We start from the raw sequence: 56667 nt of genomic DNA, 5'->3' as shown, positions 1-56667 counted from the left end.
CAAAACCCTGTCGCGCCTGATCGGTCGTCCGGTCACGCCGATTTCAGAGACGGTCAAACAGGCGCTGGCAAGCTAGCGCGCCTTTACGCTTTCATCGCCGCCGGATTGCTGATTTGTTGCGCGCAAACAGGAGGAGGTGGCGATGTTTGCCAAGGAAAAGATATCATACAAGGCCATGCCACTGCCCAACCGGGTGGCACTGACCGATGCAGAGGCCGCAGCCCGCGCGCAGGATTTTCGCACCTTCATGGCGCAGCGCCATTCGATCCGTGACTTCTCGGACCGTCCCGTGCCGCGCGCGATTATTGAACACTGTCTGCTGACGGCGGGCGGTGCCCCATCCGGGGCGAACCATCAGCCTTGGTTCTTTGCGGCGGTTTCTGATCCTTCGCTTAAGGCGCGCATCCGGGCAGAGGCCGAGGCGGAAGAGCAGAAGTTCTATGACGGCGGGGCGAGTGATGAATGGATCAAGGCGCTGGAACCGATTGGCACCGATGCGTCCAAGCCGCATCTGACCACCGCCCCTTGGCTGATCGTGATCTTTGCCCAGCGCTGGGGGGAGTTTGATGATGGCACCCGCTACAAGAATTACTACGTGCCTGAAAGTGTCGGCATCGCTACCGGTTTTCTGATTGCGGCGCTGCATCATGCGGGCCTGTCCTGCTTGACCCACACACCGAACCCGATGAAGTTCCTGAACGATGCGCTGGACCGACCCGCATCAGAGAAACCTGTGATGATCCTGACCGTGGGTCACACGGCGGCGAATGCGACTGTACCGGAGGTGGCGAAGATGAAGAAGCCGCTGGAGAAGATTGCGCAGTTTTATTGAGAGAGGTCGATATCCCTCTGCTGCCCCAACATCTGCAAAGGTCAGCGCCCGACCCTGGGGCGAAGGCCGTCTTGCAATCGCTCCGGTGGAGCGATTGAGGCCGTAGCGCGCGATAGCGCAGGGGGCATGAAATGCGCCCTCCCGGGGGGAGGGTCGGGCGCTGACCGACACGGGGTGTCGGCCAATAAACACGCAAGTTTAGGCTTGAAAACTCAAACAAAAAACGCCCCCGTTTCCGGAGGCGCCTTTATGATTACTGATCCAAGAAACTCCGCAGTTTCCGGCTTCGGCTGGGGTGCTTGAGCTTCCGCAGTGCTTTTGCTTCGATCTGGCGGATCCGTTCGCGGGTGACGCTGAACTGCTGGCCGACCTCTTCGAGCGTGTGGTCGGTGTTCATGCCGATGCCGAAACGCATGCGCAGCACGCGTTCTTCGCGTGGCGTCAGTGAGGCCAGTACCCGCGTGGTGGTTTCCTTCAGGTTTTCCTGAATGGCGGAATCCAGCGGCAAGATCGCGTTTTTGTCTTCGATGAAGTCGCCAAGCTGGCTGTCTTCCTCGTCCCCGATGGGGGTTTCCAGTGAAATTGGTTCCTTGGCGATTTTCATCACCTTGCGGACCTTTTCCAAAGGCATTTGCAGCTTTTCTGCCAATTCCTCGGGCGTGGGTTCGCGGCCGATTTCATGCAGCATCTGGCGACCGGTGCGGACCAGTTTGTTGATCGTTTCAATCATATGCACCGGAATACGGATCGTGCGGGCCTGATCGGCAATCGACCGGGTGATCGCCTGCCTGATCCACCAAGTGGCGTAGGTCGAGAATTTATAACCGCGGCGATATTCGAACTTATCCACGGCCTTCATCAGGCCGATGTTCCCTTCCTGAATAAGGTCGAGGAATTGCAGGCCACGGTTGGTGTATTTCTTGGCGATGGAGATGACGAGACGCAGGTTCGCCTCCACCATTTCTTTTTTGGCCTGCCGCGCTTCTTTTTCGCCCTTTTGGACCTGCTGTACGATGCGGCGGAATTCGGTGATGTCCACGCCAACATATTGGCCGACCTGGGCCATGTCGCCGCGTAGTTCTTCGATCTTGCCAGTCGATTTTTCGACCATCATCTGCCAGCCGCGACCGGATTTCGCGGACATGTCTTCCAGCCAGTTCGGGTCCAGCTCGCGCCCGCGATAGGCTTCGATGAATTCGCGGCGGTTGATCCGGGCCTGATCGGCGAGTTTGACCATGGCAGAGTCGATGGACATGATCCGGCGGTTGATGCCGTAAAGCTGGTCGATCAGCGCTTCGATCCGGTTGTTGTGCAGGTGCAGCGAGTTCACCAGTTGCACGATTTCAGAGCGCAGTTGCTGGTATCGTTTCTCTTCCTTTTCAGAGAATGACGAATCCTCGTTCAGGGTGGCGGACATACGTGCGTCTTGCATGTCTGACAGCAGGGAAAAGTCGCGGGCGATGATTTCGAGCGTTTCCAGCACGCGCGGTTTCAGCGCGGCTTCCATCGCGGCGAGCGACATGTTCGCCTGATCATCTTCGTCGTCGTCATCTTCCTTGGCAATCGGATTGCCGTCGGCGTCGAGTTCCTGTGTCTCCTGCTTTTCGGCGGGGGCCGCATCGGCGACAGGGGCGACGACTGGTTCCTCCCCGTCTTCGCCCAGCTGATTGCCGAAAGTGGTTTCAAGGTCGATTACATCGCGAAGCAAGATATCCTCTGACAGCAATTCGTCGCGCCAGATGGTGATCGCCTGAAAGGTCAGCGGGCTTTCGCAAAGCCCGAGGATCATTGTGTTACGACCAGCCTCGATCCGCTTGGCGATGGCGATTTCGCCCTCGCGGCTGAGCAGTTCGACAGAGCCCATTTCGCGCAGATACATGCGGACCGGGTCATCGGTGCGGTCGAGTTTTTCAGCCTCGGCACCGCCGATGGTCACATCGCGGGACCCGGCGATGGTCGCGACCTCGGTGCCGCCTTTGTTGTCGTCTTCGGCTTCTTCTGATTCTTCTTCTTCGGTGACCTGAATGCCCATTTCGGACAGCATCGACATCACGTCTTCGATTTGGTCAGAGGACACCTGATCCGGCGGCAGAACCGCGTTCAGCTGGTCATATGTGATGTAGCCGCGTTCCCGTGCCTCACCGATCATCTTTTTGACCGCGGCCTGGCTCATATCAAGGCTGATATCACCGTCCTGGTCTGCATCCTTGCGATCTTCGGTATCCTTGGCAGCCATGCAGGGGCCCTTTCTGAAGCAATGTCTTGCAGCCGGTATGATTCGGCCGATTCGGTTAGAGGCGAATCAACCGCGCATTCCGGTGATTCGCAAGCAGGTTACGCCTTATTCTTAAAGACTGTGGCCTAGATCAGGATTTAGGACGCCGCGCGCCCTTGGCAAAGTCGATCTGACTCAGCAGTTGATCAAAGGCGCTCAACTCGTCTTTCTTCATCCGCGCACCGTTGTCACCCAGTTCATATTCAGCCCTGTCTTCGTTGTCGCCGCGCCCGGCCCGGTCCAATGCGGCCGATGCTTGCGCCAACCGCCATGTCAGACCTTCATCTGCCACACCGCTGAGATCTTCGACGGCGTCTTCGATCTCGCGCGCGTGACCGCGACGGGCAGTAAGCTTGGCAAATTCTTCGGCAAGGCAAAGGCGCGCGATTTCAGTCTCCCCCGGCCTGCGCAGCGCGGGGCTGATGGCTACATGGCTTTGACCAAAGAGCTTTTCAAGGGGCATTTCGCCCAGATCGCCCCGGATCGCGTCATGCAGCGCCATTGTGCCAAAATGGCGCAGAAGGCTGGCATGGATGTCGCGATAGGTGGGATCATGGCATTCCATCTGTTCGATCGCCGTTTCGAATTCCGATGCCAGTGCCGGCACGGTGATCAGCGTGGCAAGGATCACCGCCTCGCGCATGTGATCTTCATCCATAGCCCCTGCCCCCAGCGCCGACATTTTGCTGCCTGCGACTGGTGCAATCTCGCGCTTCCACGGGTCCTGTTTGCCGGGTGTCCAGCGCCGATGTGCCTCTGCGCCCCGTCGTGCCGCAGGTTTTGCCCCTTTGAACAAGGCCCAGCGCAGGTCTTTGATCGCCTCACCATAGTGATTGCGGATCGACGGGTCGGCGATCAGTTTGATTTTCTCGCGCAATGCTTTGTCGAGTGCCGCCCTGCGTTCGGGGCTGTCAAAAACCTTGCCCTCTGTTTCGCGCCGCCAAAGCAGCTGCACCATCGGGATCGCGGCATCGAGCAGTTTTTGCATCGCCCCTGCCCCTTGGGCCTTGATCAGATCGTCGGGGTCCAGCCCTTCGGGCATCAGCGCAAAGCGTAAGGATTTGCCTGCCTCGAGCAGTGGCAGCGCGATATCAATCACCCGCATCGCGGCCCGCAGCCCTGCCGTGTCGCCATCAAGCGCGATGATCGGTTCATCCGCCACCCGCCACAGCAGCCGCAGTTGATCTTCGGTGATCGCGGTGCCCAGCGGGGCGACGGTGGCGGTGAACCCTGCCTCTGCCAGCGCGATCACATCCATGTAGCCTTCGGCGACGATCAACGGCTTGCCCTTGCCTGCTGCCTCGCGCGCAGGGCCATGGTTGAACAGGCTGCGCCCTTTGTCGAACAGCGCGGTTTCGGGTGAGTTATAATATTTTGCCGGGTGGTTCGGGTCCATCGCCCGGCCACCAAAGCCAATGGCCCGCCCGCGTGCATCGCGGATCGGGAACATGATGCGCCCCCGGAACCGGTCATACGGGGCGCCGCCCCGGTCGCTTTCTGCGGCCAGCCCGGCATCCACGACCAATTTCTGCGCGACCCCTTTGCCCGTCAGATGGGACAGGACCCCACCATTGGTCGGGGCAAAGCCGATTTCCCAACGCGTCTGCGCTTCGGGCGACAGGCCGCGCCGGGCCAGATAATCGCGCGCCTCTGCCGCGCCGCCGGTTTGCAATTGCAGCCGGTGCCATTGCACCGCCTGTTCCATCACGTCGATCAGCTGTGTCCGGTGATCGGCCTTTTGCTGTGCCTGCGGGTCGCGTTCGGGGATCGGCATCCCGGCCTCGGCAGCCAGTATCTTGACCGCCTCCATGAAATCCACATTCTCTGTTTCGCGCACAAAGGATATCGCATCGCCTTTGGCGTGGCAGCCAAAGCAATAGTAGAACCCCTTGCGATCATCGACGTGGAAGCTGGCGGACTTTTCCTGATGGAACGGGCATGAGGCCCAGAGATCGCCCTTGCCCTGATTCGACTTGCGCTGATCCCACATGACCTTGCGCCCGACAACTTGCCCAAGGGACAGTCGTGTGCGTAGTTCATCAAGGAAACCGGGGGGCAGACTCATGGGGACAGTTTCTATTACATGCGGCGTGCCATTGCCATGCGGGACGTGGCATATGCGCAGAGAATGTGATCGACGCACCGGACGGCGATGCTGATCACCGCCGGTTTTGTTTGTGCAGGCGCCTTTGCCTTTTATTTCACAAAGTGCGCGCCCATAAGCGTCACTTCCAAGTTCCGATTAGGAACACAGAAGGGGCGGTCGCCCTTGAGCAGCGCGGCGGCGTAAAGCGCGCGCGCGACACGCTTATTGCCGTCGCTATAGGGCTGCGCGCGTATATGCGCGCCCAATAAAAAGCACGCAAGATCATCCCACATGTTTGCGCCACTACACGCCTTTACGGCAAATCCCTGAGACAGGACTTCCATGGCGTCCTGCATTGCGCGCCCACCCCCCGTGCTGCAATATCCGACACCCGGATGATGCCTGCGATAGGGCGGGAGGCTGTTTTGATCTACCAAATTGACGTGCAGGTAATCGGCAGTGGCCATATCACGCAGATCAAGATGCAGCACTGCGTAACGCAGGGTTTGACGAATCCGATGCGCGACGGTCGCGTCCGGGTTATCTTTGCCCCGGCTAAAGGCCCATTTGACTGACTTTTCAAGATCGCTATCTCTCGCGGATGCGCCATAGTCTTCGGGGGCCAGATGCTCTTGCTGCAATCTGGCATGCAAGCGTCCATCATTCGCCAATTGCCAAACCTCGGAGATTTCGCTGCGCATCTTTAGCAAAGCCTGCCGTTCCAGTTTCAATATATCGCGGTATGGATCCAGATCACTCTCCTTGCCATACTGCTGACTTACTTTGATACGCAGGCCCGGAGCCGTCGGGTGATAGATACCGCGGTGTAAACTTTGCTGCATAAAGCCATCAAAGCTTTCAACCACCTCATTGATGTGATTGCCGATGAGCTGCTTGAGTTGTTGATATTCACGCATTTCTTGAAGCTGCTGTAGCGCTTCTGTCTGGCTGATTGTCATGAACTGCGCCTGACCCGCGACACGATTGCGCGGCCTGAACATACAAACCTTCATGGCTTTGCGCTTGCGATAACGTGCCGGACAAGGCGGCGCTTGCGCACAAGGGGCGCAGAGAAAGCAATGGGCATATGTGATCGGGCCTCCGGAATATTGCGCTCTGGGCGCGGGTCACTGACTGAACTGGGTGAAGCAACCGCTTCTCTTCAGTAACGTCCGGAGAGGTGTGTTTATTCCCGCATTCGGGTTAAAAAAAGGAGGCCGCGCAGTTTTGTCGCGGCCTCCTGTCGTTGGGGAATAGTATCTCGCCCTTGCGCGGGTGTCAGAGTCCCTTGGCGCGATAGCTTTCGGCAACCCGCTGGATCGAGACCAGATAGGCCGCCGTGCGCAGGTCATGTACGTCTTCGCGCCCGTGCCAGACGGTCCGCATCGCCTGATAGGCCGCTCGCATCGTGTCATCCAGCCCGGAACGGACCAGTTCAAGCTCGTCCGCGCCGCGCAGGTATTTGTCTTTGAAATTTGGTGACAGCGACCAGCCCAGCCCTTTGTCCGAAGACAGCCGCTCCAGTTCATCGACGACCAGCTGGTGCCGCGCTTCTTCCTGTCGCCGCTGCATCCGGCCAAAGCGGATATGGCTCAGGTTCTTGACCCATTCGAAATAGGACACGGTCACACCGCCCGCATTGGCATACATGTCGGGGATGATCACGCAGCCCTTGTCCCGCAGAATTTCATCTGCGCCGGCGGTGACCGGACCATTCGCTGCTTCGACAATCAGCGGGGCCTGAACACGGGCCGCGTTTTGCATGTTGATCACACCTTCCAGCGCAGCCGGGATCAGGATGTCGCATTCCGCTTCGAGCAGTGCGGCCCCATCAGGCTGATGGTGCCCATCAGGAAAGCTGGCCACGCCCCCGTGTTTGGCGATCCATGCATGCACCGCTTCGACGTCGAGACCCTTGTCGTTATAGATCGCCCCGTCCCGTTCAATGATCCCTGTGATCAGCGCGCCGTCTTCTTCGGACAGGAATTTCGCGGCGTGATAGCCCACATTCCCCAAGCCCTGCACGATGATCCGCTTGCCTGAAAGACCGGCGGTCAGCCCGGTGACGGCCACATCTTCTGGGTGGCGAAAAAATTCACGCAACGCGTATTGCACGCCACGGCCGGTTGCCTCGACCCGGCCAGCGATGCCGCCTGCATGGGGCGGTTTGCCCGTGACACAGGCAGCCCCGTTGATGTCTGTGGTGTTCATCCGCTTGTATTGGTCGGCCATCCAGGCCATTTCGCGTTCGCCCGTGCCCATGTCAGGGGCAGGCACGTTCTGTGCCGGATTGATCAGGTCGCGCTTGATCAACTCATAAGCGAAACGGCGGGTAATCTGTTCCAGCTCATGCTCGTTCCATTCGCGTGGGTCGATACGCAGTCCGCCCTTGGATCCGCCAAACGGTGCTTCGACCAGCGCGCATTTGTAGCTCATGAGTGCGGCCAGCGCTTCTACCTCATCCTGATGGACGCCGATGGCATACCGAATACCGCCTTTGACCGGTTCCATATGTTCGGAATGGACCGAACGATAGCCGGTGAACGTATGTATCCCGCCGCGCAGTCGCACCCCAAAGCGAACCGTATAGGTTGCGTTACAGACCCTGATCTTTTCCTCCAGCCCCGGGCTGAGGTCCATCAAGGCCACGGCCCGGTTGAACATGATATCGACGGATTCACGAAAGCTGGGTTCCTTAACAGGCTGTTGGGATGTCATCACTTTTCCTTCTTGATACCGGAATCAGGATTGTCTGCGGCAGACGCTCGCGCCCTCGTTCTAACGCCGATTCGGCAAAAAGCGTCTAAAAAGCGGGCAGCAACGCTAAAAAAGTAAAATTTCCCGCACGGTTAGCCTTTGCCAGTGATTTGACCTGCCTAGCTTTGTTTCGCGAATGCGCACAGTCAAGAGCGAACCCCCGCAATGTGGCGAGAGCAGATAAGGCGCTAAGCGAAACACCGCCAGAGCGCCCAAATTTCGCCACAGCGAAATGACTATGATGATTGATTAAGAGTAATGAGGTCATGATCGCAATGATTATGGGTATGGGGGAACAAAATGGTCGGGAATGCTGCTATGAGATATGTGCAATCTATCAGTCGCTATGATGCCGCCGGACGGCGCGCGTGTTGGGTGAACTTCATACGCCGGTTCCGGCAGGAAGAAGATGGCGGTCTAATTGTGCTGACGCTGTTGCTTCTGGTTGTCATGTTAGTCTTGGGCGGCATGGCCGTTGACTTTATGCGATTCGAATCCCGCCGCGTTGCTCTGCAAAGCGTTGCCGACCGGGCCGTGCTCGCAGCTGCGGAACTGGACCAAGACCTCGCGCCGGCTGATGTTGTTGTCGACTATTTTGACAAGGCCGGGTTTGATGGAACTATTATCGGCACACCGGGTGTGGTTGATGTCGTTGGCTCTCGGTCTGTTTCAGTCGAATCGAGCCTAAACCTGAATACGTTCTACTTAAGACTGATTGGCATTGACGAGCTTGATGCCCCTGCAGCTGCTCAAGCCATTGAGGGTGCCGGGAACATCGAAATTTCTTTGGTGCTCGATATCTCGGGGTCAATGAATGACAAGGTAGATGGTACCGGCGGCAAGCGCAAATATGAGTTACTTCGCGAGGCTGCGTCAGGCTTCGTCGAAGATTTGCTGCAGCCTGAATACAAGGATCAAGTCTCGATTTCACTTGTCACATATTCTGCCAACGTGAGTATTGGGGACGAACTCTTTGCAGCACTCAATACCGGCCCCACTCTATTGGAGGATTTAGACCGGCGCGGTCGTGTGGTTGCGTCCTTTGACAATCCTGCGCGCTGCGTGGACTTTGAACCGTGGGAATACGAAACTACCGTATTCAATACTTCCCGTGAATACGAGCAAGTTGAATACTTCGATTACTACACGAATGAGCGTTACTCTGGCGTTCTCGAGCCAAGTTGCCCGAAAGAATCTTATGAAGGGATCATCCCCCTGAGCCAAAACGCCACCACTCTAACGGACGCGATCAAGGAGCTCAGCCCACGGACATATACCGCTATCCATATGGGTGCAAAATGGGGAGTCTCGCTTTTGGACCCCTCGATGAGAGATCTTCTTAGCGGCGTTCCATCTGTAGATGCAGCATTCGCTGGATCGCGACCGTCAGAGTATATAGCGCCGGAAAACGAAGCAACGACAGTTAAGTATCTGGTGCTTATGACAGACGGCGAAAACGTTGCCGGACGCCGGCTCAACGCAAACCGGTACAACACAGCCGCCGAAAGGTTGCAGTGGGGCAACGACAACTTCAATCACTGGGCTCGATACAGAAACAATACAAGGCTCAACGACTATACCCACACTGGCTATACAGCAAATCAGGCCGACCAGAGGCTGCAGGCCATCTGCAAACAAGCCAGAGACGCAAATATTACGGTCTTTACCATCGCTATGGGTGCGACTGGCCACGGAGAGGATGAAATGGAAGAGTGTGCTTCACCGGGGCGTTATTATGAAACGGAAGGTAAGGCACTTGATACGATTTTCGGACAAATTGCCGACCAGATCACTGACCTGAGGCTGAGCCTATGATCGACTACATGCGCAAATTGCGTGACCTTGCGCGAAACTTTCGCAAGGATGAATGCGGCAACGCGACGCTCGAATTCGTACTCGTGTTTCCCATGTTTATGATGTTCTTTCTCATGACATATGAAAATGGCATGCTGTCACTGCGGCATGTCATGTTGGAGCGCGGGGTTGACCTTACCGTGCGGGACGTTCGGATCGGACGTCTGACACAAGAAATAAAAGGTGACGAACTGCGGGACGCGATTTGTAAAAGAGCCAGCATCATCCCCAATTGTGTCAATCAGTTGCAGCTTGAAATGATCCGCCGTGATTTACGAGACTGGGACGCAATTGATGCTTCGTATAGTTGCGTTGACCGCAGAGAGGTGTCGAACCCGGTTACGAACTTCCAGCCCGGCGGTAATAACGAACTCATGATCATTAAGGTCTGCGCACGTTTCGATCCACTTATGATTGGGCCGCTTGCCTTACTTGGAACCGCCATTGCCACGCAAAATGCCGGAGGTGCTGCAGGTGGATCCTATGCTTTGGTAACGACATCAGCATTCGTCGTGGAACCCTATCAAGAGGATGACGAGACATGAAAATGATATCCGACTTACTGATACGGTTTCGCAATACGGAAGAGGGCAGTATCTCGATCGAACTCCTCCTCGTTGTACCAATTCTTGTTTGGGCGCTTATGTCCACCTTGGTATATTTCGATATTTTCAGGGCCGAGGCGATCAGCAATCGCGCATCTTTGACGATTGCTGATATGGTTAGCCGCGAGGAAGATCCCATTAATTATGATTATATTGATGCGGTCCACGAGTTGCTTCAGGTTCTTGCTGAAGCCGATAACGACCCCGACATCAGGGTCACCTACTTCGCCTATGACCATGATGGAGAAAGTAAAGTTCACTCCATGATCTGGTCGGAAACTGCTGGCGGATATTCAGATGGTCACGACGATGCAAGCCTACAGGCGCTGAGTGATCAGCTTCCTGTTATGGCGTCGAATGACAGGGCGTTTTTGGTTGAAACCCGTATGAAATATCGGGCGCCCTTCGAAGTAGGTATTGGCCCTTTTGTCACAACGAACCTAGACGGCCATGAATTCACAAATTTCACTGTGATCCGCCCACGATTCGCCAATGTGTGCTTTGATTATGAAGATGGAAATCCGCCTCAATGTGATCCGGACTGAACTTAGCTTTCCAGTCGGAAGGCGATTTGTTCGGCCATGAACTTTGCCTGACCTGCGGATGTAATCCCGCCGACACCCACACGGCGACCCAACCGCCACCAAAGCCCCGGTGCCCAAGCCCGGGGCTTTGGTGCTTTCAGGCGCAGGGTGAATCCGTTGGAGGGTTTGAGAAAGGCGAATGCCCCCCGCTCTACCCGTGCGATGTCTTCCATACGCGCGAGAACCCGGCCGTGGCTGTCGCGTAATTCTGTTGCCGTCAATTCGACGTGCCCTAGCCCTGTGCGCCGGACCATTTCAGCCAGCCATAGTGCCCCAAGACCGAAGACCAGCATGAATATCAGCCATCCGGCGCTGGGTGGGCTGGCCAATGCAACATAGAGCAACAGCCCTCCGAGCAGCAGCAGCACCGCGCAGCCGAAGATGCGCCGCGCTGGTGAAGCTGCCACAATGGCATAGATCCCGTTTTCATCCGGTTGAAATGTCATCCGCTCAGGTCCTTTCCGGACAGTGATATCAGGCGGTGACCGCCTTGCGCACCAGATCCCAATAGATCGTTTCGATCGTGTTCATGGCCAGTCGGCCACCTTCGCGATACCAATGGCTGAGCCCGGTCAACATTGCAATCAGCGCCATCGTGGTGACCCGCGTATCGGGCACGTGAAAAATACCTTCGACCTCGCCATCGCGCAAAATGCTTTCAAGCGCGTCTTCGTAGCGACGGCGCATTGCCTCGATCGCGGCAAAATTTTCCGGGTCGAGGTTGCGCAGTTCCATATAGGACACGAACACCTGATCGGAGCGAGGCAGATGGAACCGGATATGGAAGCGGGTGAACGTTTCGAGCCGCGCCAGCGCGTCGCCTTGCAGATCGGCCTTGTGTAACGCATCCAGCAGGTCTTGCATATGGCGCTGCATCAGATCGAAAAGCAGGCTTTGCTTGTCTGACGTATAATTATAAAGCGCACCGGCCTGCACCCCGACCTCGGCCGCGATCTGGCGCATGGACACCGCCGCATAGCCATGCTGCGCGATAAGCCGCAAGGCCGTATCTTGAACCTTGGGGCCGGTAATATCGGAGTGAGAGCCTTGTTTGCGTGCCATGACCGGCATGTAACTGAACAGGCGTTCATTTGGAAACCCCTGATGATCGCTCTTTCCCCCGCTGGAACAGACAGTTAATGTCTGCCGTATGCGGATACTGATCCTTTTCAGCCTTGCCCTTGCGGCCTGTGCAGAGTTCCCGGCCCTTGACGGCACGATCAGCGATGCTGCACGTGATGCGCCTTATCCGACGCTGGCGCCTTTGCCTGCGGGCATGGCCGCTGAACCGCAAACCATCGACGATCCGATGGGCGCGCGTATCGCCGCCTTGCAGGCCCGCGCCGCCCGGCTGCGCGCGATTGAGATCGCCGCGTTGCAGTGACCCGCCCTATTCGCTAGTACCGCGATAGATGACGGCAAAGGATGGATGAACCCTGATGACTGAACCACTGCGCCTTGGGATAGCGGGTCTGGGCACTGTGGGTGTGGGCGTTGTCCGCATCCTGCGAAAACATGGCGCATTGCTGGAAAAGCGCGCGGGCCGTCCGGTGGTGATTACCGCCGTTTCCGCCCGGTCCCACACCAAAGATCGCGGCGTCGATTTGTCGGCCTATGCCTGGGAAGATGACCCGGTGGCACTGGCCCGGCGCGATGATGTGGATGTGTTTGTCGAAGTTATGGGCGGGCATGATGGCCCTGCCAAGGACGCAACCGAAGCCGCGCTGCACGCGGGCAAGGATGTTGTTACCGCCAATAAGGCGTTGCTGGCCATCCACGGCCAAGAACTGGCCGAGCTGGCCGAAACCGCAGGCCGCGTTATCCGGTTCGAGGCTGCTGTGGCCGGGGGCATTCCAGTGGTCAAGGCCCTGACTGAAGGGCTGGCCGGGAACGAGATTACCCGCATCATGGGCGTAATGAATGGCAGCTGCAATTATATCCTGACCCGCATGGAAGATGCCGGGCTGAGCTATGAGGCGGTCTTTCAAGAGGCCAATCAACTGGGCTATCTGGAAGCTGATCCCCAGCTTGACGTGGGCGGCATTGATGCAGGGCATAAGCTTGCGCTGCTAGCCTCTATCGCGTTTGGCACGCAGGTTGATTTCGACGCGGTTGAGCTGGAAGGCATCGGGTCGATCACTATTGACGATATTCGTCAGGCCGCCGACATGGGCTATAAGATCAAGCTGCTTGGCGTTGCGCAGATGACCGGACGCGGGCTGGAACAGCGCATGTCGCCTTGCCTTGTGCCGGAAAGCTCTCCGCTTGGTCAGTTGCAGGGCGGCACCAATATGGTCGTGCTTGAAGGCGACGCGGTCAGTCAGATTGTCCTGCGCGGCCCCGGCGCTGGCGAAGGTCCGACAGCCAGCGCTGTGATGGGAGACGTGATGGATGTGGCGCGTGGCATGCGTATGTCTACATTCGGTCAGTCTGCCACCACCCTGCACAAAGCGCGGGCTGCACGGGCGGCGGTCCCTGCCCCTTATTATTTGCGGATGGAACTGCTCGATAAGCCCGGCGCGCTGGCCAAGATCGCCCATGCACTGGGAGAGGCGGGAATTTCGATCGACCGCATGCGCCAATACGGCCATCAGGACACTAACGCGCCTGTTCTGATCGTGACCCACAAGACAACCCGTACCGCATTGGAAGAAGCCCTGGCCGATTTCAAATCGACCGGTGTTGTTTCTGGCACACCGGTCGCGATCCGGATCGAGGCTGTTTAACCTTCGCAGGCGATCCCATCATTATCGCGGTCCAGATGTGTCCCGTAGCCATAGGAGCCGCGCCGGATGTTACGATACCCGGCAGCCCGCGCGGCTGTGCAATTGCGAAACGCCCCGCTGACAGGCGCGGGCGACGTTAGTCGTGATGTCTGGCTGCGGTGACAATGATAGGAACCGGTGCTGCGCTGGGTGTGGCAACCGTCGCTATTCAGCCCGCCACCATGTGCGTGGCCGGTCGCAGGCAGCGTGGCCATCATCAGAATCGCAAGGATTGCACTGTAAAAACGCATGTGCGTATTCCTTAAAATAATCTTAATACAACCCAAATACGTGACGAGATAATAGCAAATCGCCTTTTTGATTTCCAATACTTTAGCGCAAACAGTCTTGTGATCGTCACACCAACCCGGTTTACGTCCCGCAACCGATCAAAGGACAGCCCATGACCCAAACAATAGATTTCAATGACCGTGCACTTTCACTTGGTCTGGCCCGCGTGTCAGAGGCTGCCGCCATCGCCTGTGCCCCGCTGATCGGGCGCGGCGATGAAAAAGCGGCGGATCAGGCGGCTGTTGATGCGATGCGAACCCAGTTGAATCGGCTCGACATTGCCGGGGTAGTCGTCATCGGCGAAGGTGAACGGGACGAGGCCCCGATGCTGTATATCGGCGAAGAGGTCGGGACAGGGACCGGCCCCGGTGTCGATATCGCGCTTGATCCGTTGGAAGGCACGACGCTGACCGCCAAAGACATGCCAAATGCGCTGGCGGTGATCGCGATGGGCCCCCGCGGGTCAATGCTGCATGCGCCGGATGTGTATATGGACAAGCTTGCCGTTGGTCCCGGCTTTCGCCCCGGGGTCGTGACGCTGGAAATGTCGCCTGCCGAACGTGTCTCTGCCCTGGCGGCGGCCAAAGGGTGTTCGACCCGCGATATTACGGTTTGCGTGCTCGAACGGCCCCGGCATGAAGACATGATCGAAGAAATCCGCGGCACGGATGCTGCGATCCGGCTGATCACTGACGGCGACGTGGCCGGGGTGATGCATTGCGCTGAACCGGATTTGACCGGGATCGACATGTACATGGGGTCAGGTGGCGCGCCCGAAGGTGTACTGGCCGCCGCTGCATTGAAGTGTATGGGCGGGCAAATCTACGGGCGGCTGATTTTCCGCAATGGCGATGAAAAGGCCCGCGCTAAAAAGGCCGGGATCACCAATTTTGATCGGGTTTATACCCGCGATGATCTGGTGACCGCCGATGTTATCTTTGCCGCGACAGGCGTCACCGATGGCAGCCTTGTCCCCGGCATCAAGCGCGAGGTGGGGTTTGTGACGGCGGAAACGATTCTGATGCGGTCGAAAACCGGATCCGTCCGGCGGATGATTTACCGCAACCCCACTGGCTAAACCGGGGCGGCGCCCCTAATGTGCGCCGCCATGACACTCTCACTCGACAAACCCGCCTTTCTGAATGTCGCCAGCTCTGCCACCGGGCGGCGCTGGGTCGGACCCTCTGTCGAAGAGGACCGTCTGGCCGAGGCGATGGCGCAGGAAACCGGCCTGCCCGCCCCGCTTTGCCGCACGTTGGCGCGGCGGGGGGTGAACCCCGAAGACAGCACCGCATTTCTGGCCCCGACTCTGCGGGACCTGCTGCCTGACCCGCGCGTGTTGCGCGATATGGAAAAGGCGGCGACGCGTTTTCTGGCCGCGGTTGAAGCCCGCGAAAGAATTGCGGTTTTCGGCGATTACGATGTGGATGGCGGCGCCTCTTCCGCGCTGCTGATCACATGGCTGCGCGATCTTGGACTGGCAGCGACACTTTATATTCCCGATCGGATCGATGAGGGCTATGGCCCGAATGACGATGCGATGGCGGCACTGGCCCGTGATCATGACCTGATCATCTGCGTCGATTGCGGCACGCTGTCCCACGGACCGATTGCGGCGGCCAAAGGCGCTGATGTCATCGTGCTGGATCACCACTTGGGCGGAGAAACTCTGCCGCCTGCGATGGCCGTGGTGAACCCCAACCGGCAGGATGAAAGCGGTGATTTGGCGCATCTTTGTGCGGCGGGGGTCGTGTTTTTGATGTTGGTAGAGGCGAACCGGCAAATGCGCGCGGCAGGCCGCAAGCCACCGGACCTGATGGGGCTGCTTGATTTGGTCGCCCTTGCCACTGTGGCGGATGTCGCCCCGCTAATCGGCGTGAATCGCGCTTTTGTCAGACAAGGGCTGGCAGTGATGGCACGCCGGGAACGCGTTGGGCTGACCGCACTGGCCGATGTGGCCGGGCTGGATCAGGCACCGAGCAGCTATCACCTTGGCTATTTGCTGGGACCGCGGGTCAATGCGGGCGGGCGGATCGGCAAGGCGGATTTGGGCGCGCGGCTGCTCTCCACCAGTGACAAGCACGAAGCTGTGGCTTTTGCCGAACGGCTCGACCAATTAAACACCGAACGCCGCGCAGTAGAGGAACAAGTCCGCGAACAGGCGCTGGAACAGGCCAGCGCGCGCGGGGTCGACGGGCCGTTGGTCTGGGCGGCGGGCGAAGGCTGGCATCCCGGCGTCGTGGGAATCGTCGCGGCGCGTTTGAAAGAGGCCACCAACCGGCCCGCCATCGTGATCGGGTTGGACGGGGACGAAGGCAAAGGCTCTGGCCGGTCCGTATCCGGCATTGATTTGGGGGCAGCGATCCAGCGCACCGCCTCCGAAGGGCTGCTGATCAAAGGCGGCGGACATAAAATGGCCGCCGGGCTGACAGTGACCCGCGATGGGCTGGATACCGCGATGGCACGGCTAGGCGACTTGCTAGCCAAGCAAGGTGCGGCTGATATCGGGCCTGCGGATTTACAGCTGAACGGGCTTTTGATGCCGGGCGCTGCGACAATCGAGCTGATCAATCAGCTAGAGGCGGCAGGCCCCTTCGGGGCAGGCGCCCCTGCCCCACGCTTTGCCTTTCCGGACTGCCAGATCCAGTTCGCCAAACAAGTGGGCGCAAACCATCTGAAAATCAGCTTTGGTGACGGGCTGGGTGGTCGAATCGACGGGATTGCCTTTGGGGCGATGGATGGGCCGCTGGGGCCAATGCTGATGAACCATAAAGGCGCGCGCTTTCACCTTGCCGGGCGGTTGGAAATCAACACATGGCAGGGGCGGCAATCGGTGCAATTAAGGCTGGAAGACGCTGCTCCGGCAAAGTGAAAAAATCCTGTAAAAAGCTCTTGCGCAGGTCGCGTGGTTTCCCTAAAAGCGCCTCACCAACTGCGGTCCCTTCGTCTATCGGTTAGGACGCCAGGTTTTCAACCTGGAAAGAGGGGTTCGATTCCCCTAGGGACTGCCATTGGTTACATGCAATCGATTGTAAGCATTAGGTTTTTCGAAAAACTTAAAATTTTTCCCACCATTCTTCCCATCTTGGGAGGGGGTGCATAGAAAACACACTTTTTTTGGTACAGACAGTTCTCGATTGTTATCAGATTGAGCCGCCTGACGAGAATCGTATGGTAGCGCAACGCTCGTTCACTGACGTTCTAACATTTGGCTACCCTGAACATTTTTTGCCAGTTTCAAGTTCAACCATTTCTCACTTTGCACAGATCAATCATTAGTTCCAACATACAGTAAAAATTTGGGTGGCGGAATGAAGCGGTTCATATTGCAAGCGGTTAACGACGAAGACCACCTCGCCCCGGCTCGAGAGGTATTCGGATTGAGCGCACTCGAAACGGCGACAATCAGCACCGCCTTTATGACCGCCTCTGGCCTATCGTTATTGCAGGGCGTGCTGCAACCCATCGCGGGCCGTACGCGAATCTTTGTCGGTATACGCAACGGTGTGACCACGGTGCAGTCGATACAGAAGGCGTTGGAAATTGGTTGCGAAACTTTCATGGTGGACACGGGCACGCGCCAGCGCATTTTCCATCCAAAGCTGTACTACGCACGTTCTGCCACGCGCGCCAAGTTGCTGCTCGGCAGTGCTAATCTGACCATGGGAGGTCTGCGCACGAACATAGAGGCCAGCGTTCTGCAAGAGTTTCACCCCCCGACGGATGCGACATTTCTGGCCGACCTAGAAGGCAAGCTGGACGCGATGATAGCTGACTACCCTGAGCATGTCATACGTGCTGTGGACGCCGCGCAACTGGCCGACCTGCAACGAGCGGGCCGCCTGATAGACGAGCGCAAACGTCTCCCTCCGGAACCTGCCGGAAGTTCCGCAGATCGTGCATTGGACACCGTACCCAAGATGAACCTGCTCACCTCACCGTTGAATGTGGCTCGCCCCGCGCCGCCGCCAGCACCAGCCGTGATCCCTGCCGCCCCAGTGGCACGAGACCGGCTTGAGCAAGTCTGGGAAAGCAACGGGCTGACCCGCCGCCATCTAAATATTCCCACCGGCGCAAACACGAATCCGACCGGCTCGATGTTGCTGGGGGTAGGCGCCTGGGAAGGCATCGACCAGCGGCATTACTTCCGCGACGACGTGTTTGCGGCGCTGGACTGGACGCCAGACGTTGCCCCGGCAAGGGCGCATCTGGAACGGGCTGAGGCGTCGATACGCCTCATCGTAAAGGATGTGGACTATGGCGAGCGCACGCTGCACCTGTCCCACAACACTCGGACGGACACCGCCGCCTACGAACAGCGAAACAGCATGACCAGCCTGCACTGGGGCGACGCACGCCCGCTGGTGGCACACGAGGACCTTCTGGGTCGGGTGTTAAAGCTATACCGCGAGACGGCTGACTTCACCCGCTTTACGCTAGAAATTGACTAGACGGGCAGGCGATGCCGCCGGTCGCGTAGGGTGGCCCATGCCGCCAGCAGGTCCATCTGTTCGGACTTGGTGAGTGCCCCCAGCACTGACTCCGACTGCACTTCCAGCGTGTCGGCAACCATGTCGTCTCGGACCATGCGGTCCAACTGCTCCAAGTTCGGCACAATGCCCTCTGGTGCGGGCAGTAGCAGTTTCTCTATCTCGGACGGGACCAGTTCCAGTACCCCGCCGCCGTAATGCCGCCCTTCCAACTCCGCGCTGAGGGCGGTTAGGCTGTTGAAGAAGCCGTACACCAGCCCCTGCGGCGTGCCGCGCAGCGCCCGGATGCGATAGGCGGTATCTGTTGTGTAGGCTCCGACGCTATTGAGGATGAGGCGCGGCGTGTCGTGGCTGCGTTTGAGCATTCCAACTTCCGTGGCGTACACAGACGGCACTGTGTACCATGGCTTGCGGATGCGGCACTTGTATCGCTTATGCAAGTTTTCGTGCTCGCCCAAAGCGATATAGGCGCGGCCCTTAGCGCTGTCTTCTACCGAAGGGTCCAGCCACAGGAAATTCGTGGGCTTGCCGGTAGCCGCGTTGCTGACGTGCTGCGCATCGTCGTAGATAACGCCGGGGCAGTGGTCGCTGCGTCCGAACATGGGGTGCGCCCACTTCTGCAACCCGTGCCGCTGCACTACTTCGTCGGTCACGAGGAAGAACTTGTTGGCCCCGGTGACGATGCCCACGTCCACCTTGGCAGCGTCGTTGAACCGGCAGAAACGGTCGCTGGCCTCTATCTCGTCCAGAATGGCCAACGTTGCGGGCGGCACCAGCGCGCGGGTCCACTTGCCCTGCACGGTCTTGCCGTTGATTGCGCGCGGCTTGTTGAACACAGCTTCGGGGTCTTTTTGAAGGAAGTCGCGGCCCGCCACGCGATGAATCCCCAGCCCTTCGCCGTGAACGTCCGGACTGACCTTCTTTTCTGCCATCAGCAGGACTGCACCTTGTAGCGTGCCCTCGAACCAGATTTCTTGCGGGTCCACGATGACTATGCGGCGGCACTGTTTTGCCAGATAGGTCCGCAGCGACTGCGCGTGCATCACGTGTACGATTTCGGACGGCACGACCATCGCTAGCCGCCCGCCGGGGCGCAGCAAATCCATGGACGCCAGTATGAATGGCACCCACGCATTTGTGTGCTTAGTGAATTTGCACCCAAGCTGCGCGAAAACCTGTTCGGCTTTGGCCTGAAAAGCGGCTGGCAGGTACTGATAGCGAACGAACGGCGGATTACCTATTACGGCGTCGAATTGTGCCCCTCTGTTGCCCAATGACCACCCGAGAAAGTCGCGGTTGTGAACGATGCAGTTGGGCAAGCCGCGTGCGATCGCCTTGGCTGCTTCTTCTGGCTGCAGCTCGAACGCAGTAACTTTCGCTTCGGTACCCTGCAACGATGGAAAGAACGCACCGTCGCCACAACTTGGTTCCAGCACTCGCGTTGCTGATGTGGGTGCGATCCAGCGCGTGAGGAATTGTGCAAGGTCGTCGGGCGTATAATAGCCGCCGCGCAATTTTTGCTCTGTTTCCAACGCGATGAAGTTCATACGGCCTGCCCTTGTGTCGTGTTCCGCCTATGTTCCCCAAATTTATAATTTGTGAACATGAACTTGACTACCCTATTGAGGTTTGCTTCGCCAACCATATTTAGTGACTGCAATTGTTGCAGCTACCGGATGTCGCCGGACCTTGCGACGACTTTGTCATCTTTCAAGTTATCGCCAGTTTGCGCATCGTAGAGTGAGATTGGCTGCCCCAAGCTAGGTTGGGCACCCGAAAAGCAGGGAAGGGCATTTTTTGACACGCTAACGCCTGAATATTGGCGGTTCGGGATATGACGCAGCGGGTCGATACGTCGGTGTAAGGCTGTATACTCTAGGCGCAGACTTGGGAATTTGCAGAACTCCCGCGGTCCTTAGCCTCCGCAATGTTCGGTAGCGCAGGTCTTTTGGATAGGGTGCCACCCGTCCAAACGCTCGAAGCTCACTCAGGATAGCATGCGCGATTTCAGAATTGTCCGAATGTGCAACAATCATACTCACAAAGGATTCACGTGTGGCAAATGTTTCATCATTTGAAAAGGAAGACAGCGCGTCATCGAGAACCGCATTCATGAGCTGCGCTGCATATACCTTGAGCAATCGGGTTCCTTCGACCAAGGCTGCGATGCTATCAAAGGAACGTCGTGGAACTCCTTGGGGCCGATACTCCGGTGAAAGGCAGACCTCAAAACGCAGCCTACGATCAGTCTTTGCGTAGACTTTGAACCTGACACCGCGTCGACCCTTGAACCAGAATGAGGGACTACTTCGAACGAGCGCTGATCTACTGTCCGACACAATAAACGGTCCCGCAAATCTGTTTCCTTCTTCCACCTCAAAGATCACACTTCGTGGATCAGTCCCAGACTCGCCACTGACAGCAGTGAGGTAGTATTTCAGTGTCTCAACCAAACTGATTGGGTCGTCTGCCGCGAACTCCCAGTAGAACTCAATATCACCAAGTATAAATTCGTTAGGATCGACATCAGACTCCTCCGTTAGCCCCACTTCAACCAAATTTTGTGTCAAGCTCGCGACAGTATGGGAAACATAATCACACAGGTGTTCTTCGGCAGACTTGCTCCTTGCAAACCCAAACCGAGCGTCTGCACCCATAATTACATTGTTGTTCTCGACGTATGGTATTTCGCAACGCCACCAGTCATCTTTACGAGCAATTGCGAGGGCGAAGGGATGAACACACCCAACTGTCCTCTGCTGATGATCAGCTATCGGTCGTTGCGCCATGATCCACCTCGTTGGGTTGAACTTGCCGTGTAGCGTTGTCACTGCGTGAACTAGCTCATCATTGTGCACACCCCCGCTTCGCATTGGTGGCATCATTTGAATTGTTAGCTCCCCGGCGACAATAGGAGATACCCCGCTGGTCCCTTGGCCCTGCCCAGTCCCACGTAAAGGCAAACTTTGCCGGAAAAACTGAGTGCGCGGTTGACGCTGTTGGAAGAAATTTACCTCTCCAGTTTCGTCACCTTCAACTGTCATATGTCCAAGATGATAGATCGCAGACAGGATGTCATCTCGTGAATGGGTTGTCCTCCAGCCACCAATTTTCAACACCATCCGGTCAATCATAGTGTTTGCTACTTCAACTCGAGTGCTCCGTCGAAATCGTGGAAATAGTCGGTGACGGTGCAGCCTAGTTCTTGGAGGAGTTGCCATTGGATTAGGGTCTTTACACAGCAGTCGGCGAAGCTTCGAGAGCTTCATATCTTTTGAAGACCCGATAGACCGTTGCTTGGTGCCATTTGCCACCGCGTTGTGTTGGTAGCGATTGGCTCAGATTTAGATGATCCGCGACTTCCTGAAAAGTCATGCACATGGTTGATCGGAGTCGAGAGACTTCCTTGCCAGCCACTCTCGCAAAACTGTCGGCCTCTGTACGGTTTAACCGCGCTAATTGCTTCCCGTTCTTGCCAAGCTCTATTCCTCTAGCTTTTGCGGCCGCGAGAGCCCTTTTCGTTCTATCACTTATCCGACGCGCTTCTTCCTCGGCCATGGCGGCATAAACATGCAACATGAACCGGTCTGCGTTTGGCATATCTGTCGCAATGAAGCTGACACCGCTTTCTATCAGTCCAGAAATAAAGTGGACGTTTCTGGCAAGCCGATCCAGCTTTGCAATTAACAAAACGGCACCTGACTTACGACAGGATGCTATTGCCTTCTGCAATTCTGGTCGATCAGACCGCTTGCCGCTTTCAACTTCAACGAATGAGGCCAACATGGTGCCACCATTGGCTTCCGCATATTGGCTTACAGCTTTGCGCTGGGCATCGAGGCCAAGACCACTTGCACCTTGGCGCTGAGTTGAGACCCGGAAGTAAGTAACATAACAGATTGGCATTTGATGATCCTTAACAAGTAAACGCTGGTTTGCTTGTGAACAGACCTGATCACCAGTTGGTCGATTGTTAGATACTAGGTCCATTTTTTCCATGTTTAGGCTCATTTCGAATTTCCTAGAGTCTTCGGCGCAACATTTTTGAAGTAAGTCCTTATTTTTTTTGTATTTTTCTGATGTCTGCCATGCATATGAGTGGATTCAAGTACGGTGGTCGAGGGTGTAGACGTTAAACTCTCTCATTTACTATCGTTTTCAGCCACTTAGCCATCAGTCCGCTATACAGAAAAACCCTATAGCGTGGTCATATGTGTGACGGTTAGTAGCCCCCAACTGACCTGTAAATTTGTGATATACCTATACCTTTCCAAAAATTCAGATTTTCCTGAAATTTTTTCGACACGTAAGGATAGGGGGGAGGGTGTCCGCTTTTAGGCCGAAAGTTTTGGACTAAACGAAGTCCTGCCGCGACGCGACCGCCTTTTCTTCACCGTGATGCTTCTCTTCCGAGTTGACCGTTCGGATGCACCAACGATGCTAGGTTTCGATGCGTTGCGTATGTAGAACAGCAATTCAGATTCTAACCAACGCGTCATGCCTCCGATACGTTTAGGTTCAAGAAACCGCCCCTGCCGCAGAAGTCGCCAAACCGTTGACTGACCACAACCCATGACATCTGCAACTTGTCCGACCGTTAATAGTCTATCTTCCATCACTCGTTCCCTTCTGTTTGGACCGAGGACTAGAAAGCAGGTACAGAATGCTGTTGTGAAGAGCTAACATTTTTGAAAACTTCCCGAAGTACTTGTATCAAAACTATTTTTTTGAAAAGAGCCACTTCCCACAATCACTACATTTTCCAGAGTTCAAATAGTTAGACCGAATTTACATGAGTGATTGCAAAGAATTTGCCGTACCAGAAAATAGTTACTCTTGACTCTGAAACAGCCGATTCGAATCAGTTATGAGGCCGCGCTGAGGTCGACTTTGTGTACTTTGATACTCTTGTGATTCGTTTTTTTGGCCGTTTCTTGACCTTGAAAACCTTTACCTTGCTCAAGGCAAACTCTGCCCATTGGTCCATTAACTGAGTCCGCCGTTCGAGCAAATCAGAGCGAGCGTAAGCACGTTCAACAGCACTTCCAACTTTGTGAGCTAGTACCAATTCTGCAAGCTCACGATCCGCCATGTCGTTATCTCTGCACCAATCCCGAAACGTCGATCTAAACCCGTGTGTTGTAATCCCGGTCACGCCCATACGCTTCATCAGCGCTGCGAAGACCTGATCGGAGGTTTTCTTGCTGGATCCGTTTTTGGCTTTACCAATTGAGGGAAATATTAGCTCATCGTCAAGTCCTGCAACGCCCGCAAGGATTCGGTCAATCGGCGCGGACAGAGGTACGCGATGCTCCTGCCTTGCCTTCATTCTCTCAGGCGGTACGGTCCAAATATGATCGTCAATTTCGTCCCATCTGGCCCCCCGCGCTTCGTTAGACCTCGAACAGGTAAGTATAAGGAATTCTAGCAAACGAGCCGAAACTCCTTCTCTTCGCGACAGCTTTTCCATAAAATTTGGCAACTCCGCCCATGGCAACGCAGCATGATGTTTCTTTGGACCTTTCGGTGGCAACAGAACTTTGCTTAGTCCATTTACGGGATTTTCTTTGTGGAGGTGACCTGCCCCCTTCGCCCACTCAAAGACGTGCTGTATCCGTTGTTTAATGCGCTTTGCAGTTTCGTACTTCTCACTCCAAATAGGCAAAAGAAGGCGATGGATGTCTTGCACAACAATCAAGTCGATTGGTTTGGCACCTAGCTTAGGGAATACGTACCGTTCGAGCGATGACCACCACAGCTCGGCGTGTTTCTCACTACTCCAAGTGGGCTTGAGCGCGCCAAACGCGCGCGTTGCTGCTTTTTCAAATGTTAAAGTCTCACGACGTCTAAAGGAGTCTGGATCGCCCCCGCTGCGGGCGATCTTTCGCAGCTTAAGAGCTTCTTCTCTCGCTTCCGCAAGCGTCACTAGATTGAATGAACCCAGACCAAGATCGCGCCGTTGTCCAAAAACCGTAGTTCGAAGTATCCACGACTTGCCACTTTGTCGACCAATGCGGAGATACAAGCCACCTCCGTCACAGTACATACCGGGCTTAGTAAACGCTTGAGCACCCTTTACGGTGAGATGCTGTCGAACTCTTTTTCCCATCGTTGATCCCATCATGCAGTCTAGGTTGTGCTGAGATTGATGGTAAGCAATCGAGATTTCTTGAGCAAACTAAGTTATTGTTGTTAAACTATTTAATAGCATTTGAGAGTTGAAGGTAGCAGACAAATTCTGACCTAGGGACTGCCATTGGTCTTCCATAAATGATTAGATGAAAATGTAGTTATTTTCGGCTTAGCATACGGTTTATTCCGCAGGGACGGCGGCAGTGCCGCCGGAACGCTGCCAGAACTCTGGCAGCTCACCTGCAATGACGTTGCCTGCGCGAACATCGGTGTAATTCGCAATCTCGCTGATCAGGCGGCGCATATTGATAGGAAACAACGCGCAGTGCAGGATCGCGATGGGTAGAAGACCCAGGAAGACCGAATAAGCAACCAGCAGTACATTGCTGCACACACCCAAGAGCCGCAGGGTGATCAGTTGCTTGGCCGCATAGGCCCCGAAGGTGACCAACGCTGCCAGCACACCGACAAAATGCGGGAATTGCGCGCCGAAGCTTTCGCTGACGAGGCTGAGCGACTGTGCGCTGCCGGCCTTGAGAGCATAAAGGCTATAACCATCGATCAAGGCGATGGGTAAGATGACGGGGGCTGCCAGAACTCCGACAAACATTGAGATGGTGACAGCAATACAAATAACAGATTCACTCGTACCGGAAAGGGCGTTGCGGATTGGCTTTCCAGACATTTTATTTTTCCTTTAATTCGGTGGCGCTTAGCCGGTGTAACGTTTCTGCTAACTTGATAATAAATAAATCGGCCTGTGCCACATGGCGATTTTATGACGGCATAAAATCGCTAAACGCTATAAAAACATGGGCTAAATCCAGCTATCGGCAAAGATTGACCGACACGTCAGAACGGCAAAATACGGCGTCTTTTTTTGCCATAATTCAATTTTCCCCTTCTTTCATTGAATGAATTTATCGACCCTATTTTCAAGAACGCCTCAAAGTTGTCAAAATTCAGCACTCAATCCGTAGATTGAAAATGGGATGCGCGAAATTCCGCGACATGACGAAACGCGGTGATTTTTTATCTAGACGGGCGTGATCACGTCTAAATAGTGGCAATAACACGTCATAGTTGCACTCTCAGCGTAGGGAACCAATGAATCAGCTGCAGCTTTCCGGTTGCTCGTGCCGCGTGCTGGGCTAGGCTAACCCCAATCATCAACAGGGAGCACCGCAAAATGTCACTTAAATATCTTCACACCATGGTCCGCGTTAAGGATCTGGAGAAATCCATGGCGTTCTTCGAATTGCTTGGCCTGAAGGAAACGCGCCGTATCGACAATGATGGCGGGCGGTTTTCGCTGGTCTTTATGGCCCCTCCGGGACAGGAGGAATGCCCGGTCGAGCTGACCTATAATTGGGATGGTGATGATGCGTTGCCATCTGACAGCCGTCATTTCGGGCATCTGGCTTATCGGGTCGCGAATATCTACGACACTTGCCAGCACCTGATGGACAATGGCGTCACCATCAATCGTCCGCCGCGCGATGGGCATATGGCTTTTGTCCGCTCCCCCGACAATATCTCTATCGAGCTTTTGCAGGAAGGGGACAATCTGCCCTCTGCCGAACCGTGGGCAAGCATGGATAATACAGGCCATTGGTAAAAACTGCCGCATTCATCGCCTGCCTTTGGGCCGCGCCAGCCGATGCGTGTCGGCTCGCGCTGGTGTTGGCGATGGATGTATCCTCTTCCGTGAACGCGGAAGAGGATCGTTTGCAGCGTGATGGGCTGGCCGCTGCGCTACAAGCGCCTGATGTACAGGCCGCCTTTCTGTCCGGGCCCGATCCGGTCGCAGTTTTCGTGTTTGAATGGAGCGGGCGTTATAATCAGACCGATTTGACGGATTGGGTGTTGATTGAAACACCCACTGATTTGCGAGCGCTATCTGAGATGATTGCGACCAGCACGCGCAGCCAAGATGATTTCCCGACGGCCATGGGGTATGCATTGGGTCACGCGGCGGTCCGCCTCCGTGCCGCCCCGGGCTGTGCCAAGCGCACGATTGATATTTCCGGCGATGGCGAGAACAATGATGGATTTGGCCCGCAGAGCGCCTATGACGCGTTTGATTTCGCGGATGTCACCGTAAACGGGCTGGTAATCAACGGTGCCGAGTTCGAAGCCGAGACCGACCTTGTCAGCTTTTATCGCGATCACGTGATCCATGGGCCGGGTGCCTTTGTTGAAATCGCTGACGGCTTTGATGATTACGAACGCGCCATGCGCCGCAAGCTGATCCGCGAAATCACGGCTCAGGTGATAGGCGTGCTCACGACGATGGAGCCCTCAGAAGGATAATCAGGACGGCACTATTGCTCTGACGCGAGATTTCCATGTCCAATGTTACCGTCGCCCCTGTCCGAGATGGACCTTGCCGGGCGTAGTTGGCATTGTATCACGCTGCCCCGCGCACATTATATCAGTAGATATAGCGTATCTGCTCTGTCCAATAGCGTTCAACACGGCGGAGCGCGGTAGTGATTTCGTCGATCCCCTCCTGATCCAACACACCGCGATCAACCAACCCGTCCGCGTGGGTGGAGAACAGCTTGGCCACGATATCGCGCACGCCCCGGCCCTTTTCGGTCAACCGCACCCGCACGGATCGCCTGTCAACCTCGCTCCGCTCATGATGCATGTAGCCCATATCTACGAGTTTCTTGAGATTATAGGATACATTAGAGCCTTGGTAATAACCGCGGGTTTTCAATTCCCCGGCGGTGACTTCATTATCGCCTATATTGAAAAGGAGTAATGCCTGCACGGCGTTGATCTCTAGCAGGCCAACCCGCTCAAATTCGTCTTTGATGACATCAAGCAGCAGGCGATGCAGACGTTCAACCAGCGTCAAAGCATCAAGATATGATGTCATGAAAGCGGCGGTGCGAGCAGATTTCAGGGCGTCGTCCTTCGGCGCGTCCAGATCCGTGTGAATGCTCATATTATTACTCCGTTCTCAGGTGCAGACCGAGATAAGACGAAACAAACAAAATTCAGTTAAACGATAAAATTGATACGATTACGGTGAAAATCACGCGGGACGGGTCACCCCATGAGCCCCCGCCGCGATACTTTCGATCAGCCCGACGTACAGATCGGGCACCGGAAACTGGCCACCGATCCAACCATAGATATCATGGTCATTCTCGGCCAGCAGCTGGTCGTAAAGGGCCAAGTCGTCATCCGACATATCGGCCACATGCGTATCGGCATAGGCGGATAGGATCAGGTCCATTTCCTTGATCCCACGGCGCATCGACCGCATCCGCAACCGTTTGACCATATCTGCACGGGATTCAGTCACACGCGGTCCTTTAGAATAATGCGCAAACGCTTTTCCAACTGGCCAAGCTTATCGCCCTTTTGCTTAATCTCAGTCCGGAGGGCGCGCATCTGCGTCAGCAGATCGCTCAGATCCGCAGACAGCGGTTTCTCTTCGTCGGGTCCCTCTGGTCCGTCGCCTTCGCCGGTCAGCAACCAGCTGAGCGAGACGCCAAGGATGCCGCTCAGCATTTGCAGTCGGTTCGCGCGCGGTTCCTTGATGTCGTTTTCCCACCCCAGAATCGTAGAGGACCTGACGCCGATCCGTGAGGCCAGCGCCTTTTGTGTCAGCCCTGCCGCCTCGCGCGCGCCAGCCAGCCTGTCGCCAAATGTCGCCGCCTCTTCGCTGAACCAGCCGCTGTCATCCGTCATCTTGTCACCCTTGTTGCTTGCCATCCGCAGCACTTGCCCCCTATGTCACAGATAGGTTCTACTTACCACTGGATGCCAAGATGACCTTTCTCTCTGCGACACTCGACCGCGTCAAACCGTCCCCCACAATTGCAGTGACCACCAAAGCGGCGGAGCTGAAGGCCGCAGGCCGTGATGTGATCGGATTGGGCGCGGGCGAGCCGGATTTTGACACACCAAAGAACATCAAGGACGCCGCTGTTGCCGCGATTGCGGCGGGCCGCACGAAATACACTGCTGTTGATGGTATCCCAGAGCTGAAACAGGCGATCTGCGTCAAGTTCAGCCGTGACAATGCGCTGGAGTATACCCCGGCACAAATCACGGTCGGCACCGGCGGCAAGCAGGTGCTGTACAATGCCTTTATGGCCACGCTGAACCCGGGCGATGAGGTGATCATCCCTGCCCCCTATTGGGTCAGCTATCCCGACATGGTGCTGCTGGCCGGGGGCACACCCGTAACCGTCGAAGCCACGCTAGAGGCTAATTTCAAAATTACCGCGGCACAGCTAGAGGCCGCGATTACCCCGCAGACAAAATGGTTTCTCTTCAACTCTCCGTCCAACCCTACCGGTGCGGGGTATTCATGGAGCGAGTTAAAAGAACTGACAGACGTTCTGCTGCGCCATCCTCATGTTTGGGTGATGACCGACGACATGTATGAACATCTGGCCTACGACGATTTCAAATTCTGCACGCCTGCGCAGGTGGAACCGAAACTTTTTGACCAGACACTGACCGTGAATGGCGTGTCTAAGGCCTATGCGATGACCGGCTGGCGGATCGGCTATGCAGGCGGGCCTGAGGTGCTGATCAAGGCGATGCGCAAGGTGCAATCACAATCCACATCCAATCCTTGTTCAGTCAGCCAATACGCGGCGGTTGAGGCGTTGAACGGCACACAGGAATTTCTGGCACCAAACAATACAATCTTTGAACGACGCCGCGATCTGGTGGTGGAGATGTTGAACCAAGCGCCGGGCATCGTTTGCCCAAAGCCCGAAGGTGCGTTCTACGTCTATCCATCCATTGCAGGCTGCATCGGTAAAACGTCAGCGGCAGGAGCCGTGATCGCCAATGACGAAAGCTTTGCAACGGCGTTACTTGAAGAAACCGGCGTGGCGGTGGTGTTTGGGGCCGCCTTTGGGCTGTCGCCGAATTTCCGGGTCAGCTATGCGACCTCGGACGAGGCACTGACCGAAGCCTGCACCCGGATCATCAAGTTTTGCGAGAGCTTGCGCTAACAACAGGCTGGGCTGCAGTCTCCTTTAACACAATGAAATTGCCGGTTGCGCAATGGCCAGCCTGTTTTCTAAGATCGTCACGGTGTAGCATGTAACGGCTTGGCGCTGGCGGAGTCAGGATGTTACCGTTCTTTGTGATCAATCGCCCGAAAAATTGGAAATATTAATGAGTTCTGAACTCCCGGACTATTACTTCCGTATTCGCGAAAATGGCGCAGCGGTGTTTCGTGTTGAGACCGAAAACCGCAATCGCCGGATCGAGATGGAACAGATTGCCATCGTGAACACCAACCGTGGTGACTATAAGCCACATGGCGACCGAAAGCTCTCTGATGCAGATATTGCGGCTATCGACCGCTGGCTGAAAGACCGGCTTGCGCTGCTGGAGCGCCGCAGCGTCGACGATATCCATCGCGCAATTGATTATCTGAACCTGACGGCGCAATGGGTCCAGTCAAAGGCCAGCGACGACCAACTGGATGAGGTGATCGAACCGCTGCTGCTGGCGATGCACGACCTGCGTACCGTGCTGGTCCGCAAGAAGGCCGACCGGATCAGCCGGGGCGAATAGCGTATTAGAAGCCCCGCCTGCGACCGAAACTCTAATGCACTCTGTCGCAAGCAGTTGCTAAAACTCGCTACAGCCGCCCCGCTGCCTTGATCGCAAAGGCGTAAGAGCGCGCCGCATCCTCTAGCGCAGCAAACCGCCCCGACTTTCCGAAGTGCCCCGATGTCATGTTCGTGCGCAGCATCAGGATATTATTGTCGGTCTTGGTCACCCGCAGCTTTGCGACCCATTTCGCGGGTTCCCAATAGGTCACGCGCGGATCAGAGACGCCTGCCGTGACAAGCATCGCCGGGTAGTCCTGGACGGTGACATTATCATAGGGCGAATAGGCGCGAATATCAGCGAAGGCATCGGCGCTTTCAATCGGGTTGCCCCATTGCGACCATTCCCCCGGTGTCAGGGGAAGCGTGTCATCAAGGATGGTGTTCAGCACATCAACAAACGGCACATCCGCAATCGCGCCAGCCAGCAGATCGGGACGCATGTTCAGTACAGCGCCGACCAGCAAGCCCCCGGCGGACCCGCCTTGAATGACGATCCCGCCTTTATGCGTGTACTGCCGGTCGATCAGCGCCTCTGCCACCGCGATGAAATCGTGGAAGGTGTTCACCTTCTTGTCGAATTTCGCATCCTCATACCATTTGCGACCCTTTTCCTCGCCTCCGCGAATATGGGCGATCACATAGACAAAACCGCGATCCACCAATGACAGGCGGTTGACTGAGAAGCCGGCGGGCATGCTCATCCCATAGGATCCATAACCATAGAGCAGGCAAGGCGCGCTGCCATCCAGCGGCGTCGATTTATGATAGAGGATCGTCACCGGCACCTCTGCCCCGTCATGCGACGTGGCAAGGATACGGCGTGTTACATAATCAGCCGGAACATGGCCCGACGGGATTTCGACCTGCTTGCGCAAGGTGCGGGTGCCGGTGGCAAGGTCATAGTCAAACACCTGCGCCGGGGTGGTGGGCGATGAATAGGTAAAGCGGAACAGGGCAGTATCATATTCCGGGCTGGGCGTGCTGCCCAGCGCATAGGCTTCTTCATCAAAGGAAATCGTTTGGGCGTCAGCGATCAGCGCATCCCGCGCGACAAAGCAGATGCGGGGCAGCGCGTTTTCACGCTCTATCCAGATCATCCAATCCTTGTAGGCCATCATGCCCACCAGCATCCGACCGGGGCGGTGCGGCAGTACCTCGACCCAGTTGGCACGGCCCGGAGCAGATACGGGCGCGCGCATGATTTTGAAATCATAGGCATCATCATCATTGGTGAGGATCAGGAAATCATCCTCTTGATGCTCGACACTATATTCAATGCCGGTGCGGCGCGGTTCGATCACTGAGGGCGCAGCGTCGGGGGCATCTGTGGGAATGACCAACACCTCGTTTTCATCATTCATCCCAGTATTGATGATGATGAACGCGCCAGAGCGGGACCGGTGCAGGCTAACATAGTAACGCTGGTCGGTTTCTTCGTAGACCAGCACATCTGTGGCCGGGTCGCTGCCGCGCATATGGCGGAACACCTTATTGGGGCGGTGGTTTGGATCAACGCGCACATAGAACAATGTCTCGCTATCCGCCCAAGCCACAGCGCCTGTATCGGCGATCTCGTAATCTGCGTCCGTACCCGTGGCCACGTCGCGGAATTTCAGCGCATAGAATTCCGATCCATTCACATCTGCGGCCCAAGCCATCACCATATGGTCCGGCGACATCTCTGTTGTGCCCAGATGGAAATATTCATGTGCTTCCGCTGCTTCATTCACATCAAGAAGCGTATGCGCAGCCCCACCATCGCGCTGGGTGCGGATCAGCGTCGGATGCTCTGCCCCTTCACGATAGCGGACTGCATAGGCAAAGGGGCCATCCGGCATCGGGACGCTGCTGTCATCTTCTTTGATACGCCCACGCATTTCAGCGATGAGCGTTTCTTGCAGCGCTTGCGTGTCGGCCATTGCCGCATCGTAATATGTATTCTCGGCCTGCAAATAGGCTTTGATATCATCGGGCAGCTTGTCCGGTTCGCGCATCGCCTCTTGCCAGTTCGCGGCACGCAGCCAGGCGTAGTCATCATGCAACGTGATGCTGTGATGGGTGGATGTGGTCGGGCGACGCTCAGCCACCGGTGCACCGGGGTTGGCGGGGAAGACGGGGTTCATAAAAGACCTCTCAAGTCGGATTCGGGTGACCCTAGCTTAATGCGTCACTATGGACGATAGGTTGCGGGCGAAGCACCCGGCAAAGATCGCAGATGCGGACCGCCTCGGTAATGCCCATCAACGCCAGTTCATGGAAGGTCGGCAGTTCGAACGGATCAGCGGCACTATAGTCAACCTCATACCCGATATCGGCGAAGGCTGCGATGGACATGCGGCTGATCGGCCGATGCCCGCCCGATAGAAAGCCAGTCAGGAGTTCATCACCAAAGATCAGCTCGCGCCAATGTGCTTCGCGGGTGCCAGGGCCGCCGGTATTTGCAATCGGCACCGCACTGCCCCCATCGGGGTCAAGCACCGCATATTCGCGCGACGCAGCAGGTCCTATATACCGCGGGTCATGGGTACCTGCCCCTCGGACCAGCCCCAGCCGGGACCATAGTGTGCCAAAGCCCAGGACATGTGCCATTTCGTGTAGGATCACGTCTTCGAAACTGCCGACCTCTTCCAGTCGGGCGATATCGGCGTCGTCAAACTGCATGATTCCTTTGACCGGCAGCCCGTTGTCGCTGCGCAAAATGCGCGGACCGGCCTGACCAAGAATACCTTCGGGGCCGTCAATTGTGATGATACTTGCGTCAATATGCAGACCCGTGATCGTTTCACCTTCGACATCGACCGGATCAAATGAGCTGTCGATCACACGGTCCCATTTTGCGGCGGCACGCTCAAACACAGCGCGCCTTGCGGCAGACATCTCACCCGAAAATACCAGCGTAATCATGCGAATGCTCCTTTGGCGATGTATCCCACAATCAACCGCAACGCGCATGATTTGGCCACCCCCAGTCCATGTGCCCCGGCGTATTGCCGCGCAGGAATGCTGCGCGTTTGGAGCCGGTATAGATCACTGATTACAACCTCGGTGGCGAGATATTGCCAATTATTGAACATCGTTCATTTTATACGTTGCGCTAGCTGTCGCCCCACCTTAAATTGAACATTGTTCAAGATAGAGGAAATCAAAATGAAAACCCCAACAATTCTAGCCGGTTTTGCGGCCACCTTGTTGTTGTCCGCCTGCACAAGCCCCAGCGCACAGCACGCAAACCATTCAGCACACCATAGTGCACATGCGAGCGCCCACGCGGTCAGCGCAGTAGGAACGGGCGCGGCCTCTGTCGCGGCGGTTCCTGTCACAGCGGCCGGCACAGTGCTTGAAGTATCTGGGGCGGCTTTGGCTGACGCAGGTGCCAGCTCTGTTGCGCTTGGCAACACGCTTTATCATTCGGGCACCGGGGAGCCGCTTTATCCGACCGTCGCGCCGAACGGCCCACCCACGTTACGTTAAGGAGAAAGCATATGAAACGTATTCTTGCCGCTCTTTGCCTCAGCCTTGGGATGATGCAGCCCACGCAATTGCCCGCTGGCAGCAGTTCCGCGGGCGAGCCGATCCTGCCCGCCGATCAAGTCGCCCAGTTTTCCAACCGGGTCCAGCAGGACCTTGCCGCGCGCGGCGCACGGGTTGCTATCGTCGCACGCATGGGACGGGACCCGTCACAAATGCCCGATGGCATCCGTTATACGCATGTCGGGTTCTGGGTCTATTCACGCATTACCGAGGCAGATGGCAGTACGGGCATGGGATATCAGGTCTTTAACCTGTACCAAGAGGCCGGAGACCGCACGCGCAGTAATCTGGTCCGTGACCTGCCCGCCGACTTCTTTGCCGGGGCGCACGGTCTGGATGCGGGCATCATCATCCCTACCCCGCGGCTTCAGGACAAACTGTTGTCTGTCATCACCAGCCCCGCCTATGCCGCGCTGCATAATCCGAACTATTCAGTGCTTGCAAACCCGAATACCCGGCAGTTCCAGAACTGCACGGAACACACGCTGGATGTGCTGATGGCCGCGCTTTATGACACGGCCGATCCGAATCAGATCAAGGCGAATATCGGGGCCTATTTCGAACCGCAGAGCGTCCGGGTCGGCGGGGTAAAGCGGTTGCTTGCCTCCGCCGCGTCGCGCGCGCTGACGACCATGGATCACGGATCGCAGGTCGGCACGGCCACTTTTGGGTCCATCGCTCGGTTTATGCAGGCCAATGATTTCGCCGATGAAGTCTACCGCGTCACGCCGGACAGGGTAATCCGTTTCTGACAGATTGCGCCGCCGGTCATAGCGATCGGCGGCGCAATAAGCTTAAACGGCCTGCGGCAGCGCCCGTCCTTCATCCCATGCGATAATATTGTCGAGCGCCATCTGCCCCATCGCCGCGCGCACTTCCAGCGCGGCGGTGCCCAGATGCGGCAGCAAGGTGACATTTTCCAGCGCACGGAATGCGTCTGGCACCACAGGTTCCTGTGCAAACACATCCAGCCCCGCGCCCGCAATCTTGGCGTTTTCCAAAGCATCAATCAGCGCTGGTTCATCTACCACATCGCCACGCGCAATGTTCACGAAAACTCCGGTAGTTTTCATCGCAGCCAATGCATCCGCATCAATCATATTGGTATTCGCCCCGCCCCCCGGCACGGTGACCACAATGATGTCTGCACCGCGCATCAAATCCACCAGACTGTCGACCTGCTGCGCCGGAAAATCCACATGTTTGCGAGACCGATTGTAAAACATCACCGGCATATCAAAACCATAGTGACAGCGGCGCGCCACGGCCTGCCCGATCCGGCCCATGCCAACAATGCCAACCGTTTTGCCCGTCACATGGGTGCCCAGCATTTGTGTCGGTGCCCAGCCCGTCCATTTATCGGCGCGCACCAGACGCTCCCCCTCGCCCGCGCGGCGGCAAGTGGACAAGATCAGGGTCATACCGATATCCGCCGTCGCATCCGTGACCACATCGGGCGTATTGGACACCGCAACGCCAGCGGCCTGTGCCGCCGCGACATCGATGTGATTATAACCAACCCCGAAATTCGCCAGCACGCCGCAGCGGATTGTTCCGGTAAAAGCGTCCTTTGCGAAGCGATCCCCCAGCGTGGGCAGGATTGCATCGTAATCGGCGAGCGCCGCTGCTGCCTCTTCTATGGTCAGCCCTTCTGGCATATCGCGGAGCGTCACGTCATAACGCGCGCGCGCGGCGTCAAGGTTCGCCTGCGGCAACAGCCTTGTAATCAGTAGTTTTTTCAATGCAAACGCCCTCCGACAGGCACCGGCTGGTCGGGGCCGACCAGCACCACTGCACCATCTTTATCCGGCATGCCAAGCACCAGCACCTCGGACATGAATTTACCGATCTGTCGGGGTGGGAAGTTCACCACCGCAAGTACTTGGCGACCAACGAGCGCTTGGGGATCGTAATGCACCGTGATCTGGGCGGAGGTCTTTTTCTCGCCGATTTCATCACCGAAATTGATCCACAGTTTGATCGCGGGTTTGCGTGCCTCTGGAAAGGGTTCCGCGCGCAGGATTGTCCCTGCGCGTATGTCGACTTTCATGAAATCGTCGAAATTGATCTCAGCCACCGGCCAGTTCCCGCGACCGGTTTGCTGCGGCAGCCACGGCCTTGCGCATCAGTTGACCAAGCCCGATGTCATCGTCCATCAGGACATCCAACGCGGCTTGGGTTGTGCCATTGGGTGAGGTGACATTCTGGCGAAGCTGGGACGGGCTGTCATCCACATCTTCGGCCAATTCGCCTGCCCCGCCCACAGTCGCCTTGGCGAGCTGCATGGCCATTTCCGAAGGTAAACCTTCGGCCACGCCAGCGGCGGCCAGCACCTCGATCAGGTGAAAAACATAGGCCGGGCCAGAGCCGGAAACAGCCGTCACAGCATCCATCTGATCCTCGTTCTCAAGGCGAACAGTCTGGCCGATGGACCACAGCAGCGCCTCGGCCAGATCAAGATCATCGCCGCTGGTCCGGGCGTTACCGATCAGCGCGGTAATGCCCCGGCCAATGGCCGCGGGCGTGTTAGGCATCGCCCGAATGATCGGAGTCTGCGCACCCAAAATAGCCTCAAACGTGCTGATCGGTGTCCCCGCTGCAATAGAAATCACCAGTGTCTTGCCGTTGCCCAGCGTTTTCACGTCCGGCAGTGCCGCTTCCATCATCTGCGGTTTGACCGCGACAATGGCGATTGCAGGATCAGCAGGCAGATCGCCGCCAATCTGTACGCCCTGCGCTTTGAGCCAGTCCGACGGGTTGGGGTCGATCACCCAAACCGATGCGGGCGGCAAGCCGTTGCGCAACCACCCTTCGAGCATGGCAGACCCCATCTTGCCGCACCCTAGCAGGACAAGGCCGCGCTCTGCGACGTCATTCATGTCCATTAAATACCCTCCTGATGTAATATCAGGAGGTTACGCAAAGGTAAGGTGGGTTTAAACCCACCTTACGTGAAATTTTACGCGCGCCCGAAAACGCCACCGATGGCAGCCTGCACGGCCTGTTCGGGTGTTCGGTCTGACCATGTCACCAATTGGATCGCCGGATAATACTGTTCGCAAGCGCTGACCGCGGCGCTGATCATCGTATCGACCTGATCCGGCCCGGCAACCTGATCGCCCGACAGCATCAGACCATAGCGATACACCATCAGCTTTTGCGCATCCCACCAGGTGAACGCCCCCGCCCAGCAGCGGTCATTGATCGCGTTGAGCGTTTCATAAAGCGCGGGCATCCGGTCTTCTGGCGGCTCCATCTCGTAGGTGCAGATCAAGCGCAGTGTTTCATCATAGGCGGACCAAGCCAGAGTGATCGCATAGGTACGCCACTGGCCTTCTACTGCCATGGCGATCTGGTCGTCATGGATACGGTCAAATTCCCATGCATGGTGTTCGGCGATATGCTCCACCAGGTCGATAGGGTGAAGATCATCAGCTTCGAGATACTGCTCGGACAATGCCATTTTTATGGCCTCACTGCTTGGCGCCTGGGTTATGGCAGCCCTCAAGCGCTAGGTACCTGCTCTAGGGGCGGTATTGTTCACTCATTACCCCTACAAGATATCGTTGCAGTCGTTCAGCCTTCTGTAAAGTCATTTTTTGGGGATAAGGCTGCAGTCGCAGAAATTTCATGTGGATAACAACTGGGGGCGACGTCTCGCTTACCAGCAGTAATCATGGAATTCATCGATTTGCTATTTCACACCGCCTAATGTTACTTTGGGTTGAGTTAGTGGGCATCAAGTAACCGGGGGCATTTCATGGCGGATTATTCCTTTATTGGCTATGCGCCGGGTTCGATTAATATTGGCGGTACGATCTCGGTTTCGGGGACCTACGATCCGGACACAGGCCGCAGGGTCTTTGATGTCAATGACGCAGCCGGCGGGAACGTCCTGGGCGGCGCGAACGGGCGGGCAGATGAAGGTACATTCTTCGACGGCGATCGCTACAATAATGAGGCCGGTGACGACACGACACAAACGGGCAGCGTAACAAACCTTGACGGCTCAACGACCTTCCTGAGCGGAAATATCTATCTCGAAAATGCTTATGTGTTGACCAAGCCGGGCGGCGGTACGATCACTCTATACGCCGTAGAGGTAGACGGCGCTTTGGCAGGCTACATCGTTTCCGAGCCGCTGGAAGCGGGGGTCAATTATACAGCCTCGCAATTCAATGTAACACCCACCGGGGCCGGGGCGGGTAATGTGCCACCCCCCGATACCGCCGATCCCACAGCACTGATAGATGTGCCCTGCTTTACTGCGGGCACACTTATTCTGACGCCGCAAGGGGAACGCCGGATCGAAGACCTTTGTGCGAACGATCTGGTGGTCACCATGGATCACGGCGATCAACCGATCCGCTGGATCGGATCGAGTCCCCGGCGCGCGGTCGGACCTCTTGCCCCGATCAGGATCTGTGCTGGCGCGCTTGGCAATACTCGGGACCTCTTTGTTTCGCCGCAACATCGTGTCCTGCTACGTGGTGGCCAAGCAGAGCTGTTGTTCGGCGAAAGCGAGGTTCTCGTCCCGGCAAAAACGCTGGTCAACGACCGCTCTATCACGCGGGTCATTGGCGGGGAGGTCGTGTATTATCATATGCTGTTTGACCGACATCAGATCGTATGGTCCGAAGGTGCCCCGACCGAGAGCTTTCATCCCGGTTCTGTCGGCTGGAACGCGATGGATGCAGCAACGCGGAATGAAATCCTGTCTATTTTCCCGCAGCTTGATGGCGGGAACTTTGAAAACTACGGCGCGTCCGCGCGGATGTCGCTCAAATCCCACGAGGCGATGACACTGCGCAACATGATCTGGCAGTAATCGCATATTTTGCCAGACGCATGTGTTGTTCTTGTGCTGAACATTCCGGGGGAGCGAAAAGAGCACAAGTGTGGAGTTGACGCGCGCCGTAGTCACGATCCCCCGAACTTGAAACTATTCAGATGCTTCTTACAAAGCATGCCCCGTCGCGCGCGAAGTCATAGCATCGCGCGCGACGGGGCATACTGTTCCTGAGTTCGGCCTACGCCGCAGCCATCACTTTTTGCAACTGGATCGCCGCATCCCCAAGTTGGTGGTCAATCATTGTCAGCCGTTTGGCGTAATGTGCGCCGGGGTATTCCCATGTCATCCCAATGCCGCCATGCAGCTGGATCGCCTCTTCAGCGCATTTGATCGCTGTGCGTCCGATCAGGTTCTTGGCCATCGCCACGTATTTCGCGCAATGCGCTGGGTCATCTAGCCGTGAAGCGGCCAGTGTAGTTATCGACCGGCATTGTTCGACCTCAATCGCCACATCAATGATCCGGTGCTGCAACGCTTGAAATACCGCGATTGGCCGCCCGAATTGCTGTCGCTGCTTCATGTAGTCGATTGTGGTGGCCAGAAGCACATCCATCGCGCCGACAGCCTCTGCACAAAGCGCGAGCCGCCCGGCGTCCAGTGCGGATGCAATGACATCGCCCGCATCCTCGGCCAGACATTCGGCTGGGGTGTCATCCAGCAACACCTCGCCCGCGCCGCCGCCGTCGATCATCGCGTAGTCAATCGTTTCGGCGCTGTCGGTCAGATAAAGTCCGATTATGCCATCCGCCTGTGCAGCGACCAGCAGGAAATCCGCCCCCGGCGCGCCGTAGACCACCGATTTGCGCCCGTTCAACTTGCCATCTGCAAACCGTGTGGCGATATCAGATAATCGCTCGCCTGCTTCAGGCTCAAAGACGGCGACGGCGGCACGCTTTGATCCCGCAACAAGCTCTTCCACCAGATCATCCTTGCCCAATGCAGCCAGCAACCGCACGGCCAGCAGCGTGCCCAGCAGCGGTTCGGCGCAAAGGGCGCGGCCCAGTTCTTCGAACACGGTTGTGATGTCAAAACCCGCGCCACCAAAGCCGCCCTGATCCTCGGCGATGAACGCGCCGATGACCCCCAGTTCGGCCAGTTCGGTATATTTTGCGGGCGCATGGAACGGTGCGGCATAGGCGGCCTTATTCCGGCTTTCGATATCATATTTGTCCGTCAGATAGCGGCGCAGCGTGTCCGACAACATGCGGCGATCTTCGGAGAGTGTGAAATCCATATGCTATCCTCTGAACAGGTCTTTGGCGATGATATTGCGCTGGATCTCATTGGATCCACCGAAAATCGACAGTTTGCGATTGTTGAAATAAGTCGCGGCTGCTGCGGCCGCGTCTTCTGGCACGGTCAGCGCATTGGCGGGCAGGTCCACTGCCGGGAAAGGTGCTGCCGCAGCCCCCAGCGCCTGACGGGTCAGCCCATTCAGACGCTGCACGATCACCGTGCCCTTGATCTTGAGCATGGAGCTTTCGTAATTCGTGGCCGCCCCTGTTTCGCTTTCAGCCAGCACGCGCAGGTTGGTGACGCGCAATGCCTCTAGGTCAATTTCCGCCTCGGCCATTTCGGCGGCAAAGAGCGGATCCTCAGAGAGCGGCTTGCCGTTGCGCATCGTGCGCGCGGCGAGGTCTTTGAGTGCCGCCAGATCGCGCATCGCATAACCGGTGCCCGCGATATTGGTCCGCTCATGGGTCAGCAGATATTTCGCGATGGTCCAGCCTTCGTTTTCCTGTCCCACCAGATTTGATGCAGGGACGCGCACATCGGTAAAGAAGACTTCGTTCACCTCATGCCCGCCTTCGATCAGCCTGATCGGGCGCATTTCAATTCCCGGTGTGTCGATGTCGACAAGGATAAAGCTGATGCCTTCTTGCGGTTTGACGTCGGCATCCGTGCGGACAAGGCAGAAAATTTTGTTGGCGTGCTGACCAAGCGTCGTCCATGTCTTTTGCCCGTTGATGATATAGTCATCGCCATCACGCACCGCGCGGGTTTTCAGATTGGCAAGGTCAGACCCCGCGCCGGGTTCAGAATAGCCCTGACACCACCAATCATCCCCGTTCAGAATGCGCGGCAGGATTTCTGCCTTTTGTGCTTCGGTCCCGAATTTCAACAGCACCGGCCCCAGCATCGATACCCCAAACGCCACCAGACGCGGAGCGTAGGCAAGGGCGGCCTCTTCGGCGAAGATGTGGCGCTGGGTGTTGTTCCAGCCCGGACCGCCGTGTTCTTTGGGCCATGTTGCGCCCAGCCAGTTGCGGCTGTTCAGTGCGGCATGCCACGCCTCAAAATCTTCCTTGTCCAGCGGTGTGCCGCTGCGCACCTTGCGCTGAATATGGTCGGGCAGGTTATCGGCGATAAAGGCTTTTACCTCGGCGCGGAAGGCGTCCTCTTCTTGGGTGAATTGCAGATCCATGCTCAGCGCTCCTTGTTCAGGTCGGCGAATGTGGTGCCATCATCGGCCATCTTTTGCAGTAATGCGGGCACCTGCCAGTAATAGGGGTCGTCCTTGGCGTAGGTCTTGATCCGGTCAACCAGTACCTGCGCGCCGATCTTATCGGCATAGCAGAGCGGGCCACCGCGACGACGCGGAAAGCCGTAGCCGAACAGGAACACCGCATCGACATCAATAGGCCGCAACGCAATGCCATCTGCGACCACGCGGGCCGCCTCGCTGATCATCGCGGTGATGTAGCGGTTGACGATTTCCTCATCAGAGAAGCTGCGAGGCGTGATCCCTTTGGCTGCCTGTTCGGCAGCGATGTATTTGGCGACATCGGGGTTCTTGGTCTTCGATCCGTCCTCACCATAGATGTAATATCCCTTGCCGGTCTTACGCCCGAAATTACCTGCCTCGCAGATCCGGTCGGCCACTTCGACCAGCCGCTCTTCTGGCGGACGCAGGGGGGCGCGGCGTTTGCGTTCAGCCCAGCCGATATCAAGCCCTGCAAGGTCGCCAACACTGAACGGCCCCATCGCCGCGCCGAAACCTTCCAGCGCGCTGTCGATCTGCGCGTAATCCGCCCCATCCAGCATCATGTAACCGGTGGATTTCGCATAATGGGCGAGGATCCGATTGCCGATAAACCCGTCACAGACCCCGGCCCGGACAGCGACTTTCTTCAGCCGTTTGGCCAGTGCAAAGCCCGTTGCCACGACTTCGGGCGCGGTCTTGTCGGCGACCACGACTTCCAGCAAGCGCATGACATGGGCGGGTGAAAAGAAGTGCAGCCCGATCACATCGGCGGGGCGTTTCACCGCCTTGGCGATCTCATTGAGATTCAGGTAAGATGTGTTGGATGCAAGGATCGCGCCGGGTTTGCAGATTGCGTCGAGCTTGCCGAAAACCTCATGCTTGACCTCCATGCTTTCGAACACTGCTTCGACCACCAGATCGGCATCGGACAGGTTTTGCATATCTGTCGTGACGCTCAGGCGGGCCACGGTCGCGTCATGCGCATCGGCGCTTAGCTTGCCACGTTTGACCGCACCCGCGAGGTTTCCCAAAATCGTCTTTTTGGCGAATTCCACGCGATCTTCGGCGGTTTCGATCACCGTCACCGGCAGACCAGCGAGCAGCATCGCAGTGCTGATACCGGACCCCATTGTGCCGCCACCGATCACGCCGACCTTGTTGATATCGCGGGGGGTGGCCGCCGCTTCGGGAATGTTGGCCACGGCGCGTTCGGCAAAGAACGCATGTTTGAGCCCGTGATGTTCGTCGCTATCCAATGCCGCGATAAACAGCGCGCGTTCTGTAGCCAGTGCTGTGTCCAGCGGCTGTGTCGCGCTTTCAATGGCCGTCAGCGCACGCAACGCCACAGCGCCCTTGGAGCCCATCGCGGTGAATTTCGCCCGCGCGGCTTGTATCACCTCTGCATCAAGGTCGACGGCCAGATCCTTTGTCACGCGTGGCGTCAGGTTACCCGCCACGATGTCGCGGGCCATGCGTTGTGCCAGTTCTGCGGGATCGCCTTCTTCCAACCGGTCGATGATGCCGCAATCGCGCGCCTCCGCCATGCTGATCGGCGCACCCCCGGTGATCATCTTCACAGCAGTCTTGGTGTCCGTCAGGCGCGGCAGACGGGCGGTCCCGCCGGAGCCGGGGAGCAGCCCAAGATTAACTTCGGGCAGGCCGACTTTGCTGCCTACGAGCCCAACGCGGGCCTGACAGCACAGCGCCAATTCCAGCCCACCGCCCAGCGCCGTGCCATGCAACACCGCAACGATGGGTTTGCTGCTGTTTTCAAGCCGCGTGCAAACATCGGGCAGGATTGGTGCCTGTGGTGGCTTGCCAAATTCACGGATATCGGCCCCCGCGACAAAGGTACGGCCCGCACAATAGAGGCCGATAGCCTTGATCTGCGGGTCGGCCTCAAGCGCGTCAAGTGCGGCCACAACCCCTTGCCGCATCGCATGTCCCGCTGCGTTCACCGGCGGGTTATCAATGCAAATCGTGGCGATATCATCGTATTTTTGAAAAGTGACGACGTCAGACATGTGTATTCCGTTCAAATGTATTCCGTTCAAAGTTTTTCTGGTGGTGCGGCTGTGTCATCGGCTGGCCTCGACAACCATCGCGATGCCCTGCCCCACGCCGATACACATGGACAGGCAAGCATAGCGACCGCCGGTTTCTTTCAACTGCCGCAGCGCGGTCAGAATGATCCTTGCGCCACTGGCCCCCAGTGGGTGGCCAACCGCAATCGCGCCACCATTGGGGTTAATCCGGCTGTCGTTTGGATCAAGCTCCAGATGTTTGCAGCAGGCCAAAACCTGTGCGGCAAAGGCTTCATTGATTTCGATCAGATCCATATCGGCAAGTGTCAGCCCGGCGCGTTCCAGCGCCTTGGGGATAGCAAAAGCAGGGCCGATCCCCATGATGCGCGGCGGCACCCCGACGACGGCCCCGGCAACGATCTGGCCCAAAGGCTGTACCACATCGTTTGCGGCACCGATCAGCAGCATCGCCGCCCCGTCATTGATGCCCGATGCATTGGCCGCCGTGGTTACCCCGCCTTGGTAAAGCGTGCGCAGCGAATGCATCTTTTCCAGCGTTGTATCAGGGCGCGGGTGTTCGTCTGTGTCGACGACAGTGACCGCACCGCGCCGACCGGGGATGTCGATCCCGGTGATCTCATCCGCGAAAAATCCCCGCGCCTGTGCGGCAGCGAACCGCGCTTGCGAGCCATGGGCGAAAACATCCGATGCGTCGCGCGTAATCTCGTAATCGGCAGCCAGATTGTCGGCAGTTTCAGGCATCGCGAAATCGCCGTAGAGCTCTGCCATTTTCGGATTGGCAAAGCGCGTGCCGATCGACGTGTCATAGATCGCGCTGCTGCGGTCCCATGCGTTGGCGCTTTTGGGGATGACGAACGGTGCACGGGTCATACTTTCCACCCCGCCCGCCACATAAAGCGCGCCCTCACCCACGGTCACGGAGCGGGCGGCATCAAGGGCGGCGGCCATGGACGACCCACAAAGCCGGTTCACCGTTTGCCCTGCGGTTTCCAGCGGCAGCCCGGCCAAAAGACCGGCAAAGCGCGCCACATTGCGGCTATCCTCGCCGGACTGGCAGACACAGCCAAGGATTACATCCTCAATCGTTTCGGACGCGACACCGTTGCGCGCCACCAGCTTGGCGATCACCTGCGCGGCCAGATCATCGGGGCGTATCCCCGCCAGCGCGCCGCCGTGACGGCCAAAGGGGCTGCGCAGCCCGTCGTAAACATAAGCATCAAGCATTCTTGGCATCCATCAGTTTCAATTCCCTGGCAAAACGTGGCAGCAGTTCGGATTTCAGCACCTTGCCAGTAGCGGCCTGCGGCAACGCATCGACGATGATGAAATGAAGCGGCACCTTGTAAGAGACCATGTGTTCTTGCATCCAGGCGCGCAGTTCTGCCGGACTGACCCTGTCCTGCGCCACCAGGAACGCAAGTACATCTTCGTTCCCATCACGCGCACGCCCCACAACAGCTGACTGCACCACCGCATCATGGGCATTCAGGACACTTTCGACCTCTGCCGGGTAGACATTAAATCCGGAATGCAGGATCAATTCCTTGCAGCGCCCGATGATATGCAACGACCCATCCGCGTCCAGCCGACCCAGATCGCCGGTTTTCAGGAACCCATCGGGCGTGATCGTCGCGGCGGTGGCCTGCGGGTCCTTGTAATACCCTTTCATCACATTCGGGCCGCGTACCCAAATCTCGCCGGTGCCATCCGTGCCCGGATCATGGATCAGCAGTTCTTGCCCGTCCATGACGCGGCCCACCGATGTATCCTTGCGCGGATCTTTGACCCGTGTGACCGCAACACTAGGCGATGCTTCGGTCAGACCATAGCCATTATGCAGATGCACACCAAAAATCCGTTCAATCTCGGCCTTCCAACCGGGGTCAAGCGGTGAGCCCCCGGATGAAATGATCTTCAAATCCGTTTTCACCTGATCAACGCCCTTGTCGCGCAAAACCTTCAGCAGCGCGGCGTACATTTGCGGCACGGCGGGAAACAGCGTCACCTCTTGTTGCAGTGCTTCAAGCACCTGTTCAGGCACGAAGGCGGGCAAAAACCGGATCGACGCACCTGCATTCCAGACCGGCAACAAAATGCCCCCGAACCCATAAACATGCGTCCCCGGCAATACGCCGAGGACCTGATCGTTCGCATCCGTCCCGCGCACACCGCTTGCCGCAGTGGCCGCGTAGGTCAGATTCGCATGGGTCAGCATCACACCCTTGGGTTTGCCTGTGGTGCCAGAGGTATAGAACAAGGCCGCCACCTGCCCCGCACCGGCCTCAACCGGTTCAACTGCCACCTCCCGCACTGGCGTGACGACAATATCCCCACAAGGCAGTTGGCCCAATGTCACCGCATCGTAATAGGCCGCGTGCGCTGCGGCGGCGGCCGAGGCGCCCACCGTGCAAATCATACAACGCGCGCCGGAATGATCCAGCAGGGCCTCTATATCATTGACAGGCACGCGGGCATTCAGCGGTACGATCCAAGCATCAATCTTGCTGATCGCCAGAATAGCGGCGGCATATGTCATCCCGTTTTCAGACAGCAGTACAACGCGATCACCCCCGCGCACCCCATGTGCGCGCAGCATTTGCGCCATTTGCACCGCGATTTGTTCCAACTGGCCATATGTGTAGCGCGCGCCGTCGTGATCAACGACGGCCAGACTGTCGGGCGCATTTGCCCCGATCAGATCATGCACTCTCTGCTTCATCTGCTACTGAACTCCTCTTACCGGCGACAATACACTTGCGGGCGAGTGCGTCAACATGCAGTTCATTGCTTTACTATGCAAAGCAGTATTGCTAAAGATTGGCGGCACCCCGATGACGAACGGCGTGGCTGGTCTGTGCTTTTTGCAAAGGAAATCATGTGGTTGACGAGACAGACAGGCGTTATGCGGCAACATTAGCGAAAGGGCTGCAAGTGCTGCGGGCGTTCAGCCAGAAAGATCCGTCACTGGGGAATCGTGAAATCGCGCGGCGCACGGGGCTGCATTCTTCCACCGTCTCGCGGCTGACCTATACATTGGCCAAACACGGGTTTCTGGTACAACTGCAACCATCCGAGGCGTTCCGCCTTGGCCCAGCCGCCATTGCGCTGGGCTACACAGCCCGCGAAAGCTTTTCCTTCCTGTCACTGGCCGATCCGCTGATGCAGGCACTGGCTGACGATGTGTCCGCACTGGTGGCTGTTGGCGTGCAGGACGGGGATGCGGTGATGCTTGCCCGCGTCTGGCGGCCCGTCGGGCGCGCGGCGATCTGGTTGCAAGAAGGGCACCGCCTACCGCTTGACCGCAGCGCGGCGGGACGGGCCATCATGGCGCTTGCCCCGCAGGGACCTGATGACAGCCCCCAGACCAACGCAGATCGGCAAGCGCTGCTGACACGGGGCTGCGTGGATTCAATCGGCAGCTGGAATGAAGATGTGAACGCCTGCGCCGTGCCTTTTGTCCCGGATCAGACCGGGCTGCCCTTTGCCTTTCTTTGCGGCGCGATGAAGAGCGAAATGGATGCCACCCGTTTGAGCGAACAGGTCGGGCCGAAGCTGATCACAAAGGTCAACGCGCTGAAAGCATTGCTGGGGCTGGCACATTAATCAGCATCAAAGACCGTAAGGCCCAGCCATGTGCCCACCAGCGCTGGCGTTTCCACATCCTTGATGTCGATAATCAGCTGATGTGTCCGCAAAAGCTCTTGCGGATTGCGCTGCGCGACCGCCAGCAATGTGAAGCGGCCACGCAGCCAGGCCCCTTCCCGAACTGGCGTCAAAAACCGTATCTTGTCGAACCCGTAATTGATCCCCATCACAGCACCATCATCTTGCGGCAAGCAGCTTTGCGCAAAATGCCCGGCTAGCGATAGCGTCAGAAACCCGTGCGCGATGGTGCCGCCAAACGCTGTCTCGGCCGCCCGTTCTGGCTCTGTGTGGATCCACTGCATGTCCAGCGTCGCGGCGGCAAAGATATCAATCCGCGACTGCGTGACCTGTAGCCAGTCCGACACGCCCACCTCTTCACCGATTTGCCGTTTGCCCGCCTCCAACGCCGCAGTGATGTTCATTCCGCGACCTTGATGACAACTTTGCCCAGCACCTTGCGATCCGCCATCATTTGCAATGCCTTTGCCGCCTGCTCCAGCGGAAAGCTCGCGTGGATACGCGGGGCGATCTTGCCCTCTGCGTACAAACGAAACAGCGCCTCCATATTCTCTGCATACCCTTAGGGTCCCTTTTGACCGCAGCGCCCCAGAACACACCAATAATCTGGCTGCCCTTCAGCAGTGGCAGGTTCATCGGCAGCTTTGGAATACCCGCGGGGAATCCCACGACCAGATACCGGCCCTGCCAGCCGATGGCACGCAAGGCGGGTTCGGCATAATCGCCGCCGGCCGCATCATAGATGACGTCCGCCCCTGCCCCGCCGGTCAACTCCTTGACCTGTTGCGAAAAGGCGCGCTGCGCGTCGCGGCCCATCACTTGCGGATAGATGACTGTATGGTCGGCCCCGACGGCGGTACAGAAATCCGCCTTATCCTGCGACGACACGGCAGCGATCACTGTCGCCCCGCCAGCCTTGGCCAGTTCGATGGCCGCTGCCCCGACGCCACCGGCCGCGCCGAGTATCAACAGCACCTCACCCGGTTTCAAATGCGCGCGATCTTTGAGCGCATGCAGGGAGGTGCCATAGGTAAAGATGAAACAAGCGGCCTCTTCCGACGGCATGCCATCAGGCACTTTTACGACATCGGTCGCGTTCAAAACCATGTGCGTGGCAAAACCACCATGGCCGGTCACCGCAAGCACACGGTCACCGAGGGCGAAGCCCTGCACACCATCGCCCAGCGCAGCAACCTCGCCGCAGACCTCGCCCCCCGGCGCAAAAGGACGCCGTGGTTTGAATTGATAAAGATCGCGAATGATCAGCGTATCGGGGAAGTTCACACCAGCCGCATGCACCTTGATCAGCAGCTCGCCGTCTTGCGGGTCAGGCATTGGCAGCTCTGTCAATTCAAGCGTTCCCGGTCCGCCGGGCGCGTTGCTTAGCATGGCTTTCATGGTGTTCCTCCTTCAGCCTCACAAGAGCGTAGCACATCCAACAGGTGACGGGTTGTCAAGAAAATTGCGAAATGTAATTCTGCAAAGCGGAACGCGCCAACACTCGGACCAGCATCACGCCAAGATCGGGGAGGGTCTCATGCGACATTTGCGGCATCCGCGCCTGTTTGGCGCGCCTCTCATCCCAAAGACAGGCAAAGGATTTTTCAATGCGCAATGCCATCATCGTCTCGTCCGCGCGCACGCCCATCGGCAAAGCCTATCGCGGGGCGTTCAACAACACGACACCCACCGCATTGGCCGCCCATGCCATCACGCATGCAGTGGCGCGGGCCAAGCTTGACCCCGCCCTGATCGAGGATTGCATCCTTGGCGCGTCGTTGCAGCAGGGAACACAGGCCAATAACCTCGCCCGTCGCGCTGCACTGCGGGCTGGTCTGCCGGTCAGTGTCGCGGGAATGTCAGTGGACCGGCAATGCGCCTCGGGCCTGATGGCTATCGGCATCGCATCGAAACAGATCGCAGTAGACGGAATGGACGTGGTGATCGCGGGTGGCGCGGAAAGTATTTCCATGGTGCAGACCAAGGAATACCGCAGCGGGACCGACCCGTGGCTGGTGCAGCACAGGCCAGAAACCTATATGTCGATGCTGGAAACTGCCGAAACGGTGGGTGCACGCTATGGTGTCTCGCGGGAAGATCAGGATGCCTATGCCGCCCAGTCACAGGCGCGCACCCATGCCGCGCAGCAGGCAGGCCGCTGCGACGCAGAAATCGTGCCAATGACCACTGTCAAAAAGGTTCAGAACCGGGACACCGGCGCATGGTCGGACGAAGAGATCACGCTCACCAAAGACGAAGGCAACCGCCCAGCGACCACGCGCGAAAGCCTTGCAGCGCTCGACCCTGTCTTCAAGGACGGCATCGACATCAAAGAAGGCAAGCACATCACTGCGGGCAATGCCAGCCAGCTGTCCGACGGGGCGTCTTGTGCGGTGCTGATGGAAGAGAAATTCGCCGAGAAATCCGGTGCGCAGGCGATGGGCCGAATCGTCGGTGTGACCGCCGCAGGCTGCGCGCCCGAAGAAATGGGGATTGGCCCGGTCTTTGCAGTCCCCAAGCTGCTCAAAGCGCATGGGCTACACATGGACGACATCGGACTGTGGGAGTTGAACGAAGCCTTCGCCGCGCAGGTGCTTTACAGCCGCGACACGCTAGGCATCCCTGATGAGATCCTGAACGTTAATGGCGGGGCTATCTCGATCGGGCACCCCTATGGTATGTCAGGGGCGCGGATGGTCGGCCACGCCCTGATCGAAGGCAAGCGCCGGGGGGTGAAATACGCAGTCGTCACGATGTGTGTAGGCGGCGGCATGGGGGCCGCAGGACTGGTGGAGGTTTTCTGATGCAAATAATCCGGCTCAACGGAATACCGCGTGCCTGAACTGCTGATCGTCCGGCACGGTCAGGCCTCTTTCGGCGCTGAAAACTACGATGCGCTGTCGGATTTGGGCCATCGTCAATCGGTGCTTGCAGGTGAAAGCCTGCGCGCGACAGGCTGGCAGCCCGACCGGATCATCACCGGCACGCTCGACCGACAGATCGACACCGCCAAGGCGATGGGGTTCGCCTTGGCGCCGGAACAGCATCCGGGACTGAATGAATATGATTTTCAGGATCTGTTGCGCGCACAGGGACAGGCTGACAGCTTTCAAGACCCCCGCGATGATCGCAAAGCACATTTCCGGCGGCTGCGCGACACTGTGCACGCATGGATGCGGGATGAGATCGCAGGTACCGCCGAAACATGGGCCAGCTTTGCCGCGCGGGTCGAAGACGCCCGCAGCTTTGCCATCAGCGGCGATGCCAAGCGTGTCCTTGTCGTCAGTTCCGGCGGGGTGATCGGGCAAATGGTCGCCACCACGCTGGGCGGACAGGTAGAGACGATGATGACGCTGAACCTGCAAATCAAAAACACAGCCCTGACCCGGTTCGTCTATTCCGCGCGGGGTTTTTATTTACATGAATTCAACAGCGCGCCGCATTTCGCCACAGCAGACGGCGCCCCGTTGATCAGCTATAGTTAGGGCAGCATGACCAGCGATACCCAGACACTCGATATCCCGACCGTCTCGGCCTATCTGGCCGATCACCTGCCGGGCTTTGCCGGGCCGCTTACGGTCACCAAATTCGAACAGGGCCAATCCAACCCGACCTTCCTGCTTTGCACGCCGGAAAAGAACTATGTGCTGCGGCGCAAACCACCCGGGCAGCTGCTGAAATCTGCTCATGCGGTCGACCGGGAATACCGGGTACAAAAGGCGCTGACGGGCAGCGATGTACCGGTCGCCCGGATGCATCTGCTGTGTGAAGACGACAGCATCATTGGGTCAATGTTCTATATCATGGACCATGTGCCGGGGCGCAATTTCAACCGCCCCACCCTGCCCGATCTGACACCGGATGCGCGCGGTGCGCTCATGGACGAGATGAACCGCGTGCTGGCCGCCCTGCATGATATCGACATCAACGCGCGTGGCCTGTCCGATTACGGCCCGCCGGGCAATTATTTCGAACGCCAGATCGGACGCTGGACAAAACAATACCGCGCGTCCGAAACCGGCACACTGGCAGAGATGGATCGGCTGATTGACCTGCTGCATGACAGTATCCCGGCGGATGACGGGCAGCGTACACTGGTGCATGGCGACTACCGGATCGACAATATGATCTTTGCGCAGAACGGCACGGAATGCAGGGCCGTGCTCGATTGGGAGCTATCAACTATCGGCCACCCCTATGCCGATCTGGCCGGGGTGATCATGCAGTGGCAGATGCCGCCGGGGGCCGAAGGGCGCGGGTTGGCGGGCGTGGATCGCGCCGCACAGGGCCTGCCGACAGATGCCGATTTCATCGCAAACTACTGCGCCCGGCGCGGCCTGCCCGGCATCGACAATTTCGGATTTTATCTGTCCTTTTGCTTTTTCCGCATGGGGGCGATCATCCAAGGGGTGCGCAAGCGGGCACTGTCCGGCAACGCCTCTAACCCGGAATGGGCGATGCGGATCGGCGAGAAGGTTCCACTTTTTGCACAACATGGCCTGAAAGCATTGGAGGAAAAGTGACGGCCAGCCGATACAGGCTAATTTTGAAATAAGATTTCGCAATGCAGAACTTGAACCATTGACATGTAAATTGCGTGTGTAAAACTGACATCAGATAAGGGCCGCCAAGCAAGAGGAGGCACGGTAGCCTTTGTTTTCATGGGAGGAATAAACATGAAAAAGAAGACAGGCGCAGCTATTGGCGCCATTGCCGCATTGATGCTGAACACGACCGCATCCTTTGCCGACACTATTAAGATCGCCTTTATCGACCCGCTGTCGGGTCCTTTCGCAGCCACCGGAGAAAACGCGCTGCATCTGTTCCAATACGCGGCAGAGGCCATCGTTAACGACGCCGGTGGCGTGTTGGACGGCGACACATTCGAAATCGTCCCGTTGGACAACAAGATCAGCGCCACCGAAAGCCTGATCCACCTGCAAACGGCCATTGATGACGGGGTGCGCTTTATCATTCAGGGGCAATCGTCAGGTGTCGCCTCTGCGTTGCTTGATGCGATCAACAAGCATAACCGGCGCAATCCGGACGATCAGGTGCTGTTCCTGAATTATGCCGCCGTTGATCCCGCACTGACCAGCAGCCTGTGCAGTTTTTGGCATTTCAGCTTTGACGCCAATTCCGATCTGAAAATGTCGGCCCTGACCGATGTGATTGCCGAAAGCCCCGATCTGACATCCGCCTATCTGATCAATCAGGATTACAGCTTTGGCAAGGCCGTCTCGGCCACGGCCAATCAGCTTTTGGCGGAAAAGCGCCCTGACATCACTATTGCTGGCGACGAATTCCACCCCATCGGACAGGTCAAGGATTTCACACCTTACGCCCGCAAGATTGTGTCATCCGGCGCGGATTTCGTGATCACCGGAAACTGGGGTGCCGATATGTTCGGGCTGGGGACAGCCCTGATCGCAAACGGCTTCACCGGTCCGATCTATACCTATTACGCCTCCGGAAGCGGGATCACCGCAGGCTTTGGCGAATCCGGCAAAGGGTCGCTTTTCGTGATTTCCGAAGGTTTGACCAACCCGCCCCCGACCGAAGAAGGTGCCGCCTATATTGACGGGTTCCACGCCGCCTATCCGGGCGAAAACTTCCTGCTGGTGCGTACATCGAACGTGATCCGCATGCTAGCCGCCGCGATTGATGAAGCCGGAACCGCCACAGATGTGCAGGCTGTCGCCACCGCGTTGGAAGGCATGGAAATGGATGGCCCCTTTGGCGGAACGCTTTACATGCGGGCCGACAATCATCAGCTGATTCAGGACGTGCATATTCTGGCGCATACGGATGAGGGCGTGACAAATACATTCGATGGATCACCTTTTGGGCTGATCGCAGAAAACACTGTCTCTGCTGCAGGTATGGATACCCCCACGACGTGCGAAATGGATCGTCCCTGATCCCTCTCGCGACTTTGCGCCTGCCTGTCATCCCCAGGCAGGCGCATACCTGACGCAAACGCGCGTCGGGTCTGCATTTCTGGAGGATTCCGATGGATCTGTTTCTGGTCAATATCATTGACGGGCTTGTCACTGGCCTGTTGCTTTTCATGCTGTCGGCCGGTCTGACGCTGATCTTTTCGATGATGGGTGTGCTGAACTTTGCCCATGCAAGTTTTTATATGCTGGGCGCCTATTTTGGATATCAGATCAGCCAGTATATGGGCTTTTGGATCGGGCTACTGATCGCGCCACTGCTAGTTGGCACCATGGGCGCAGTCGTCGAACGCTACGGGCTGCGACGGGTGCACCAATATGGGCATGTGGCAGAGCTGATCTTTACCTTCGGCCTCGCGCTCTTGATCGAAGAGGCGGTGCAGTTTTTCTGGGGCAAAAGCCAGGTCGCCTATTTCGTTCCGCAGGCACTGAACTTTCCGCTTTTCGCGATCTCGGGCAATGCAGTGCCGGCATATAAGGTCTTCATGATCTTCATCTCCATCGGTATCTTCGCCGGGTTGCTTATTGTGCTGACACGCACGCGGGTTGGCATGGTGATCCAGGCCGCACTTAGCTATCCGCGTACGGTGGAGGCTTTGGGCCACAATGTACCGCTGGTCTTCATGTGCGTATTCGGGGTCGGATCGGCACTGGCGGGGGTCGCAGGCGTGATCGCCGGGCCTGTGCTGGGCACCTTCCCCGGCATGGCCTTTGTCCTCGGCTCGATTGTTTTCGTGACCATTGTGATCGGCGGGCTTGGCTCGCTCTGGGGCGCGCTGTTTTCATCGCTGCTGATCGGATGGATCACCACATTTGCCGCCGCCTATAACGTGCATTTCGCTGACCTGCTGCTGGCGGTCGGGATCAACCCACCGGCCGAGATGGCCACAAGCCCGTGGCGCGATTTCTGGTCGCTGACCCTGTCGCAGGTCGGCCCGATCCTGCCGTATCTGCTCATGGTGCTGGTGCTAATTTTCCGGCCTGACGGGCTGTTTCGAAAGCGGGGCCTATGACTGAAACAATGCAAAGTGCAACTGCAACCCACCGCTTCGGTATCAGCCTGCGGGCGGCCCTGCCCTGGATCATCGCCGCATTCGTGCTACTGATCCTGCCCTTCGTCTTCGACGCGAAATCGTCGATCACAGTAATGAACCAGATGGCAATCACGATCATCTTTGCATTGGCCTACAATATGTTGCTGGGCCAAGGCGGGATGCTGTCTTTTGGGCACGCTGTCTTCATGGGGCTGGGCGGTGTCGCAGCCGTTCATATGATGCGCTACGTCGAAATCATGGGGCTGCCTATCCCCTTGCCGCTTTTACCACTGTTCGGGGGGATCGCCGGTTTTCTGCTGGCCTGCGTGATCGGGAGCTTTTCAACCCGGCACGCCGGAACCGTCTTTGCTATGATCTCGCTCGGGGTTGGAGAGCTGATCGCGGCCTGCTCGCTGATCTTTGTGGCCTTCTTTGGTGGGGAGGCAGGCGTATCCGCTGACCGAACCTACGGGTTGCCCGTGTTCGGCGTCGAATTTTTCACCCAGACAGAAGTTTACTACCTGATCGCCACTTGGCTGCTGATCTCAGCCCTTTTGATGTATCTCTACACCCGCACCCCGGTCGGGCGCATGGCCAATGCGGTGCGCGACAATCCCGAACGGGCCGAGTTTCTGGGCTATTCCGCCCGCTGGGTGCGGTTTTATTCCTTCATCTTTTCAGGCTTCTTTGCTGGCATTGCGGGTGGGTTGTTCGCGATCAACTACGAAATCATGACCACCGAAAGCCTGACACTTGTCCAATCGGGCCGGATTCTTTTGATCACGTTCCTGGGGGGGGTCGGCTATTTTTGCGGACCAATCATCGGGGCTATCGTCTTTACCCTGCTGAACACTGTGCTCAGCCGCTATACTGATCTTGGAACGCTCTATATCGGGCTGCTTTTTGTGCTGACTGTAATGTATTTCCCCGGCGGTCTCGCGGGTCTCTTGATGATGCATGAACCTGTGCGACGGATGCGACGGCTTCACCTGTTGCTCCGGCCCTATTTGCTGGGCTTGGTGCCTTTCCTTGTCACGATCCTTGGCTGCGCGGCACTGCTGGAACTGCTGTTCCACACCCGACATGCGATGCCGGGTCAGAGCGAAATGGGGTTATTCGGGGTCCGTTTCGACAGCCACGCCATCCTGCCGTGGGTCATCGTGACCGTGGCAACGCTCGCAGGAATCCTTGCGCTGCGTGCGCTGGCACCCGCGCTGAAAGATGCGTGGCATGACGCCAACACAGTACAGGGGGATGGCGCATGACAGCCGCATTGCAGCTCAGCGACCTGCACAAAAGCTATGGCAAGGCGCAGATCATTCGTGGCGTGGATCTGGCGATCAAAGCAGGCGAGCGTCATGCGATCATAGGGCCAAACGGCGCAGGCAAATCCACGCTTTTCAATCTGATCACCCGGCGCATGGCCCCAAGCGCGGGCCATGTCGCGCTACATGGTAAAGACTTGAACGGGCTGGCCCCTTACGAGGTCACGCGCATGGGGCTGAGCCGGTCTTTCCAGATCAGCAACGTCTTTCACCGGCTCAGCGTGTTCGAAAACGTGCGCTGCGCCCTGCTTTGGTCGATGGGCTACCGCTATTCGTTCTGGAACCTGATGGACCGCGCCCCGGCCCTGACAGAGGCCGCAGATGCGATCATTGCCCAGATCAACCTGACCAAACGGCGCGAGATGGCGGCGGGTTTTCTGTCATACGCCGAACAGCGAGCGCTGGAAATCGGCCTGACCATCGCGGGTGGGGCAAACGTGATCCTGCTCGATGAACCCACCGCGGGGATGAGCAATACAGAAACTGATTACATCGTCGAGCTGATCCGCAAAGTGACCGAAGGCAAAACGCTGATCGTAGTGGAACATGACATGCGTGTGGTCTTCAATCTGGCCGACCGCATCTCTGTTCTTGTTTACGGGCAGATCGTCGCGACCGGCACCCCGGAAGAGGTCCGCGCGAACCCAAAAGTGCAAGAGGCCTATCTGGGCACCGCAATGGCAGGGGGTCACTGATGCTCGATGTGCAGGATCTGCATGCCTATTATGGCAAGTCACATGTGCTGCAAGGGGTGAACCTGAATATTCAGGAAGGCGAGATTGTCGCGTTACTGGGCCGCAATGGCGTGGGCCGCTCAACCACCTGCAAAGCGATTATCGGCGAGGTTCCACCGCAAGGCTCCGTGACGTTTCGCGGACAGCAGATCGCTGGGAAAAAGGCCTATGACATCGCCCGGCTAGGTCTGGGTTACGTGCCGGAAAACCGCGATATCTTTCCGGGTCTGACAACACGCCAGAACCTGATCCTTGGCCTGAAACCGGGGCAAAAGGACGGACACGGCCGCTGGTCACTCGAAACGATGTTCGACATGTTCGAAAACCTTGGCAATCGCGCCGATACAGAAGCCAGCGTGCTGTCAGGCGGTGAAAAGCAGATGCTGACCATCTGCCGGACGCTGATGGGCGACCCCGACCTGATCATGATTGACGAACCCACCGAAGGGCTGGCCCCGCAGATGGTTCAAAAGGTGGCTGCGGTGCTGAAAGAAATCGCCAAACGTGGTATATCCACCCTGCTGGTGGAACAAAAACTGGACATCGCGATGGATATTTCAGACCGGGTTTATGTGATGGGACACGGCCGCGTCGTGTTCGAAGGCACCCCGGCAGAGCTGAAAGGCCGCAACGACATTCGCAAAGAATGGCTGGAAGTATAGGGTTCGGGGCCGACAACCTGCAACGTCTTTAGAGCATGTTGCACTCAATGGCCCTCATATCCTGCGGCCTTGAAGTAGTTGTAGCACTCTTCGTCTGAGAAAAGG

At 57.3% G+C, this 56667-nt stretch carries 54 protein-coding genes, 1 tRNA gene and 1 pseudogene (1 of these 56 only partly in view); 27 read left to right on the top strand and 29 right to left on the bottom strand.

Translation table 11 applies throughout. The annotated features are described in order from the left end of the window. A protein-coding gene (locus tag ACJ5NV_RS05495) for an SDR family oxidoreductase (protein WP_411642627.1) crosses the window boundary here: on the top strand, positions 1-76 show its final stretch. 782 nt of this gene lie to the left of the window's left edge; only the last 76 of its 858 coding nucleotides appear in the window; its start codon lies beyond the left edge, outside the window; the stop codon is at positions 74-76. A 66-nt stretch (positions 77-142) separates the two neighbouring features. After that, a complete protein-coding gene (locus ACJ5NV_RS05490) occupies positions 143-832 on the top strand; it encodes a nitroreductase family protein (RefSeq protein ID WP_411642626.1) in 690 nt (229 codons plus the stop codon). 253 nt (positions 833-1085) lie between these two features. Here ACJ5NV_RS05490 and rpoD read toward each other — a convergent pair whose 3' ends face one another. From rpoD to ACJ5NV_RS05470, 4 genes are all read right to left on the bottom strand, one after another. Continuing rightward, on the bottom strand, positions 1086-3068 hold the full coding sequence (gene rpoD, locus ACJ5NV_RS05485; protein WP_411642625.1) for an RNA polymerase sigma factor RpoD: 1983 nt from the start codon (positions 3066-3068) through the stop codon (positions 1086-1088). A gap of 130 nt (positions 3069-3198) precedes the next feature. Beyond that, positions 3199-5172 (bottom strand): DNA primase, encoded by a 1974-nt coding sequence (dnaG, locus tag ACJ5NV_RS05480; RefSeq protein WP_411642624.1) that lies wholly within the window; start codon positions 5170-5172, stop codon positions 3199-3201. Between the two features lie 131 nt (positions 5173-5303). Next, entirely contained in the window at positions 5304-6152 is an 849-nt protein-coding gene (locus tag ACJ5NV_RS05475; protein ID WP_411642623.1) for a hypothetical protein, read from the bottom strand. A 319-nt stretch (positions 6153-6471) separates the two neighbouring features. After that, the gene (locus ACJ5NV_RS05470; protein ID WP_411642622.1) at positions 6472-7911 is read right to left on the bottom strand and encodes a Glu/Leu/Phe/Val family dehydrogenase; all 1440 of its coding nucleotides are present in this window, start codon (positions 7909-7911) and stop codon (positions 6472-6474) included. 357 nt (positions 7912-8268) lie between these two features. Between ACJ5NV_RS05470 and ACJ5NV_RS05465 the strand changes: the two genes are divergently transcribed. Genes ACJ5NV_RS05465 through ACJ5NV_RS05455 form a run of 3 tightly spaced genes read left to right on the top strand, consistent with a single transcriptional unit; the run spans position 8269 to position 10954 of the window. Continuing rightward, positions 8269-9765, top strand: coding sequence for a pilus assembly protein TadG-related protein (locus ACJ5NV_RS05465; protein WP_411642621.1), 1497 nt, complete (start codon positions 8269-8271; stop codon positions 9763-9765). Further along, on the top strand, positions 9762-10349 hold the full coding sequence (locus ACJ5NV_RS05460; RefSeq protein WP_411642620.1) for a pilus assembly protein: 588 nt from the start codon (positions 9762-9764) through the stop codon (positions 10347-10349). Before ACJ5NV_RS05465 ends, ACJ5NV_RS05460 begins: the two co-directional genes overlap by 4 nt. Further along, positions 10346-10954 carry a TadE/TadG family type IV pilus assembly protein gene (locus ACJ5NV_RS05455; RefSeq protein ID WP_411642619.1) on the top strand — a complete coding sequence of 203 codons (609 nt, stop codon included), beginning with the start codon at positions 10346-10348 and terminating at the stop codon, positions 10952-10954. The genes ACJ5NV_RS05460 and ACJ5NV_RS05455 overlap by 4 nt, the downstream gene beginning before the upstream one ends. A gap of 2 nt (positions 10955-10956) precedes the next feature. On the opposite strand, the gene ACJ5NV_RS05450 is transcribed toward ACJ5NV_RS05455, so the two are convergent. After that, complete coding sequence (locus ACJ5NV_RS05450) at positions 10957-11439, bottom strand: hypothetical protein (RefSeq protein WP_411642618.1); 483 nt, start codon at positions 11437-11439, stop codon at positions 10957-10959. 28 nt (positions 11440-11467) lie between these two features. Then, positions 11468-12055: a TetR/AcrR family transcriptional regulator gene (locus tag ACJ5NV_RS05445; protein WP_411642617.1), complete on the bottom strand. Its 588-nt coding sequence runs from the start codon at positions 12053-12055 to the stop codon at positions 11468-11470. Positions 12056-12143: 88 nt separating this feature from the next. On the opposite strand from ACJ5NV_RS05445, the gene ACJ5NV_RS05440 reads away from it, so the two are divergent. Next, positions 12144-12377 carry a hypothetical protein gene (locus tag ACJ5NV_RS05440; RefSeq protein ID WP_411642616.1) on the top strand — a complete coding sequence of 78 codons (234 nt, stop codon included), beginning with the start codon at positions 12144-12146 and terminating at the stop codon, positions 12375-12377. Between the two features lie 55 nt (positions 12378-12432). After that, entirely contained in the window at positions 12433-13719 is a 1287-nt protein-coding gene (locus ACJ5NV_RS05435; protein WP_411642615.1) for a homoserine dehydrogenase, read from the top strand. On the opposite strand, the gene ACJ5NV_RS05430 is transcribed toward ACJ5NV_RS05435, so the two are convergent. Then, a complete protein-coding gene (locus tag ACJ5NV_RS05430; protein WP_411642614.1) occupies positions 13716-14009 on the bottom strand; it encodes an excalibur calcium-binding domain-containing protein in 294 nt (97 codons plus the stop codon). The two genes, ACJ5NV_RS05435 and ACJ5NV_RS05430, sit on opposite strands and share 4 nt — an antisense overlap. Positions 14010-14161: 152 nt before the next feature. On the opposite strand from ACJ5NV_RS05430, the gene glpX reads away from it, so the two are divergent. The 4 genes from glpX to ACJ5NV_RS05410 all read left to right on the top strand — a co-directional run bounded on the left by glpX (position 14162) and on the right by ACJ5NV_RS05410 (position 18500). Further along, entirely contained in the window at positions 14162-15127 is a 966-nt protein-coding gene (gene glpX, locus ACJ5NV_RS05425; RefSeq protein ID WP_411642613.1) for a class II fructose-bisphosphatase, read from the top strand. Between the two features lie 30 nt (positions 15128-15157). After that, the gene (gene recJ, locus ACJ5NV_RS05420; protein WP_411642612.1) at positions 15158-16921 is read left to right on the top strand and encodes a single-stranded-DNA-specific exonuclease RecJ; all 1764 of its coding nucleotides are present in this window, start codon (positions 15158-15160) and stop codon (positions 16919-16921) included. A gap of 64 nt (positions 16922-16985) precedes the next feature. Further along, a tRNA-Glu gene (locus tag ACJ5NV_RS05415) sits at positions 16986-17060 on the top strand. Between the two features lie 369 nt (positions 17061-17429). Beyond that, positions 17430-18500 carry a phospholipase D family protein gene (locus ACJ5NV_RS05410; protein ID WP_411642611.1) on the top strand — a complete coding sequence of 357 codons (1071 nt, stop codon included), beginning with the start codon at positions 17430-17432 and terminating at the stop codon, positions 18498-18500. On the opposite strand, the gene ACJ5NV_RS05405 is transcribed toward ACJ5NV_RS05410, so the two are convergent. The 6 genes from ACJ5NV_RS05405 to ACJ5NV_RS05380 all read right to left on the bottom strand — a co-directional run bounded on the left by ACJ5NV_RS05405 (position 18497) and on the right by ACJ5NV_RS05380 (position 25356). Beyond that, positions 18497-20086, bottom strand: a complete 1590-nt coding sequence (locus ACJ5NV_RS05405) for an Eco57I restriction-modification methylase domain-containing protein (protein WP_411642610.1) — start codon at positions 20084-20086, stop codon at positions 18497-18499. The genes ACJ5NV_RS05410 and ACJ5NV_RS05405 overlap by 4 nt on opposite strands. A gap of 258 nt (positions 20087-20344) precedes the next feature. Then, entirely contained in the window at positions 20345-21673 is a 1329-nt protein-coding gene (locus ACJ5NV_RS05400) for a hypothetical protein (RefSeq protein WP_411642609.1), read from the bottom strand. Positions 21674-21773: 100 nt separating this feature from the next. Next, positions 21774-22538, bottom strand: a complete 765-nt coding sequence (locus tag ACJ5NV_RS05395) for a recombinase family protein (protein WP_411642608.1) — start codon at positions 22536-22538, stop codon at positions 21774-21776. 335 nt (positions 22539-22873) lie between these two features. After that, a complete protein-coding gene (locus ACJ5NV_RS05390; RefSeq protein ID WP_411642607.1) occupies positions 22874-23155 on the bottom strand; it encodes a helix-turn-helix transcriptional regulator in 282 nt (93 codons plus the stop codon). 245 nt (positions 23156-23400) lie between these two features. Next, positions 23401-24648, bottom strand: coding sequence for a tyrosine-type recombinase/integrase (locus ACJ5NV_RS05385; RefSeq protein ID WP_411642606.1), 1248 nt, complete (start codon positions 24646-24648; stop codon positions 23401-23403). 204 nt (positions 24649-24852) lie between these two features. Further along, the gene (locus ACJ5NV_RS05380; protein WP_411642605.1) at positions 24853-25356 is read right to left on the bottom strand and encodes a hypothetical protein; all 504 of its coding nucleotides are present in this window, start codon (positions 25354-25356) and stop codon (positions 24853-24855) included. Between the two features lie 504 nt (positions 25357-25860). Here ACJ5NV_RS05380 and ACJ5NV_RS05375 point away from each other — a divergent pair. Both ACJ5NV_RS05375 and ACJ5NV_RS05370 read left to right on the top strand, forming a co-directional pair. Next, on the top strand, positions 25861-26289 hold the full coding sequence (locus ACJ5NV_RS05375; protein WP_411642604.1) for a VOC family protein: 429 nt from the start codon (positions 25861-25863) through the stop codon (positions 26287-26289). After that, positions 26283-26984, top strand: coding sequence for a DUF1194 domain-containing protein (locus ACJ5NV_RS05370; RefSeq protein WP_411642603.1), 702 nt, complete (start codon positions 26283-26285; stop codon positions 26982-26984). Before ACJ5NV_RS05375 ends, ACJ5NV_RS05370 begins: the two co-directional genes overlap by 7 nt. A 121-nt stretch (positions 26985-27105) precedes the next feature. Here the strand turns inward: ACJ5NV_RS05370 and ACJ5NV_RS05365 are convergent, their stop codons facing one another. The 3 genes from ACJ5NV_RS05365 to ACJ5NV_RS05355 form a co-directional block, all read right to left on the bottom strand. Then, a complete protein-coding gene (locus tag ACJ5NV_RS05365) occupies positions 27106-27627 on the bottom strand; it encodes a MarR family winged helix-turn-helix transcriptional regulator (RefSeq protein WP_411642602.1) in 522 nt (173 codons plus the stop codon). 90 nt (positions 27628-27717) lie between these two features. Next, complete coding sequence (locus ACJ5NV_RS05360; RefSeq protein ID WP_411642601.1) at positions 27718-27990, bottom strand: succinate dehydrogenase assembly factor 2; 273 nt, start codon at positions 27988-27990, stop codon at positions 27718-27720. Then, on the bottom strand, positions 27987-28403 hold the full coding sequence (locus tag ACJ5NV_RS05355; protein WP_411642600.1) for a helix-turn-helix domain-containing protein: 417 nt from the start codon (positions 28401-28403) through the stop codon (positions 27987-27989). The genes ACJ5NV_RS05360 and ACJ5NV_RS05355 overlap by 4 nt, the downstream gene beginning before the upstream one ends. 56 nt (positions 28404-28459) lie before the next feature. Here ACJ5NV_RS05355 and ACJ5NV_RS05350 point away from each other — a divergent pair, with 56 nt between their 5' ends. Together ACJ5NV_RS05350 and ACJ5NV_RS05345 are read left to right on the top strand one after the other, a co-directional pair. Further along, the gene (locus ACJ5NV_RS05350) at positions 28460-29662 is read left to right on the top strand and encodes a pyridoxal phosphate-dependent aminotransferase (RefSeq protein WP_411642599.1); all 1203 of its coding nucleotides are present in this window, start codon (positions 28460-28462) and stop codon (positions 29660-29662) included. A 166-nt stretch (positions 29663-29828) separates the two neighbouring features. After that, positions 29829-30233 carry a hypothetical protein gene (locus ACJ5NV_RS05345; protein WP_411642598.1) on the top strand — a complete coding sequence of 135 codons (405 nt, stop codon included), beginning with the start codon at positions 29829-29831 and terminating at the stop codon, positions 30231-30233. Between the two features lie 67 nt (positions 30234-30300). Here the strand turns inward: ACJ5NV_RS05345 and ACJ5NV_RS05340 are convergent, their stop codons facing one another. Both ACJ5NV_RS05340 and ACJ5NV_RS05335 read right to left on the bottom strand, forming a co-directional pair. After that, positions 30301-32397 carry a S9 family peptidase gene (locus tag ACJ5NV_RS05340; protein WP_411642597.1) on the bottom strand — a complete coding sequence of 699 codons (2097 nt, stop codon included), beginning with the start codon at positions 32395-32397 and terminating at the stop codon, positions 30301-30303. A gap of 31 nt (positions 32398-32428) precedes the next feature. After that, positions 32429-33178 (bottom strand): leishmanolysin-related zinc metalloendopeptidase, encoded by a 750-nt coding sequence (locus ACJ5NV_RS05335; protein ID WP_411642596.1) that lies wholly within the window; start codon positions 33176-33178, stop codon positions 32429-32431. Between the two features lie 243 nt (positions 33179-33421). Between ACJ5NV_RS05335 and ACJ5NV_RS05330 the strand changes: the two genes are divergently transcribed. Both ACJ5NV_RS05330 and ACJ5NV_RS05325 read left to right on the top strand, forming a co-directional pair. Next, a complete protein-coding gene (locus tag ACJ5NV_RS05330) occupies positions 33422-33745 on the top strand; it encodes a hypothetical protein (RefSeq protein WP_411642595.1) in 324 nt (107 codons plus the stop codon). Between the two features lie 11 nt (positions 33746-33756). Continuing rightward, on the top strand, positions 33757-34557 hold the full coding sequence (locus tag ACJ5NV_RS05325; RefSeq protein WP_411642594.1) for a DUF2145 domain-containing protein: 801 nt from the start codon (positions 33757-33759) through the stop codon (positions 34555-34557). 42 nt (positions 34558-34599) lie between these two features. Here the strand turns inward: ACJ5NV_RS05325 and ACJ5NV_RS05320 are convergent, their stop codons facing one another. From ACJ5NV_RS05320 to ACJ5NV_RS05305, 4 genes are all read right to left on the bottom strand, one after another. Continuing rightward, positions 34600-35547 carry a 2-hydroxyacid dehydrogenase gene (locus tag ACJ5NV_RS05320; RefSeq protein WP_411642593.1) on the bottom strand — a complete coding sequence of 316 codons (948 nt, stop codon included), beginning with the start codon at positions 35545-35547 and terminating at the stop codon, positions 34600-34602. Then, a complete protein-coding gene (locus tag ACJ5NV_RS05315; RefSeq protein ID WP_411642592.1) occupies positions 35544-35882 on the bottom strand; it encodes a tRNA-binding protein in 339 nt (112 codons plus the stop codon). Before ACJ5NV_RS05315 ends, ACJ5NV_RS05320 begins: the two co-directional genes overlap by 4 nt. Beyond that, positions 35875-36690 (bottom strand): pyrroline-5-carboxylate reductase, encoded by an 816-nt coding sequence (gene proC, locus ACJ5NV_RS05310; RefSeq protein ID WP_411642591.1) that lies wholly within the window; start codon positions 36688-36690, stop codon positions 35875-35877. The genes ACJ5NV_RS05315 and proC overlap by 8 nt, the downstream gene beginning before the upstream one ends. A 74-nt stretch (positions 36691-36764) precedes the next feature. Beyond that, complete coding sequence (locus ACJ5NV_RS05305) at positions 36765-37268, bottom strand: type III secretion system chaperone family protein (RefSeq protein WP_411642590.1); 504 nt, start codon at positions 37266-37268, stop codon at positions 36765-36767. Between the two features lie 297 nt (positions 37269-37565). On the opposite strand from ACJ5NV_RS05305, the gene ACJ5NV_RS05300 reads away from it, so the two are divergent. Further along, positions 37566-38633, top strand: coding sequence for a Hint domain-containing protein (locus ACJ5NV_RS05300; RefSeq protein WP_411642589.1), 1068 nt, complete (start codon positions 37566-37568; stop codon positions 38631-38633). A gap of 202 nt (positions 38634-38835) precedes the next feature. On the opposite strand, the gene ACJ5NV_RS05295 is transcribed toward ACJ5NV_RS05300, so the two are convergent. The 5 genes from ACJ5NV_RS05295 to ACJ5NV_RS05275 are packed head-to-tail and all read right to left on the bottom strand — an operon-like array spanning position 38836 to position 45906. Then, positions 38836-39891, bottom strand: a complete 1056-nt coding sequence (locus ACJ5NV_RS05295; protein WP_411642588.1) for an acyl-CoA dehydrogenase family protein — start codon at positions 39889-39891, stop codon at positions 38836-38838. 3 nt (positions 39892-39894) lie between these two features. Next, on the bottom strand, positions 39895-41082 hold the full coding sequence (locus ACJ5NV_RS05290; protein WP_411642587.1) for an acyl-CoA dehydrogenase family protein: 1188 nt from the start codon (positions 41080-41082) through the stop codon (positions 39895-39897). Positions 41083-41084: 2 nt separating this feature from the next. Beyond that, positions 41085-43166 carry a 3-hydroxyacyl-CoA dehydrogenase NAD-binding domain-containing protein gene (locus tag ACJ5NV_RS05285; protein ID WP_411642586.1) on the bottom strand — a complete coding sequence of 694 codons (2082 nt, stop codon included), beginning with the start codon at positions 43164-43166 and terminating at the stop codon, positions 41085-41087. A gap of 54 nt (positions 43167-43220) precedes the next feature. Further along, a complete protein-coding gene (locus ACJ5NV_RS05280) occupies positions 43221-44411 on the bottom strand; it encodes an acetyl-CoA C-acyltransferase (RefSeq protein WP_411642585.1) in 1191 nt (396 codons plus the stop codon). After that, positions 44404-45906 (bottom strand): class I adenylate-forming enzyme family protein, encoded by a 1503-nt coding sequence (locus tag ACJ5NV_RS05275; protein ID WP_411642584.1) that lies wholly within the window; start codon positions 45904-45906, stop codon positions 44404-44406. Before ACJ5NV_RS05275 ends, ACJ5NV_RS05280 begins: the two co-directional genes overlap by 8 nt. Before the next feature lie 158 nt (positions 45907-46064). Here ACJ5NV_RS05275 and ACJ5NV_RS05270 point away from each other — a divergent pair, with 158 nt between their 5' ends. After that, positions 46065-46790 carry an IclR family transcriptional regulator gene (locus ACJ5NV_RS05270; protein ID WP_411642583.1) on the top strand — a complete coding sequence of 242 codons (726 nt, stop codon included), beginning with the start codon at positions 46065-46067 and terminating at the stop codon, positions 46788-46790. Here the strand turns inward: ACJ5NV_RS05270 and ACJ5NV_RS05265 are convergent. Together ACJ5NV_RS05265 and ACJ5NV_RS05260 are read right to left on the bottom strand one after the other, a co-directional pair. Next, a complete protein-coding gene (locus ACJ5NV_RS05265) occupies positions 46787-47254 on the bottom strand; it encodes a MaoC family dehydratase (RefSeq protein WP_411642582.1) in 468 nt (155 codons plus the stop codon). The genes ACJ5NV_RS05270 and ACJ5NV_RS05265 overlap by 4 nt on opposite strands. Beyond that, positions 47251-48248: pseudogene (locus tag ACJ5NV_RS05260) on the bottom strand (NADPH:quinone oxidoreductase family protein). The gene ACJ5NV_RS05265 and the pseudogene ACJ5NV_RS05260 overlap by 4 nt, the downstream one beginning before the upstream one ends. 209 nt (positions 48249-48457) lie before the next feature. Here ACJ5NV_RS05260 and ACJ5NV_RS05255 point away from each other — a divergent pair. The 8 genes from ACJ5NV_RS05255 to ACJ5NV_RS05220 all read left to right on the top strand — a co-directional run bounded on the left by ACJ5NV_RS05255 (position 48458) and on the right by ACJ5NV_RS05220 (position 56562). Further along, positions 48458-49654, top strand: a complete 1197-nt coding sequence (locus ACJ5NV_RS05255; RefSeq protein ID WP_411642581.1) for an acetyl-CoA C-acyltransferase — start codon at positions 48458-48460, stop codon at positions 49652-49654. Positions 49655-49684: 30 nt separating this feature from the next. Further along, the gene (locus ACJ5NV_RS05250; RefSeq protein WP_411642580.1) at positions 49685-50335 is read left to right on the top strand and encodes a histidine phosphatase family protein; all 651 of its coding nucleotides are present in this window, start codon (positions 49685-49687) and stop codon (positions 50333-50335) included. Positions 50336-50341: 6 nt separating this feature from the next. Continuing rightward, positions 50342-51373 (top strand): phosphotransferase family protein, encoded by a 1032-nt coding sequence (locus tag ACJ5NV_RS05245; RefSeq protein WP_411642579.1) that lies wholly within the window; start codon positions 50342-50344, stop codon positions 51371-51373. Between the two features lie 153 nt (positions 51374-51526). Continuing rightward, complete coding sequence (locus tag ACJ5NV_RS05240; protein ID WP_411642578.1) at positions 51527-52771, top strand: branched-chain amino acid ABC transporter substrate-binding protein; 1245 nt, start codon at positions 51527-51529, stop codon at positions 52769-52771. Between the two features lie 92 nt (positions 52772-52863). Further along, on the top strand, positions 52864-53820 hold the full coding sequence (locus ACJ5NV_RS05235; protein WP_411642577.1) for a branched-chain amino acid ABC transporter permease: 957 nt from the start codon (positions 52864-52866) through the stop codon (positions 53818-53820). Then, positions 53817-55106: a branched-chain amino acid ABC transporter permease gene (locus ACJ5NV_RS05230; protein WP_411642576.1), complete on the top strand. Its 1290-nt coding sequence runs from the start codon at positions 53817-53819 to the stop codon at positions 55104-55106. The genes ACJ5NV_RS05235 and ACJ5NV_RS05230 overlap by 4 nt, the downstream gene beginning before the upstream one ends. Further along, positions 55103-55861 carry an ABC transporter ATP-binding protein gene (locus ACJ5NV_RS05225; RefSeq protein ID WP_411642575.1) on the top strand — a complete coding sequence of 253 codons (759 nt, stop codon included), beginning with the start codon at positions 55103-55105 and terminating at the stop codon, positions 55859-55861. Before ACJ5NV_RS05230 ends, ACJ5NV_RS05225 begins: the two co-directional genes overlap by 4 nt. Beyond that, the gene (locus tag ACJ5NV_RS05220) at positions 55858-56562 is read left to right on the top strand and encodes an ABC transporter ATP-binding protein (RefSeq protein ID WP_411642826.1); all 705 of its coding nucleotides are present in this window, start codon (positions 55858-55860) and stop codon (positions 56560-56562) included. The genes ACJ5NV_RS05225 and ACJ5NV_RS05220 overlap by 4 nt, the downstream gene beginning before the upstream one ends. The last annotated feature ends 105 nt before the right edge of the window (positions 56563-56667 follow it).

The organism is Loktanella agnita, assembly GCF_046640325.1.
Classification (GTDB): domain Bacteria; phylum Pseudomonadota; class Alphaproteobacteria; order Rhodobacterales; family Rhodobacteraceae; genus Yoonia; species Yoonia agnita.
Note: the sequence above shows the minus strand (reverse complement) of the source record. Positions and strands in the feature narration are given on the sequence as shown.

What these genes read in the sequence shown, in the direction of transcription:
- ACJ5NV_RS05280 (WP_411642585.1), bottom strand. Translation starts at nt 44,411, where the DNA reads ATGCTTGATGCTTATGTTTACGACGGGCTGCGCAGCCCCTTTGGCCGT.
- ACJ5NV_RS05395 (WP_411642608.1), bottom strand. Translation starts at nt 22,538, where the DNA reads ATGGAAAAAATGGACCTAGTATCTAACAATCGACCAACTGGTGATCAG.
- ACJ5NV_RS05240 (WP_411642578.1), top strand. Translation starts at nt 51,527, where the DNA reads ATGAAAAAGAAGACAGGCGCAGCTATTGGCGCCATTGCCGCATTGATG.
- ACJ5NV_RS05490 (WP_411642626.1), top strand. Translation starts at nt 143, where the DNA reads ATGTTTGCCAAGGAAAAGATATCATACAAGGCCATGCCACTGCCCAAC.
- ACJ5NV_RS05400 (WP_411642609.1), bottom strand. Translation starts at nt 21,673, where the DNA reads ATGATTGACCGGATGGTGTTGAAAATTGGTGGCTGGAGGACAACCCAT.
- ACJ5NV_RS05225 (WP_411642575.1), top strand. Translation starts at nt 55,103, where the DNA reads ATGACAGCCGCATTGCAGCTCAGCGACCTGCACAAAAGCTATGGCAAG.
- recJ (WP_411642612.1), top strand. Translation starts at nt 15,158, where the DNA reads ATGACACTCTCACTCGACAAACCCGCCTTTCTGAATGTCGCCAGCTCT.
- ACJ5NV_RS05230 (WP_411642576.1), top strand. Translation starts at nt 53,817, where the DNA reads ATGACTGAAACAATGCAAAGTGCAACTGCAACCCACCGCTTCGGTATC.
- ACJ5NV_RS05475 (WP_411642623.1), bottom strand. Translation starts at nt 6,152, where the DNA reads ATGACAATCAGCCAGACAGAAGCGCTACAGCAGCTTCAAGAAATGCGT.
- ACJ5NV_RS05390 (WP_411642607.1), bottom strand. Translation starts at nt 23,155, where the DNA reads ATGGAAGATAGACTATTAACGGTCGGACAAGTTGCAGATGTCATGGGT.
- ACJ5NV_RS05300 (WP_411642589.1), top strand. Translation starts at nt 37,566, where the DNA reads ATGGCGGATTATTCCTTTATTGGCTATGCGCCGGGTTCGATTAATATT.
- ACJ5NV_RS05375 (WP_411642604.1), top strand. Translation starts at nt 25,861, where the DNA reads ATGTCACTTAAATATCTTCACACCATGGTCCGCGTTAAGGATCTGGAG.
- ACJ5NV_RS05430 (WP_411642614.1), bottom strand. Translation starts at nt 14,009, where the DNA reads ATGCGTTTTTACAGTGCAATCCTTGCGATTCTGATGATGGCCACGCTG.
- ACJ5NV_RS05285 (WP_411642586.1), bottom strand. Translation starts at nt 43,166, where the DNA reads ATGTCTGACGTCGTCACTTTTCAAAAATACGATGATATCGCCACGATT.
- ACJ5NV_RS05440 (WP_411642616.1), top strand. Translation starts at nt 12,144, where the DNA reads ATGCGGATACTGATCCTTTTCAGCCTTGCCCTTGCGGCCTGTGCAGAG.
- ACJ5NV_RS05455 (WP_411642619.1), top strand. Translation starts at nt 10,346, where the DNA reads ATGAAAATGATATCCGACTTACTGATACGGTTTCGCAATACGGAAGAG.
- ACJ5NV_RS05235 (WP_411642577.1), top strand. Translation starts at nt 52,864, where the DNA reads ATGGATCTGTTTCTGGTCAATATCATTGACGGGCTTGTCACTGGCCTG.
- rpoD (WP_411642625.1), bottom strand. Translation starts at nt 3,068, where the DNA reads ATGGCTGCCAAGGATACCGAAGATCGCAAGGATGCAGACCAGGACGGT.
- ACJ5NV_RS05245 (WP_411642579.1), top strand. Translation starts at nt 50,342, where the DNA reads ATGACCAGCGATACCCAGACACTCGATATCCCGACCGTCTCGGCCTAT.
- proC (WP_411642591.1), bottom strand. Translation starts at nt 36,690, where the DNA reads ATGGACATGAATGACGTCGCAGAGCGCGGCCTTGTCCTGCTAGGGTGC.
- ACJ5NV_RS05255 (WP_411642581.1), top strand. Translation starts at nt 48,458, where the DNA reads ATGCGCAATGCCATCATCGTCTCGTCCGCGCGCACGCCCATCGGCAAA.
- ACJ5NV_RS05450 (WP_411642618.1), bottom strand. Translation starts at nt 11,439, where the DNA reads ATGACATTTCAACCGGATGAAAACGGGATCTATGCCATTGTGGCAGCT.
- ACJ5NV_RS05265 (WP_411642582.1), bottom strand. Translation starts at nt 47,254, where the DNA reads ATGAACATCACTGCGGCGTTGGAGGCGGGCAAACGGCAAATCGGTGAA.
- ACJ5NV_RS05275 (WP_411642584.1), bottom strand. Translation starts at nt 45,906, where the DNA reads ATGAAGCAGAGAGTGCATGATCTGATCGGGGCAAATGCGCCCGACAGT.
- ACJ5NV_RS05385 (WP_411642606.1), bottom strand. Translation starts at nt 24,648, where the DNA reads ATGGGAAAAAGAGTTCGACAGCATCTCACCGTAAAGGGTGCTCAAGCG.
- ACJ5NV_RS05295 (WP_411642588.1), bottom strand. Translation starts at nt 39,891, where the DNA reads ATGGATTTCACACTCTCCGAAGATCGCCGCATGTTGTCGGACACGCTG.
- ACJ5NV_RS05350 (WP_411642599.1), top strand. Translation starts at nt 28,460, where the DNA reads ATGACCTTTCTCTCTGCGACACTCGACCGCGTCAAACCGTCCCCCACA.
- ACJ5NV_RS05470 (WP_411642622.1), bottom strand. Translation starts at nt 7,911, where the DNA reads ATGACATCCCAACAGCCTGTTAAGGAACCCAGCTTTCGTGAATCCGTC.
- ACJ5NV_RS05365 (WP_411642602.1), bottom strand. Translation starts at nt 27,627, where the DNA reads ATGAGCATTCACACGGATCTGGACGCGCCGAAGGACGACGCCCTGAAA.
- ACJ5NV_RS05380 (WP_411642605.1), bottom strand. Translation starts at nt 25,356, where the DNA reads ATGTCTGGAAAGCCAATCCGCAACGCCCTTTCCGGTACGAGTGAATCT.
- dnaG (WP_411642624.1), bottom strand. Translation starts at nt 5,172, where the DNA reads ATGAGTCTGCCCCCCGGTTTCCTTGATGAACTACGCACACGACTGTCC.
- ACJ5NV_RS05355 (WP_411642600.1), bottom strand. Translation starts at nt 28,403, where the DNA reads ATGGCAAGCAACAAGGGTGACAAGATGACGGATGACAGCGGCTGGTTC.
- ACJ5NV_RS05340 (WP_411642597.1), bottom strand. Translation starts at nt 32,397, where the DNA reads ATGAACCCCGTCTTCCCCGCCAACCCCGGTGCACCGGTGGCTGAGCGT.
- ACJ5NV_RS05345 (WP_411642598.1), top strand. Translation starts at nt 29,829, where the DNA reads ATGAGTTCTGAACTCCCGGACTATTACTTCCGTATTCGCGAAAATGGC.
- ACJ5NV_RS05290 (WP_411642587.1), bottom strand. Translation starts at nt 41,082, where the DNA reads ATGGATCTGCAATTCACCCAAGAAGAGGACGCCTTCCGCGCCGAGGTA.
- ACJ5NV_RS05335 (WP_411642596.1), bottom strand. Translation starts at nt 33,178, where the DNA reads ATGATTACGCTGGTATTTTCGGGTGAGATGTCTGCCGCAAGGCGCGCT.
- ACJ5NV_RS05405 (WP_411642610.1), bottom strand. Translation starts at nt 20,086, where the DNA reads ATGAACTTCATCGCGTTGGAAACAGAGCAAAAATTGCGCGGCGGCTAT.
- ACJ5NV_RS05435 (WP_411642615.1), top strand. Translation starts at nt 12,433, where the DNA reads ATGACTGAACCACTGCGCCTTGGGATAGCGGGTCTGGGCACTGTGGGT.
- ACJ5NV_RS05465 (WP_411642621.1), top strand. Translation starts at nt 8,269, where the DNA reads ATGAGATATGTGCAATCTATCAGTCGCTATGATGCCGCCGGACGGCGC.
- ACJ5NV_RS05305 (WP_411642590.1), bottom strand. Translation starts at nt 37,268, where the DNA reads ATGGCATTGTCCGAGCAGTATCTCGAAGCTGATGATCTTCACCCTATC.
- ACJ5NV_RS05460 (WP_411642620.1), top strand. Translation starts at nt 9,762, where the DNA reads ATGATCGACTACATGCGCAAATTGCGTGACCTTGCGCGAAACTTTCGC.
- ACJ5NV_RS05445 (WP_411642617.1), bottom strand. Translation starts at nt 12,055, where the DNA reads ATGGCACGCAAACAAGGCTCTCACTCCGATATTACCGGCCCCAAGGTT.
- ACJ5NV_RS05325 (WP_411642594.1), top strand. Translation starts at nt 33,757, where the DNA reads ATGAAACGTATTCTTGCCGCTCTTTGCCTCAGCCTTGGGATGATGCAG.
- glpX (WP_411642613.1), top strand. Translation starts at nt 14,162, where the DNA reads ATGACCCAAACAATAGATTTCAATGACCGTGCACTTTCACTTGGTCTG.
- ACJ5NV_RS05330 (WP_411642595.1), top strand. Translation starts at nt 33,422, where the DNA reads ATGAAAACCCCAACAATTCTAGCCGGTTTTGCGGCCACCTTGTTGTTG.